The organism is Streptomyces justiciae (genome assembly GCF_015163075.1).
Taxonomy (GTDB): Bacteria; Actinomycetota; Actinomycetes; order Streptomycetales; family Streptomycetaceae; genus Streptomyces; species Streptomyces justiciae.
The window spans coordinates 167168-223032 of sequence record NZ_JADDXU010000011.1 but is presented as its reverse complement, the minus strand read 5'-3'; the positions used below and the strand labels follow the sequence as shown (position 1 = coordinate 223032).

Below are 55865 nucleotides of genomic sequence, written 5' to 3'. Positions count from 1 at the left end.
CTCGTCTACACGCCCCTCGGCCTCCACCGCACCAGCCTTCCGCAGGGTTACCGCATGCCGAAGCCGTACATGCACGGCTACGCCGTCGAGCCGGGGGCCGCGCCGGAGGACGTCAGCGAGGTGCTGGGCATGTCCGGGGTGTGGGCCTCCGGAGGCATCGTCTCCACGCCGGCGGACATGACCCGCTTCGTCCGCGGCTACGTCGGCGGCGCGCTCTTCGGCGGGCGTGAGATCCACGCGCAGCGTCGGTGGGTCGAGGGCTCCTCCGAGCCCGCGGGGCCTGGACACAACCGGGCGGGGCTGGCGCTGTTCCGGTACGACACCCGGTGCGGTGCCGTGTTCGGCCACACCGGCAACACCCTCGGCTACACGCAGTTCGTCGCGGCCACCCCGGACGGGCGCCGCTCGGTGACGTTCTCCGTCACCACACAGATCAACAAGGCCATGGACGCCGACCAGGTGGAGCGCATGCGCAAGATCGAGGAGAACTTCGTCTGCGCCCTGGTGCGCGGCCCGCACGCGTAAAAACCCCGTGCTCAGCGCGTCGCCGCCGACCTACTGTGTGCCGTTGTGGACGACGGGACAGGGGTGGGCGGCGGCGTGGAACACGCGGTCTGGGAGCGGGCTTTCCCGGTGCGGTACCTGCTGGTGCAGGTGGACTACGACGGCGACGAGGAGTACTGGGGGCGGTGCGCCGGTGTCGAGGGGCTCTTCGTCGACAAGCTGCCGCCCCGGCGCGAGGTCCTGACCCTGCGCGGCTGTACCCCGGAAGGCCCGTTGCGGGACGCGCTGGCGCCGGACGGCGAGGCGACCGCGCTGCTGGGGGAGGTGTGCGTCGAGGTCTGGGACGAGGAACAGCCGCTGCAGTGGTGGTCCCTCGTCGACACCGTCGTGCTGGCCCACCAGCCGAACGCCGGCGACCCGGGCCTGGTCGACGTCGTCGTGGGCGCCGGGGTCGAGGAGGAACGGCACTGGCGACACACCCTGCCGGCCGAGCCGCGGTTCAAGATGTTGGCGGCCACCAGCAACGATCTGCCGTCCGCGGGATGGTGCCAGAAGATCGACGGCCTGTTCGTGCCGCGCTACGGCCACCCCGCCGTGCCGCTGCACCTCATCGGCTGCGAGCCCGCCGAGCCGCTGCTCACGGTGCTGCGCCGCCGCCGCAAGTACGACCAGGACCGGGTGGAGCTGCGGGCGCTCGACCGGAACGGCCAGGAGATGTACCGGCTCCCCGTGTATCTGCGCATCGAGACGGCACGCCCGTCCGTCCTCGGCGCCGACCTCTTCGACATCAAGCTCACCGACGGCGGCCCCGACCGGCCCTCGACGGCGGCTCGTCCGGTCTGGGATGCCTGGTACCGAGGCTTCCCGGCCACCCGCAACCTCTGGGCGCCGTACGGCACCGAGGGCAGACAGGCGTGGCTCGACCTGACGACCCCCGACAGGAACGCACAGGGACCGGACCGCTCCGGTGGCGTCCACCATCTCGACGGCAGGTTCGTCACCGACCGGCCCGGCCTGTACTGCGCGCTGGCCGAGGCGCTGGTCGGGCCCGGCAGTTTCTTCGGGCGGGAGTGGGACGGCTTCAAGGACTGCCTGGGCGGCGGCCTCGGCATCGCCCCGCCCTTCACGCTGGTCTGGCACGACTCCCAGGTGGCGCGGGAGGCGTTCGCGGACGACTTCCCCGATCCCGCGTCGGAGCTGACCTACTTCGAGGAGATGGTGCACCTCCTCGAGACGTACGGCGCCACGGTCACGCTTCGCTAGCTCCTGGCTTGCGCCCGCGCACGGCCCAGGCACGAGCCGTCAGTTCGATCGTCCCGTCCGCCCCTGTCGGCACCCGCTCGCGCAGCGTCCGTCGCAGCCGCTCCCGGAGGTCGGGGGCGAGGGCGGCCACGTACCCGGGTGCCGGGCCCTGGCCGGACAGGAACGGCGTCCACAGGTCGTCGAAGTCCGCGAACACGGTCGGGATCTCGACCGGTACGACCGTCACCTCGGTCAGCCCTGCCCCGGCCCAAAGGAGTTGCAGCGCGGACGGTCGGCAGAGCGGGAAGCGGCGGCCCTCGTCGTGGGCCGCGGCCGATGGGTCGACCGTGGTCGCGGCGGCCCAGAAGTGGCGCAGGAACCCCATGTCCTCGCCGTAGTCCCACACATAGGCGGCCACGACACCGCCCGGCCGCACCACCCGCACCGCCTCCGCGAGTGCGACGCCGGGATCGGGAAGGAAGTTGAGCACCAGCCCGCTGACCGCCGCGTCGAAGACCGCGTCCCGCACCGGCAGCGCCTGGGCGTCCGCCACGGCGACACGGGCGGGCGGGGGAGCGGCGGCGCGTGCCGTCGCGGCGAACCCGGCGGACCGTTCCACGCCCAGCAGCGCCCGGGGTCGGCACCGTACGGCCACCGTCGAGGTCAGCGCCCCCGAACCGCAGCCGATGTCCAGCCACCGGGCCTCGGGCGGACAGCCCAGCCACCGGACGAACTCGTCGGCCACGCGTCGGCTCCACCGGCCCATGTACCGCTCGTAGGCGTCGCCGGCGGCCCAAATGTCGAAGTGCCGTTCGCTCACCCCTCCACCTTGCCCTGTCTCAAGGGGCGTTGCAGGCGGCGGGCACGGCCCGGGGCACCGGTTTCGCGCGTCCCGGGCGGCCGAGCGCGACCCCGAGCAGCACCAGCCCCAGCCCGCCCAGCTGCCGTACGGTCAGCGCCTCGCCCGCCACCACCGTGCCGAGCAGGACGCCGGTCACGGGATTGAGCAGCCCAACGAGGCCGACCGTCCCTGACGGCAGGTGTCGCAGTCCGGCGAACCACACCGTGAAGGCCAGTGCCGTGGCGACGACGGAGACATAGGCGAACGCGAGGAGCGCCGGTGCGGACAGGGCGGGCGGCGGGCCCTCCACGGCCGCCGCGACCGGCAGCAGGAACAGCGCCCCGGCGGTGAGCTGCCAGGCGGTCGAGGCGAGCACCGCGCCGCCGGCGTTCCACCGCTTGGTCAGGATGTGGCCGAACGCCGACACCAGCATGGCCCCGCCCGAGGCCAGCACCCCCGGCACGCTCACCCCCTCCGCCCCGGTGAACAGCATCAGACAGACCCCGGCGAGCCCGATCGCGGCGCCGGTGAGATGCGCGGCGCCGGGCCGCTCGGCGACCAGGGACCAGGCGATGAGCATCATCGTCAGCGGGGAGACCGCCATGACGGTCGAGGCCACGCTCGTCGGAAGCAGTTGCGAGGCGGCGTAGACGAGGACGAAGAAGACGCTCACGTTGAGCAGCCCGAGCACCGCCGACCGCCACCACCACACCCCGTGCGGCCGCCGCCGGGCGAGGGCGAGCAGCACCAGACCGGCCGGCAGCGCCCGCAGCGCCGCCCCGTACAAGGGGCGGTCCGTCGGCAGGAACTCGTGGGTGACGTAGTAGTTGGTGCCCCAGGCCACCGGTGCCACCGCCGTCAGCGCCACCCATCGGGTATTTGCTTCCATGGAAGCCAATATAACTTCCCGGGAAGCTAATATGGGGTGCATGTCCGTGGAAGACCGGCGAACGCCGGACCGTGTGGCCCGTATCCAGGCCGACTGGCGCCGCGAGCGACCCGACCTCGACGTCGGCCCGCAGGGAGTGATCGGCAGGCTGCACCGCCTCGCCGGCCGGCTCACCGAGGAACTCGTGCTCGTCTACGGCCGTCACGGCCTCGGCGAGGGGGAGTTCGACGTGCTGTGCGCCCTGCGCCGCGCCGGTGAGCCCTATGAGCGGGCACCCGGCGAGCTCGCCGCGCACACCATGGTGACCACCGGCGCGATGACGAAGCGCATCGACCGTCTTGAGCGGGCCGGACTCGTCACCCGCCGCCGCTCCGCCGACGACCAGCGCGGCCGGATCGTCGCCCTCACCCGGCCCGGCCGCGAACTGATCGACCGGGCCTTCACCGACCACATGCACAACGAACGCCGGCTGCTGGACCTGCTGACCCCCGCCGAGGCCGAGACCCTCGAAGAGCTGCTCACCACCTGGCTCGCCCGCCTGGAACCCCCGAGCGAGGGCTGACGCGCTCAGACGGTGACGACGAGCTTGCCCCGCGGATGCCCGTTCTCCAGATGGCGTACGGCGGCCACGGCCTCGTCCAGCGGATAGGTGCGGTCGATCACCGGGGCGATCGCGCCCGTCTCCGCGAGGGCCTTGAGGCGGAGGAGGTCCGGCTGCCGGGTGCGGGCGAACACCGGACGCAGGCGCTGGCCCACGAAGGGCGACAGGACCAGACCGCGCACCCAGCGGTCCAGGCCGCCCAGCACGGGCCCGCCCTCCTCGCCGCCCACGAAGACGACCGTGCCCCGCGGCGCGAGGACCCGGCGCAACCGGGTCAGGGAACGGTTCCCGGCGGTGTCGACGACGAGGTCGTGGCGGACGGGACGGTCGGTGACGTCCTCCCGGGTGTAGTCGATGACGTCGGCCGCCCCGAGTGACCGGACCAGATCGGCCGCGTCGGGCCCGCACACTCCGGTGACCTGGGCCCCGTAATGGGCGGCCAGCTGCACGGCGTACGTCCCCACGCCGCCCGAGGCGCCGATCACGAGCACCTTCTGGCCGGGCCGTGGGAGGGCCATGTCGAGGGCCTGGAGCGCGGTCACGCCGGAGACGGGCAGGGCGGCGGCCTGCGTGAAGGACAGGCCGTCGGGCATCGCGGCGAGCTGGTCGGGTTTGGCACGGGCGTACTCGGCGAAGGAGCCGTCGCACTGCCCGAACACCTCGTCCCCCGGCTTGAACCCGGTCACCTTTTCCCCGACCGCCGCCACCAGCCCCGCCGCGTCCCAGCCGCGCACGACGTGAGCGGGACGGCGCAGGCCGAGTTCAGGGCTGAGCCGGGCGATGTAGGGCCGCCCGGTCATGAGATGCCAGACGCTCGGGTCGACGCCCGCGGCACGCACCTCCACCAGCACTTCGTCGTCGCGGGGCACGGGACGCTCGACGTCCCGCAGTTGCAGAGTCTCGGTGGAGCCGTACGCGTACTGGACGATGGCCTTCATCGGGGGCACTCCTCCGCGCCGGTTCGACGGTGTCCCCCGGATCGTCCCGGCGAACCGCGCCCATGACCAGCCCCCGCAACCCGAACTCGCCGGGATGCGAGGGCTTTTGAGTCGGGAGTGCCGCGGTGGCCCTACTGCCGGACGCCGCCCCGGCGTCGTACGACCACCAGGGCCACGGCCACGACGAGCACCACCGCGATCGCGACCCACACCCCCGTGGACAGACCGCCGTCGTCGTCCTTCTCCTCGGTGTCGGCGGCTTGCGGGGTCGGCGAGGTGCTGGGTTCCTCGCTGGTCGGTGTCGCGGACGCACTGGGGGAGGGGCTGACCGGCGTCGCCCCCGGCGCGGCCGCCTTCAGCTTCAGCACCGGGGCCGGGTTGCCCTCGCCGTGCCCGTGTCCGTCGTCGTCGCCGGACTCGTCCAGCTCGATCCAGCGGTCGACCTTGCCGTCGCCGTACGTCTGGAGCGTCTTGAACGCCAGCTCCTTCGCGTCGGGCAACTGCCGTACGACGACGGAGTACTCGGCGTCGGCGCCGACCTTCAGCGCCGCGCCCTTCACGGTGTAGCCGTCGTCCGTCGCGGTGAACTTCCAGCCCTCGGGCCCCTTCCCGTACGTCACGTCGGACGGGGCGATGCTCTCGGGCAGGACCACCCGGATCTGTGTGATCCCGGCGGTGGCGGACTCCGACTCGGCGGTGAAGGCGAGTTCGGCGTTCTCGGCGAGGGCCTGCGCGTCGTCGGACTCGACCTCGACATGGGCGGCGGCCGGAACGGCGGTGAACAGTACGGCGGTTGCCGCGGCGGCGGCCGCGACGGTCAGTCGGCGGATGGTGCGGGACATGGGTGTCTCCAGGCATGGGGGGTTGACGGAGCCGCCGTACGGCGAAGCCGAACGCGCGCCCCGATCGGGTCAGTTGACGAGATCTGCCCGACCGGGTGGCGGCCCCCGCCGCACCACTGCGTGCGCGAGGACGGTCCCTGCGAAGGTGGGTTGCGCCCCTTCGGTCCTCATCGGAACGGGCACATCGAGCAGCCCGGTCGCTCGCGGCCGGGTGAACAGCGCCCGGACGGCGGTGACATGGGCCCGTACCGCGCCCACGCCCCGGGCGAGCGTCCAGCAGGCGGCGTCCGCGCGATGCAGCAACACCGCGACGAGTACGGCGACCAGTGCGTGGGTGACCGTCATGGCCACGGAGTCGTGCAGCCGCTCGTGCCCCATCGCCTGGCCGGCGTGGTGGACGTGGCCGTGGGCCTGCGGGGTGTGCGTGGTGAGCGTCAGCCACAGATGCAGCCCCGACTGCCCGGCCACGCTGAACACGACGACCGTGCCCACATGCCGTGGCCGCCGCACACCGACCAGCCCCAGCGCGAAGAGCCCGCCGGTCACGGTCGACGCCTGCGCCCACGGCACGGACTCCGCGCCGAACAGATGATGGGCGCTCACCCCCAGCACGGCGCCGACGACGGCGAACACCGCGGCCCGCAACACGGGCAGAGGCGCTGGACGGTGGCTGACGTGCGGGTGCATGACCCGCTCATCCTGGCCCATGCGGGGCGCGGTGCGCAGGCGGCTCCGGAAAGATCGGTGGGGTCAGGCGCCGGCCACTGCGCCGCGGGGCCGTGTGGATGGTTGGCGTCAGGCGGTGGACGCCGTGCCGGGCGGGTCGTGGGGATGGTTGGTGTCTGGCGGTGGACGCCGTGCCGGGCGGGTCGTGGGGATGGTTGGTGTCAGGCGGCGGGCACCGCGCCGCGGGTCGTGGGGATGGTTGGTGTCAGGCGGCGGGCACCGTGCCGGGCGGGTCGTGGGGATGGTTGGTGTCTGGCGGTGGACGCCGTGCCGGGCGGGCCGTGGGGATGGTTGGCGTCTGGCGGCGGACACCGTGCCGGGCGGGCCGTGGGGATGGTTGGCGTCAGGCCGCGACCACCGCGCCGCGCGGCCGTGCGCGGACCCAGCCGAGCAGCACCACCGAGCACAGGGCGGCCAGCGCGCACCACGTCGAGATGAACTCCAGCCGCCACAGCGCCGAGCAGACCGCCGCACCCACGGCGACGAGCCCGCCCAGCACGAACAGCCGCCGGTCGCCGGAGAGCAGCAGGGAGCCCACGGTCGCCAGCAGATACCCGGCGATGAGCAGGGGGGTGTGCGACAGGCCGATCGAGTAGCCCATCGTGTGGCCGCGGATCTCGGCTGTCACCGGGCCGGAGGCCAGGGCATGGGCGAGCGCCGCCGCGGTCGCCCCGCCGATCACCAGGGGAAGGGCCAGCCGGCGCCGGACCCGTGGCGGAGCCGCGCACCAGACGGCCAAGGGCACCCCCGCGGCCAGTACCGGCAACGCGATCACGGCCCACACCACCGTCGCGGCCCCGCTGCCGCCACCGGCGTTCCACACCAGCGCCTCGACGATCTGATGCGCCCCGAGCAGCAACGGCAGCCCCGCCAGCGGGAGATCGCGCGGATCACGCACCCGCGCCACACAGGCGACACCGACGCCCGCGACCGCCGTACCGGCCACCAGGTCGGCCGTCGCACTCCAACACATCACGCCATCCAGGGGTTTACGGCATCGGCAGCCACCACGTTACGTCCGCGCGGGGCGGTGGCCGGGGCGACACGGGCACGTCGGCGGGAGGGTGGCCGGAAGCGTGCGGCTCCTCGCGCGCGACCTCGATGATGGGGCCCATGGCCTTGACGACGGCGTTCACGAAATCTCTCGGCGTACGGCACCCCATCGTCCTCGCCCCCATGGGCGGTTCCGCCGGCGGAGCGCTCGCGGCGGCGGTCTCCGAGGGAGGCGGACTGGGGATGGTGGCGGGCGGCCGCAGCGGACGGGAGTGGCTGCGGCGCGAGCTGAAGCTCGCTGTCCGGCTGACCGACAGGCCGTGGGGGATCGGCTTCCTGAGCTGGGAGGTGGACCTCGACACCGTCGCGTGGGCGCTGGAGTACCGGCCCGCCGCCGTGCTGCTCTCCTTCGGCGACCCCACCCCCTTCGCCGACCGGATCAGGGACGCGGGCGCCCGGCTCATGGTGCAGGTCACCACGCTCGACGAGGCGCGGCAAGCCCTCGACGCCGGTGCCGACTTCGTCGTGGCCCAGGGTGGCGAGGCGGGCGGACACGGCGGGCTGCGGGCGACGCTGCCGTTCGTCCCCGCCGTGGCCGACCTCGCGGCGCCGACACCGGTGCTGGCGGCCGGCGGGATCGCTGACGGGCGCGGCCTGGCCGCCGTGCTGGCGCTCGGCGCGGCGGGTGCGGTGATGGGCACGCGGTTCCAGGTCAGTCAGGAGGCGCTGGTGGCACCGGAGTTGGTGACGAGGCTGCTCGCCGCCGGCAGCGAGGACACCGAGCGCAACCGTGTCCTGGACATCGCCCGCGGCGCCCCCTGGCCCGGCCACTACACCGCCCGCACCCTCCGCAACGCCGTCATCGACCGCTGGCGCGGCCACGAGGAGGAACTCCGCCACGACGCCACCGCCCGACAGACCTACCGCGAAGCCGCCCAGAGAGGCGACCTCGACGTCGTCCCGATCTGGGCGGGCGAGGCCCTGGACCTCATCACCGAGGCATCCTCGGCAACCGACCTCGTGACAGAAATCGCCGAGCGAGCGGAACGCACCCTCGCGTCGGCGGGCCGGAGTTGAGGACGGAACCGAGGATCGCGGTCGACACGTCTTGGGGAGGTGACTGATTCCCGGACGTCGCTGCGCGTCGCACGCCTGGCCGACGTGGACGGCATCACCGACCTGCACACGGTGGCCCGCACGGCGTACTACCAGGCGGGCGGGGTGACGGACGCCGAACTCACCTCCCCCGAGGCACTCGCGGATCGGCGGGCGAGTTGGGCGCGTGCTGTCGGCTCCGACGACAGGACCGTTCTCTGCGCGGAGCGCGACGGTGAGATCGTCGGCATTCTCTCGATGGGACCTCCCTACGACGCTGACGTCGACCGCGCAACGGCGGGGCAGCTCTACCAGATCCACGTCCGCCCCGGCCTCTGGGGACACGGCATCGGCGGCCGCTTGCACGCGGCGTTCGTGCGGTTCCTGCGCGAGGAGGCGTTGTCGGTGGGTGTCCTGGAGGCGTGGGACCGCAACAGCCGGGCCCAGGGCTTCTACGCCCGGCACGGTTGGCGGCCGGACGGTCGGGATCGGCCAGGTCCGGGCGGTGGGAGGTACGTGCGGATGCGGCTCGCAGTGGGTGCCCTGGAACGGTCTTGAGGCGGGCGGGCGTGCTTACGGCAGGAGTCGTCTCTCCTTGGCGACCGCTACCGCGCCTGCGCGTGTGTCGACGCCGAGTTTGTCGTAGATGCGGCGGAGGTGGGTCTTCACTGTGGCCTCGCTGATGAACAGGGCGCGGGCGATGTCCCGGTTGCCGATGCCGCGGGCCAGTTGGGTGAGGATGTCGCGTTCGCGGTCGGTGAGGGTGGGGCGGGGCTTGCGCAGGTTGGCCATCACCCGGCCGGCGACCGGTGCCGACAGCGTGGTGCGGCCCTCGGCTGCGGCGTGGATCGCCGCGAACAACTCGTCGGGGCGCTCGGCCTTGAGGAGGTAGCCGGTGGCGCCCGCCTCGATGGCGCGGGTGATGTCGGCGTCGGTGTCGTACGTCGTCAGCACCAGGACGTGCGGGCGGTCGCCTGGCGCGGAGGTGAGGCGGCGGGTGGTCTCCACGCCGTCGATGCCCTCGCCCAGCTGGAGGTCCATCAGCACCACGTCCGGCGTGAGCTTCGCGGCCAGCGCCAGCGCCTCCTCACCGGTGCCGGCCTCCCCGACGACCTCGATGTCCGGGGCGCTGTCGAGCAGCGCGAGCAGTCCGGCCCGTACGACGGCATGGTCGTCGCAGACGAGGATGCGCACGTGGCGGGAGGGGGCAGGGGTCGTCAAGGCGTCTCCCGGGGGACATCAGGGGTCATCGTTGCGCCTCCAAGGGAACCGCGGCGGACAGGACCGTGCCCTCGCCGGGGCGGGACTCCACGGTCAGGGTGCCGCCCAGCGCCCGCAGGCGGGCCCGCATCGCGGGCAGACCGTGGCCGCGGCCGCCGTCGGGGGAGTCGGGCAGCTTGGCGGGGTCGAAGCCGTGGCCGTCGTCGGAGACGTCCAGGACGACCTCGTCGTCGAGCAGGGTGAGGGTCAGCGCGGCCCCGCTCGCGCCGGCGTGCTCGCGGACGTTGGCCAGGGCGCCCTGGGCGATGCGCAGCAGGGCGGACTGGACGCGGTCCGGCAGCCGGGTGAGCCGCTCCTCGTCGGCGTCCACGTGGAGCCGTACGGTCAACTGCCCACCGGACTCCCGGCCGGCCAGCGTGCGCAGCGCCTCGTCGAGGCCGCCGCCGCGAGCGAGGTCGGCGGGCGCGAGGTCGTGCACGAAACGGCGGGCCTCGGCGAGGTTGTGCTCGGCGACGGACGCGGCGGTGCGGACGTGGGCGCGGGCCTTGTCCGGTTCGCCGTCCCACACCCGGTCCGCCGCCTGAAGCAGCATCCGCTGGCTGGACAGGCCCTGGGCGAGCGTGTCGTGGATCTCCATGGCGAGTCGCTCCCGCTCGGCGAGCGTGCCCGCGCGGCGTTCCGAGGCGGCGAGTTCGCGGCGGGTGCGGATCAGGTCGTCGATGAGGGCGCGCTGCCGGTCGGTCTGCCGCTCCATCTGGAGGAAGACGGCGGTGGCGAGCGCGGCGACCGCGGGCGGCGCGAGCACCAGGTTCGGGTCGAAACGCCCGCCGAGCTGCACCTGCGCGGCCACGACGAACACCGTCAGCACCGCCACCAGGACGAGCGCCGCGCGCGGCGGCAGCGTGCGCAGACCGGTGTAGAAGAGGGGCACCGCGCACCAGGCGAAGCTGGGCGCGAGCACGACCAGCACCATCCACACCACGACGACCAGCGCCAGCCACGCGGAGTGCCGCGGTCCCGGGCTGCCCGCCTTCGGCCCCAGCAGATGCAGGACGACGAGGACGACGCACAGCGCGATGATCCACGGCGTGCGCGGCTCGCCGGGATGGCGCAGCAGGAAGCGGGCGAGGGCGCCGCCGAGCAGCAGGAAGAACGCGGCGTGCAGGACGACGCCGAGCCACCGGGTGTCGACGGCGCTCGGTTCGTCCGGGCGGTCGGGCAGGTCCGAAGGGGCCGGGCGGTTCGACGGGTCCGGGCGGTCCGGCATCAGGGGCCCGCCTCCTTTCCCGGCTGTGGGCGCTGAACTGGGCAAACACCTCCATTGTCACCGCCTCCGAGGGCTCCGCAGGTCAACCGATCGGATGACCCCCATGTCATCCGTCCCGCGATCCCGAGCGAGCCGGAACGTCGACCGTCCGGGCCCGGTTCCGGGCCGAGGGTGGAGAGCAGGAAACGGGGCGGCGACCGAGCCGCCCGCCCACCGAAGGAGTCGACGACCCATGAACGCCGTGCAGCCGCAGCACAAGAAGGTCTCCCGCCGCGCCCGTGTCGCCATCGGCGGTGCCGTGCTCGGCGCCGTCGCCCTGGCGGGCTTCGGCGCGGTCTCCGCCAACGCCTCCGCACCGGCCGCGGCGCCCGCCGCTGCCGCCGCGGTCTCCGCCCCGGCCAAGGCCACCACCACGTCCACCCACCTGACGATCGACGCCGCCACCCGCGCCGCCCAGGCCGCGCTCGACGCCGCCGAGAAGGAGAACCAGCGGGTCACGGTCGCCGTCGTCGACCGCAACGGCAACACCGTCGTCACCCTGCGCGGCGACGGCGCCGGCCCGCAGTCGTACGAGTCTGCCGAGCGCAAGGCGTACACCGCGGTCTCCTGGAACGCCCCCACCTCCGAGCTCGCCGAGCGCCTGAAGCAGGCCCCGAACCTGAAGGACATCCCCGGCACCCTGTTCCTGGCCGGCGGCGTCCCCGTCACCGCCCAGAACGCGCCGATCGCGGGCATCGGCGTCGCGGGCGCCCCGTCCGGCGCCCTGGACGAGAAGTTCGCGCAGGCGGGCGCGGAGGCGGTCGCGGGCCGCTGACGGCCGGCTCAGTCTCTCGGCATGCCGCCGTGGGGGCTGTTGACCACCAGCGGGAGCGAACCCTCCGCCAGGTAGGGGTGGTCGGGGAAGTGGTCGACGTGGAGGTGCCCGCCGTCCTCCGCGTCGGCCATGTCCCGCAGGTTGGCCGCGAGGACGGCCCGGGAGTACCTGTCGCCACCGATGAGCAGCACACGCCGGACAGGGTCGACGGAGACACAGACCCCGGGCCCCGGCGCGTCGCTGATCTCGACCCCCGCCAGGGCATCGCCGTCCGGCCCTTGCGCGGTCCACAGCAACCCCTCGCCCTCGGCCACGGCCCGCGCCAGGCGGTGCAGTTCGGCGGCCGAGGCGCTGAGGTCCACCTCACCGGAGGCGGGATCGTGCAGAACCTTCGGTGACATCTCGCCGTACTCCTCATGTTGTCGCGGCATGCGACCTGCGTCGCCCGATCAGCACCACAGCCTGCCCTGGCCGGACCCCTGTGACCAGCCGAAGGTCACAACTCCCGGAGAACCGCGGCCGTTCGTCCAAGGGACGTGGGCCTTTGTCCATGGACCGGTCCGCCGCCGCGGGTGAGGGTGGATCATGAGCCAATTCAGGGATCGGACAGGGACGTTCCACGGCACATCCACCCAGCGCCCACCGCGTGCCGACGGACCGGGACGGCTGCCGCCGGGGCTGATCGCGCTGGCTCTGGGCGGCTTCGGAATCGGGCTGACCGAGTTCCTGATCGCCGGGCTGCTGCCGCAGGTCGCGTCGAGTTTCGCGGTGTCCGAGGCGGCGGCCGGCCGGCTGATCTCCGGCTACGCGCTGAGTGTCGCGGTCGGCGCGATCGTCCTCACGGCGGCGACGGCCCGCCTGCCGCGCAAGCAGGTCCTTGTCGGTCTGGTGGCGTTGTTCGTCGTCGGCAACCTGCTGTCCGCCGTCGCGCCGAACTACTCGGTGATGATGCTCGGCCGGGTCGTCGCGGCCCTGTGCCACGGCTCGTTCTTCGGTATCGGTTCGCTGGTCGCCCGCGGCCTGGTCGCACCCGAGCGGAAGTCTCGTGCGGTGGCGGTCATGTTCGCCGGGCTGACCCTGGCGAACGTGCTGGGTGTGCCGTTCGGCGCGCTGGTCGGTGAACGCTGGGGCTGGCGCGCGGCGTTCTGGGCGGTCACCGCGATCGGGGTCCTGGCGCTGGCGGGGATCGCCGCCCTGGTGCCCGCGTCCGTGGTTCCCGCCTCAATCCCACCCACCGACCTCCGCGCCCAACTCCGCGCCTTCCGCTCCTCACAGGTCTGGCTCACCCTCACCGCCACCGCACTCGGCTACGGCGGCATGTTCGGCGCGTTCAGCTACATCGCCTACACGTTCACCGAGGTCGGCGGCTTCTCCGCGTCGGATGTCGCCTGGCTGCTGATGGTGTACGGCGTCGGCCTGGTCGTCGGGAACGTGATCGGCGGACGGGCCGCCGACCGCGACCGTGACCGCGCCCTGATCCTGGCCCTGCTCGGACTGACCGTCACCCTCACCGTGTTCGGCCTGCTGGCCGCGAGCGCCCCCGCCTCGGTCGTCCTGGTGTTCCTGATGGGGCTGACCGGCTTCGCCGCCGTCCCCGGCATGATCACCCGCGTCACCGACCACGCCCACGGGGCTGCCCTCGCCGCCAGTGCCAACGTGTCCGCCTCCAACGTCGGCAACGCCCTGGGCGCCTGGCTCGGCGGCCTGGCCCTCTCCGCGGGCCTCGGCTACCGCGCGCCGCTGTTCGTCGGCGCCGGGATCGTCGCAGTCGCAGTCGCCGTCATGGCGGTCGCGGCACGAACGGCCCGGGCGATCGAAGAAATTCCTTGACGAGAATATTCTTCATGGTGAATACTTCAGGGCATGGAGCGGATCGCATCAGCACTGGGGGACGGAGCGCGGTGGCGCATCGTCGAACTCCTCGTCGAGCGGCCCCGGTCCGTCGGTGAACTGGCGGAGCTGACCGGGCTGCGGCAGCCACAGACCACCAAGCACCTGCAGACCCTCGCCCGGGCCGGCCTCGTGACGGTCTTCCCGCTGGGGCAGCGCCGGGTCTACGCGGTCGAGACCGCACCCCTGGCGGCCCTGGAGCGGCGCCTGCGGGAGCTGGTCGAGACGGCAGGAGCGCAGGCGGGCGAGCGGGACGTCATCGCCCGCTACCGTGCCGCCATCGAGGCGGAGACCGCGGCCGCGGACCGGGACCGGTGGGCGGACGGACGTACCTTCACGTTCGAACGTGTGCTCCCCGCACCCCGGGACCTCGTCTGGCGGCACTGGACCGACGCGGACCTGCTCGCCTCCTGGTGGGCGCCGCCGTCGCTGACGGTCACCGAGTGCGTCCTGGAGGCACGGCCCGGCGGACGAGCCGTCCTCGAATACCGGGACGCCGAAGGGCGCTACCGCTCCGAGGGGCAGGTGCACATCGCGGCGGAACCCGAGCACCTCGTGTTCGACCTCGCGGTGCTGGACGCCGCGGGCGCGGTCTCGTTCACCGGCCACTACGACCTGGGCCTCGCCGAGGTCCCGGACGGGACGCGGCTACGGCTCGACCTGCGGATCACCGACACGACCGTCGAGGCGGCCCCCTACATCGCCGGGATCGGAACCGGCTGGGAGCGGGTGCTCGACAACCTCGCTGACGCCGTCGGCACAGCGCGCACCACCAAGGGCACCACGAATACACGGACCAAGGGATAAGGAAGCGCCATCATGAGCGACTCGACCGGACGCAAGGTCACCGCGAACATCAACCTCACCCTCGACGGGCGCTACAACGGCCCGGGCGGCCCCGGTGACCTCGGCGCGATCGTCCCGTACGCCGTCACGGACGTCGCCCGCAACCACCTCACCCGCATCTGGGAGAACGCCACGACGGTGGTGCTCGGCCGGGGCAACGCCGAGGGGTTCCTCGGGTTCTGGCCCTCGGTCGCCGAGGACGACAACGCCGACCCGCGCGACCGCGGCTACGCGAAGTGGCTGGTCGACACCGAGAAGGTGGTCCTGTCCACGACCCTCGCCGAGGCACCGTGGAGCCGCGCCCGCGTGGTGAACGCACCGACCGCGGAGGTTCTCGCCGACCTCAAGGCGACCGGCGAGGGCGACATCCTCATCAACACCAGCGCGAGCGTCATCAAGGCGGCCCTCGCGGCGGACCTGGTCGACCGGCTGTATCTCATCGTCTGCCCCGAGATCGCAGGCGGCGGGGAGCGACTGTTCGACGACGGGCTGCCGGCCTCGAAGTGGACGCTCACCCACCGGGAGATCGGCGAGTCGGGCGAGATGGCTCTGACCTACGACCGCGTCCGCTGACACACCCCGGCCGGGACAGGTGACCGGATCGGTCCGGCCCAGGACCCGATCCGGCCTGTCGCCGGCCTCACCCGCCCGACCAGGCTGGGGACATGACCCGAGCCCTCATCGTCATCGATGTCCAGGAGTCCTTCCGCGCCCGCCCGCTGTGGGAGACCATCTCCGACCCGAAGATCGCCGACAAGGTGAACCGTCTCGTCCGGCTGGCCCGCGAGGCGGGTGAGCTGGTGGTGTGGGTGCTGCACGCGGAGCCCGGCAGCGGCGACGTCTTCGACCCCGCCCTCGGCCACGTCCGCCTGATGGAGGAGCTGGAGCGGGTGGACGGCGAGCCGCTGATCCACAAGACCTCGCACAACGCGTTCACCACCACCAACCTCCAGCAGCTGCTGACCGAGCACGGCATCCGCGAGCTCACCGTCTGCGGCATCCGCACCGAGCAGTGCGTGGAGACCACGGCGCGCGTCGCGAGCGACCTCGGCTACGGCGTCACCTTCGTCGTCGACGCGACAGCCACCAACCCCATTCCGCACCGCGACGCCCCGGCCGACCTGAGCAACGCCGAACTGCTGGCCGACCCCCGCACCCTGCCCGCCGAGGAGGTCGTACGGCGTACCGAGTACGCCCTCGCCGGACGCTTCGCCACCATCGCCACCGTCAGCGGCCTTGAGGCCGCGGCCGGGCACCCGGCATGATGACCGGATCGTGAGCCACGTCGTCTTCTTCCTGGTGCCCGGGGTCCATCTGCTGGACCTGGCGGGACCCGCGCAGGTCTTCTCCACCGCCGCCGACTTCGGGCACCCCTACACCCTCACCTACGTCGCCGAGCGCACCGAGGTCCCCACCGCGCAGGGGGTGCCGCTGGTGGCCGGACTAGCCTGGCCCGAGCTCGGGCCCGAGGACCTCGTCGTCGTGCCCGGCTGGCGGGCGGTCACCCTCGCCGACTCACCCGAGATCGGCGCCGCTGCCCTGCGGGCGCTGCGTGACCACCACGCCCGCGGCGGCACGGTGGCCAGCGTGTGCGCGGCTGCCGAGGCGCTCGGCCGGGCCGGCCTGCTCAAGGGCCGCCGCTGCACCACGCACCACGACGTACAGGACGAACTCGCCCGGCGCCACCCGGGCGCGACCGTCGTACGCGACGTCCTGTTCACCGCCGACGACCGCGTCATCACCTCGGCCGGCATCGCCAGCGGCATCGACCTGGCCCTGCATCTGGTCGCCGGCCGGCACGGGCCCGCCGTCGCCGCCAAGGTGGCCCGGGACATGGTCGTCTACGCCCGCCGCAACGGCCACGACGCCCAGTCCAGCGCGATGTTCCGGCACCGGTCCCACCTCGACGACACCGTCCACCACGTCCAGGACCTGATCGACGCCCGCTTCGACCACCCGCTGCCGCTACCCACCCTCGCCTCCGCGGTCGGCGTGAGCGAACGCACCCTGACCCGCCTGTTCACCCGCGCCACCGGCCTGACCCCGCTGCGCTACCAGCAGACCCTCCGCCTCGAACGCGCCCAGCACCTCATCAGCCACGGCGCCACCCTCGAGGCGGCCGCTCGCTCGGTCGGCTTCGAGGACGCTCGCATGCTGCGCCGACTGCGCGCCCGGGCGGCCTAGGCACCTCCCGGGCTAGTGCGACTCCCGGGTCACCTCCGAGCCGCTCGACCCCACCAGGAAGTCCAGATCCGCCCCGGTGTCGGCTTGGAGGACGTGGTCGACGTAGAGCCGCTCCCAGCCGCGCCGGGGACTGGCGAAGCCGGCGACGGTGGCCTTGTCCGGGGTTCTGCGGGCGAGTTCGTCGTCGGGCACGTCGACGTCGATGCGGCGGGCCTCGACGTCGAGGACGACGACGTCCCCGGTGCGTACGAGGGCCAGCGGTCCGCCGGCCGCCGCCTCCGGCGCCACGTGGAGGACGACCGTGCCGTACGCTGTGCCGCTCATCCGGCCGTCGCAGACCCGGACCATGTCCCGTACGCCCTGCTCCAGGAGCTTCTTCGGCAGCGGCATGTTCGACACCTCGGGCATGCCCGGGTAGCCCTTGGGGCCGCAGCCGCGCAGGACGAGGACGGAGTCGGCGTCCACGTCCAGGTCGGGGTCGTCGATGCGGGCGTGGAAGTCCTCGATGCTGTCGAAGACGACGGCCCGGCCCCGGTGGCGCAGCAGGTGCGGGGAGGCCGCCGCGGGTTTGATCAGCGCGCCGTGCGGAGCAAGGTTGCCGCGCAGCACGGCGATGCCGCCCTCGGCGACCAGCGGTTCGGCGCGGGGGCGGATGACCTCCGTGTCCCAGATCGGGGCGTCGTCGAGACGGTCGACCAGCGGCTCGCCGGTGACGGTCAGCGCCGCGGGGTCGAGCAGGTCGCGGACCTCGCGCAGCACCGCGAGCAGTCCTCCGGCGCGGTGGAAGTCCTCCATCAGGAAGCGGCCCGCCGGCTGGAGGTCCACGAGCACCGGCACGTGCGAGCCGATGCGGTCGAAGTCGTCGAGGCTCAGCTCGATGCCCAACCGCCCGGCGATGGCGAGGAGATGGACGACCGCGTTGGTGGAGCCGCCGATCGCGGCCAGCGCCACGATCGCGTTGTGGAAGTTGGCCCGGGTCAGGAAGGTCGCCGGGCGGCGGTCGGCGGCGACCATGTCCACCGCCAGCCGGCCCGTGCGGTGCGCGGCCTGGAGGAGCCGGCTGTCGGGCGCGGGCGTCCCGGCGACGCCGGGTATCACCGTGCCCAGGGCCTCGGCCACCAGCGCCATCGTGGAGGCGGTGCCCATGGTGTTGCAGTGCCCTCGGCTGCGGATCATCGCCGACTCGGAGCGGGTGAACTGCTCCTGGGTGAGCGTCCCGGCCCGCACCTCCTCCGACAGCCGCCACACATCGGTACCGCAGCCCAGCGGCGTGCCGCGGAAGGTCCCGGTGAGCATCGGCCCGCCCGGCACGACGACCGCGGGCAGGTCCACCGAAGCGGCGGCCATGAGCAACGACGGGATCGTCTTGTCACAGCCGCCCAACAGCACCACCCCGTCAATGGGGTTGGCGCGGAGCATCTCCTCGGTGGCCATCGCCGCCATGTTCCGCCACAGCATGGCCGTCGGGCGCACGTTCGTCTCGCCGAGCGACACCACCGGCAGGTCCAGCGGGATGCCGCCCGCCTCGTACACCCCGTCGCGGACGGAGGACGCCACCTCGCCGAGATGGGCGTTGCAAGGGGTGAGGTCCGAGGCGGTGTTGGCGATGGCGATCTGCGGACGGCCGCTGAACGCGTCGTCCGGGACACCGCGGCGCATCCAGGCCCGGTGGATGTAGGCGTTGCGGTCCTGTCCGGCGTACCACTGGGCACTGCGGAGCGTCACCCGAAGCTCCTTCCAACCATCGACACACAGGTCTAATCTGTGGAACGCCATGGAGCATACGCAGACGTACGACGGCTCGACAGACCCCGACCAGGACAACTCCGGGGCGGCCGACCCGAGTTCCGGGGAGGGCCGCCTGGTCGGCTCTGACCGGGTACTGGCCGTGCTCAAGCAACTCGCTTGCTATCCCGACGGGGTGGGGCTGGAGGAGCTGACCCGGGTGATCGGCAGCCCGAAACCGACCGTGCACCGGGCGCTGGGCGCCCTGCGCCGGGCGGGCCTCGCCGAACAGGACGTCCGCGGCCGCTATCTGCTCGGCGACGAGTTCCTGCGCATGGCCTTCGCCCACCACGAGGCCCGCCCGGACCACGTCCGCCTCCGGCCGCTGCTCCAGACCCTTGCCGTGCGCTTCGGCGAGACCGCGCACTACGCGGTCCTCGACGGCCGCGAGGTCGTCTACCGCGCCAAGGTCGACCCGCCGACCGGCGCCGTCCGCCTCACCTCCAGCGTGGGCGGCCGCAACCCCGCCCACGCCACCGGCGTCGGAAAGGTGCTGCTCGCCCACGAGTTGGACACCCTCGACGCCGTACGACAGTGGATCGGCGGCACGCCATTGGAGCGCCGCACCCCGCGAACCCCGTGCACGGCAGAGGAGTTGCACCGCGCGCTGGAGACCACCCGGCAGCGCGGCTACGCCGTCGACGATCAGGAGAACGAGACCGGCGTCAACTGCCTCGCCCTGCCCGTCTACGCCACCTCCCCGACCTCTCCCTCCGGAGCCGTGAGTGTCAGCGCCCTCACCTACCGGACCCCCTTGCGGAGCCTGGTCGATGCCGTCGACGAGATCCGCGCCGCGCTCGGCCCTCTGAGCGCACCGCATCGCCCCGTACGCCGCCGCACCCCCTGAACCCCTGGAGACCGACCCCGTGTACCTCATGCGCATAGGCGCGCCCGGCGCCGAGAAGCCCGTCGCCCGCGTCGACGACGACACCTACGTCGATCTGTCCGACACCGTCACCGACTTCGACGAGGCGTTCTTCGGCTCGGGCGGCATCGACCGAGTCCGGCCCGTCGTCGCCGAACGCGTGGCCGCCGGGCAGGTGTCCCGCTTCGCCGGGGAACGGATCGGCGCACCGATCGCCCGCCCGCACCAGATCCTGTGCATTGGCCTCAACTACCGCGACCACGCGGCCGAGAGCGGCATGGCGGTCCCCGACGAGCCGATCCTGTTCACCAAGTCGCCCAACACCCTGGTCGGCCCGAACGACGACGTACGCATCCCGCGCGGGTCCACCAAGACCGACTGGGAGGTCGAACTCGGCATCGTCATCGGCCGCCGCACCAGTTACCTGCACTCCGTCGACGACGCCCGCGCCGCCATCGCCGGATACGTCGTCGTCAACGACGTCAGCGAACGCGGCTTCCAACTGGAACGCGGCGGCCAGTGGGCCAAGGGCAAGTCGGCCGAGACCTTCAACCCCGCGGGCCCCTGGCTCGCCACCACCGACGAGATCGACGACGTCCTCGCCCTCGACATGTGGCTGGACGTCAACGGGGTGCGCCGCCAGACCGGCAGCACCAAGACGATGATCTTCGACCCGTACTTCATCGTGCACTACCTCAGCCAGTTCCTGGTCCTGGAACCCGGCGACCTCATCAACACCGGCACCCCGCCCGGCGTCGGCATGGGCCTCACCCCGCCCGTCTACCTCCAGCCGGGAGACGTGATGGAACTCGGCATCAAGCACCTCGGCACCCAGCGCCAGCACGTCCTCGCCCCGCGGTGACGCGCCCGCCCATGCGCGCCTTCGTCCTCACCGCGCCGGGGGAGCACGCGGTCCAGGAGGTCCCGGCCCCGGTGCCAGGACCCGGCGAAGCCGTCGTCGACGTCGAACGCGTCGGCGTCTGCGGCACCGACATCGAGTTCTTCACCGGCGCGATGACCTACCTCCACCAGGGCCACGCCGCCTACCCGATGCGCCTCGGGCACGAGTGGGCCGGGCGCGTGGCGGCGATCGGCGACGGCGTGGACCCCGCGTGGCTCGGCCGGCGCGTCATGGGGGACACCATGCTCGGCTGCGGAGCGTGCCGCCGCTGCCGACGCGGCCACCAGCACGTGTGCGACAAGCGGCAGGAGGTCGGCATACGCGGCGACCGCCCCGGCGCCCTGGCCGAACAACTGGCCGTCCCAGCCACGTCGTTGCACGCCCTGCCGGACACCGTCGACGCCGAACTCGGCGCCCTGGTCGAACCCGGCGGCAACGCCCTGCGCGCCGCCCGGGCCACCGCGTCCGGCGCCGGTGACCGGGTGCTGATCCTCGGGCCCGGCACGATCGGCCTGCTCACCGCGATGTTCGTGCGGGCCGCCGGGGCGGAGGTCCACCTCATGGGAGCGACGGACAGATCCCTCGCGTTCGCCCGCGACCTCGGCTTCGGGCACGTCTGGCGCGCGGACTCGATACCCGACGTGCCCTACGACGCGGTCGTCGACGCCACCAACGCCGTCCATCTCCCTGGCCTGGCGGTCGAGTTGGTCGAACCGGCCGGACGTGTCGTGTACGTCGGCATCGCCGGCGAACCCAGCCGCGTCGACACCCGGACCCTGGCCCTGAAGGACGTCACCGCGGTCGGCGTACTTTCCGCATCTCCCGGTCTGGAGGCGACCGTTCAGGCGTACGCGGAGGGCAGCGTCGACCCGCGTCCCCTCGTCGCCGCGACGGTCGGTCTGGCGGAGGTCGGTGCGGTACTCACCGGAAAGCGTCCTCCGGGCGCGGGACTCGGCCCCAAGATCCTGGTCGATCCACGCCGGAACTGACGCGGTCGCAAGCACCGCCGCACATACGGTATGGTTGATCTTGAGCCGGTCACCGCAACCGCGAACAACCGGCACTGCGTTGGTGGTCCAAGGAAAGACGCCCCGCTTCCTGCGGGGAAATGCAGGTGCAAGGCCTGCCCAGCGCTCAATGATGGGGCCCGTCCCGCGTGATACGCGGAGCGGGCCCCATATTCATGTCCGCCTCAGGCGTCCTCCCACTCCAACTCGGTCTCATCGACCGCGACACGGCAGTAACCCTCCACCGGTTCACCCGTCTCCAGGGCGGTGGCCGTCGCGTCCAGCAGGGCCGGAAGCGAGGCCCACATGGGGGAGGGAGAGAAGGAACAGCCGGTCTCGTGGTCGGCGTCGCCGATGCGCCCCCGACGGCTGTGCCGCCGCTGATCCACGATGAGATAGTCACCGCAGCCGTCAGCGGCGAAGGGAATCCACTCCGCGTGCCACCAGGGCCCGTACTCCGATTCCGGATCGCCCTCTTCGCGACCGGCGAGATCATCACCGTAGATCCGCATACGCAGTTGACGGCTGTCGACGATCTTCCGCACGTTCAGCAACATCCAGAACGGCGGCAACAGGGCTTGGTATCCGGTGCCGTTGTGTCGCAGCAGGGACTCCCGGAGACTCGCCGGGAACGGCTGACCCAAGGCCTCCTCCGCCGCCGCGATGGCGGAGGGCTCCGCGGGAGGCTCCAGGGCCGCGAACGCCCTCGGAGTGTGCCGGGCGAGCCAAGTCTCGATGCGGGCCCAGGAGTCGGCGACCGATGGCGTCATACGGCCGATCCTGTCAGTCCGACGAACCGAGCAGAAGGAGGTAGGGCAGCACGACGGCGGGCAGGATCAACAGCCAGGGTCTGAGCGGGCGTTCGCGGTGCAGGGGGAGGAGGACGTCGGCGATCAGGACGAGCAGCAGCACGAACTCACCTGTGATGACGAGGAACAGCAGGACGGGACCGCTGTGGTCGATCTCGGGGTAGGGCCCAGGGAACGCACCGTCACCACACCACTGCCGAACTCTCCGTCAGCCAGGAACGCCAGACGTGCCGGGTGGCGGGGACCTCGGGCCGGTCCAGGAGCCAGAGCACGAACCCGGCATGGCAGCGCGCCCAGGGCTCGTCGGAGCGGCACGCGGCGTGGAGCCGGCCGCGCAGGTCGTCCCCGTCGACGGCGCGCGCGACCCGTATGTACTCCCGGTCCTTGCAGCGATACGGGCGTCGGACGACGATCTCGGTCAGGTCGACGAGCCGGCTCCTGACCGTCTCGTCCCCTGCGATCGTGGCGATGTCCCGGATCAGCCCCTGCTTCGTGCCCCATGCCTTGGCGTGCTCTGTCCACTCCTGCGGGAACCTCGCCTCCCACTCCAGGAAGAGCAGCGCGTACGGCAGCCCCGGCCAGTCGGCGATGGCGGTGCGCCGGGGGCGATCCCACAAGGCGTCCGGGATCACGTGCCGCTGGGTGCGGTGATAGGCGTCAAGAGCCCCGAGGAGCGCCGGTTCCCGGTACTGCTCCTCCGCTCCCAGGGGTCGCGTCAGCCGCCACATCTCGTTGGCGCGACCGCGAGCGTCGTCGGCCCGCCCGCGTGCATCGGACAGATGCAGCAGCGCGGCCGACCGCTCCACCGGATCGTCCGCGATCAGGCCGTACGCCCAGCCCAACCGCTCCGCCCACGCGCCGGCGTCGTCCGCCACCGCGTGCGACCGCGCATCCGATCCCTCCACCATGAGGAAAATCATCCCATCCGCCGCGAGGGCGATGACGCCGGCCGTGCCCACCGCCGCACCCCGCTCGTTCGCGTTCCTCACGCTCCGCGTTTTGGATCAGTGCTTCCCCTGCCCTGGATCACTGCTGCACCAGCGCTTCCCGGCCGCTCGCAAGAGTGGCAACAGCCGCTCCACCAGGGAGAAACGGCGCTCAGCACACCACCGCGAGCCGGAGGGGAACCGCACTCATGGGCACCACCGCACATCCGCAGCGCAGGACTATCGTCACCGGAGGGCTGGCGGCCACCGCCGCCCTGCTGACCGGCTGTTCGTCGGCCTCGGGCACCCCGAAGGTCACCCAGGTCGGAGCGGCCGGCACGACTCCGACCCCCGCCACGTCGGCGAGCACGGGACCGTCCTCGCCCGGCGGAGCCTTCACGCGGCTGATGGAGGGCAACCGGCGCTGGGTGAAGGGCGCCCTGCTCCACCCCGACCAGGATCCGCGGCGGCGCGAGGCGGTCGCCGAGGAGCAGAAGCCGTACGCCGTCGTCCTGTCCTGCATCGACTCCCGGGTGCCGCCGGAGCTGGTCTTCGACACCGGGATCGGCGACCTGTTCGTGATACGCACCGGCGGCCAGGTGGTGGCGCCGGTCGTCACGGGCTCCGTCGAGTACGGCCCCGTCACGGCCGGCACCCCGCTGATCGTGGTCCTCGGCCACCAGCGCTGCGGTGCGATCAAGGCGGCGTACAAGGCCATGCACGACCGTACGACCCTGCCCGGCAACCTCCAGGCGATCGCCGACTCCCTCCGTACCGCCTACGCGGCGACGGCGCGGCAGAAGACCGACGACCCGGTCGACACCATGATCCGCATCCACGCCCGCCAGACCGCCGCCGCCTTGCGCTCCAACACCTCCCTCGCCCCGCTGGCGAAGCAGGGCGATCTGGCCGTGGTCAGCGGGTACTACTCGCTGGACACGGGCCGGGTGGAGGTCCTGAACGGGGCACCCACCGCCTGACGGCGTGCCCCACCACCGTCCTTCGGACGACGGCTAAAGGTCCCGCAGCGCGCGCCCCATCCTGGTCACCGCCTCGCGCAGGACGGCGGGCGGTGTCGCGAAGTTGAGGCGTACGTGGCCCTCGCCGCCGGAGCCGAAGACATGCCCCGAACTGAGCGCGACCCGCGCCCGGTCGAGGAAGAACCTCGCGGGCCCGGCCAGGTCGCTGACCACGCCGGGCCCGTCACCGCCCGCCTCCGTGTGCAGTCCCAGCCGGGTGCAGTCCAGCCACGCCAGGTAGGTGCCCTCGGGGCGGTGACATCGCACGCCGGGGAGGTGTTCGGCGGCGAGACGGCCGAGCAGGCCTCGGTTGGCGTCGAGACCGAGCAGCAGGTCGTCCAGCCAGTCGCCGCCCTTGCGGAAGGCCGCGGTGTGGGCGATGACACCGAGGTGGCTGGGCCCGTGGCCGACCTCCTCGGGCAGCAGCCGGAGTTCGTCGCCGGCCTCGGGCCCCGCGAGTGCCAGGGCCGCTTTCAGACCGGCGAGGTTCCACGCCTTGGACGCGGAGGTCAGCGCGAACGCGTTCTCGGCGCCGGGCACGCTGAGGAAGGGGGTGAAGACTGCGCCCGGCAGCACCAGGGGTGCGTGGATCTCGTCGGAGACGACCCGCACCCCGTGCCGGCGGGCGAGGGCGGCGACGGCCTCCAACTCCTCGCGGGTGTGGACGACACCGGTGGGGTTGTGCGGGTTGCTCAGCAAGAACACCGCACGCCGCCCGTCGCCGCGGGCCCGCACGAAGGCGTCCTCCAGCGCGTCCAGGTCGATCCGCAGATCGGTACCGAGGCGCGCCTCGACGACCTGGCGGGCGTCGTGCGAGACGAACGCGTAGAACGGCGGATACACCGGTGAACACACCACCACCGAGTCGCCGGGATCGGTGAGCAGCCGCAGCACCTCGACGATGCCCAGCATCACGTCCGGCACGATCGCGGTCCGTTCCACCCGCACCCCGTCCCACTGCCACCGCTCGGCGGCGAACGCGGCGAGGGCCTCGGCGTACGCGGTCCCATGGGGATATCCGGTGTCCCCGAGCTCGATCGCCGTCTGGAGGGCCTCGACGACGGCCGGAGCGAGCGGCACGTCCATCTCGGCGACCCACAGCGGAAGCACGTCCCGGGGGTGCGTGCGCCACTTCATGCTGCTCCGCTGCCGCAGCTGCTCCAGGGTGAGTTGTACGAGAGGGTCCGTCCGCCGGGCCTCCGCGCCGTCGGGCTCCTGATCCATGGGTCCGGTCATGCTGCGCTCCCTCGGGTGGGATGGACGAGGCTGCTGTGCACCACGCACCACCGAGCCAGCCGCCCCGACCGAAGTCAAGCGTCGCCGCAGCCAGGGGCGGCGGGAGGCGACGCGGAGCGTCGTCAACCGACGACAACGCCGCAGATCGACGCACCAAACCCGGCGTCCGCGGCATGATCCGCCGGACAGGCCTTAGGCTCCGGCCATGAGTGAGGCAGACAGACGCGGCGAACGACGCGTCGTCGACGGGCGTTTCGAGTTGGAGGCCCGTCTCGGTGGCGGTGGGATGGGCACGGTCTGGCGCGCCAGGGACCTGGTGCTGCACAGGCTGGTGGCGGTCAAGGAGGTCCGCCCGCCGGACCGCGACCTCGCCGAGTACGACCCCGAGGGCGCGCGGATGCTGCGCGAGCGGGTGCTGCGCGAGGCCAGGGCGCTGGCCCGCATCGACCACCCGAACGTCGTGACCATCCACCACATCGTCGACGGCGGCGAAGGCACGTACCCCTGGCTGGTCATGGAGCTGGTGAGCGGCGGCTCCCTGGCGGACCGCCTCGCCCAGGGCCCGATGCCACCGGCCGAGGCGGCCCGGATCGGCCGCGGCGTGCTGGCCGCGCTCACCGCCGCGCACGACGCCGGCATCCAGCACCGGGACGTCAAACCCGCCAACGTGCTGCTACGACCGGACGGCCGCCCGGTGCTGACCGACTTCGGCATCGCGGCGATCCGCGAATCGACCACCCTCACCGCCACCGGCTCCATCATCGGCACGGCCGACTTCATGGCCCCCGAACGCATCACCGGCCAGGAGGGCGGCGCCGCGTCCGACCTGTGGTCGCTGGCGATGATGCTGTACACGGCGGTGGAGGCCCGTCACCCCCTGCGCCGCGGCACCACCCTGGCCACCCTCGCCGCGGTCCTGCACGAGGACGTACCGCCCCCGGTGCGGGCGGGTGTTCTGGGCGAGATCCTGATGAGCGTGCTGGTACGGGACCCGGCGGCGCGCCCGTCCGCGGCCGAACTGGACCGCGGGCTGGCCGAGATCGAGTCACGGCCGGCGGGTCCGGCGGGTCCGGCGGTGGTCAGGGACGAGCCGACGTCGTACCCGCTGACCCCGCCACACGCACCACCGCCGACGACGACGGGCTTCGGGCCCCCGCCGGTCCTGCCCGGCCCACCGGTGCAGATATCGCCGCAGGCGCCCACGGCACCGGTGACTACGACACGCAGACGCGGCACCGGCTCGACGGTCCTGAGGGCCGTCTCGGGCGTCACCCTCGTAGGCGCGGTGGGTCTGGCGTGGTGGCTGCTGCCCCTGGACGACAACACGGGCGACGGCAACTTGGGTGCCGGCCCCTCGACGTCCACATCCACGTCGTCGAGCCCGAAGCCGACGGGGTCACGGACGACTTCCGCCCCGTCGAGCGAGGAGTCCGAGGGGTCCGATGACTCCGGCGAGGCGGACGTTGCGAGCGGCTCGATGCTGACACCGGCCAACATCCGGACCGCCATCAAGGCATTGAAGGAGAAGACGGGGCGGGACAGGTTCGGGGACTTCACGGTCTACGACGACTATGTGTCGGCCCAGGTGATGGTGAAGGGCAGCGACACCAAGTACGACTCCTACTCCTACTACCCGGACAGGGGGGTGGTGGAGGGAATCATCAAGAGCACCTTGATGAGCGGCAGGCAGCCGTTCACTCTTGACGGCTACGCATGGGACAAGGTCCCCGCGCTGCTGAAGGAGGCGGACGACAAGCTGAACGTCCCCGATCCGGAACTGCGTTATGTGATCGCGGAGTCGGCGAACACCGTCTTCGACGAGCCGGCCTCGATGTCCGTGTACCTGTCCGACGACTACGGCTCCGGCTACCTGCAGGCGACCCCTCAGGGCAAGGTGACCGACGTGTACCCCGCCGACAAGTGACGAGGGACGCTCACGCCGCGAAGTCCGCTCGGTGGTCCTCGGCCCATTCCGCGAAGGTCCGGGCCGGGCGACCGGTGAGCTTCTCGACCGTCGAGGTGATCTCGGGGTCGGTACCGACCATCGCCGCGAAGGACTTCAGCAACGCCCGCACCATCTGCCGCGGCATGTGCGGGAAGAGGGTGGCTTCCGCCTCCCCCACTGGAGTCTCGACGTAGGTCAGCTCGCGGCCGAGGGCCTGTCCGATGGCGGCGACCTGCTCCGCGTTCGTCGTCGCCGCGGGCCCGGTGAGCCGGTGGACGGCACCCTCGTGGCCCGCGTCGAGCAGGGAACGCTCGGCTACGGCCGCGATGTCGTCCTCATGGATCGGCGCGGAGACGGCACCCGCGAACGGGCCGTGCACGGCGTCGCCCTGTCGGATCTGCGGGGCCCACTGGAAGGCGTTGGCGGAGAACGCGTTGGGCCGCAGGAAGGTCCACTCCATGCCGCTGTCCCGGACGAGTTGCTCGGCCCGCGCGTGCCTGATGTGGATCGGGTGGGTCTCGTCGGCGCCCTCCTGGATGATGCCCGAGGAGAGCATGACCACGTGCCGTACGCCGCCGACGCGAGCCCGGTCGAGGACGGAGTCCGTACGGTCGCCAGTGGCCTGCACATGAAGGAAGAGCTTCGACGCCCCCTCGAACAGCCCGTCCGACTCAAGGTGGTTGACTTCTGCGCCCGGAGGAAGCGCGGCCCGCTTCGGATCGCGGCTCACGGCCCGCACGGGCTGTCCTTCGACCACGAGCCGCTCGACAAGAGCACGGCCGACGTTGCCGGTGGCACCGGTGACGACGATCACGGGTTTCCTCCTGGTTGGACCTCGGTTTGATCATCCCTGGCTGTTCCGACCCTAGGAGGGGCGAACGCCGGCGGCATCGGCACAGCGAACCAACTGACCTAGGTCTCGATGCCTACGACCGTGCCGTGCGGGGACGTTGACCGTTCCCGGTAGCCGGCACGCATATTCCTGCAGGGCGCGGAGCCGGAGTCGCTAGCATCGTCCCCGTCGGGGGAGGGGGAGTCATGGCACTGGGACGCAAGGGCGCACGGCGCATCGTGGTCGACGGCACGGCGTACCGCTGGCGCCTGCGCCGCCGGCCAACCTACTTCCAGGGGCTGGCCTGGACTCCGTGCACCTTCGCCGTCGAACATGCGGACAGCTCAGGCCCGGGTCGAACGCTGGTGGTGACCACCGACCAGCCGCACCTGAGCAACTGGATCGGCCGCGAAGGCCAGCCGATACTGCCGTCCGACGTCGCCCGAGCCATTGAACACGCGCTGCGCGAGGGCTGGACCCCGACGCCTCCAGGCGCCACTTTCCATCTCGACCTGTCCGCAGGCTTCGTACCGTCACCTTGAGGACAGCGAGTAGGACACAGATGGCTCAGGTCACGGCCGGGCCACTGGCGCGGCGTTCGTAGAGTCCTTTCACTTGGCCGCAGCCAGGGCTGGCGTCGTTGATCCCCAAGTAGTTGTGGAGGGTTGAGCGCATGACGGGCAGGTCCGACGGGGCGATCTCTTGGTCTCGTTCCACCAGCCCGGACGCTGGCCCAGGTGCCGGATGGCCCACGCCACGGGCGTCTGTCGAACCGCCGCCTGCGTCTCCATCGGCTTGCATCGTGAAACCGATCGGTTTACCGTTACGGAAACCGATCGGTTTCTCATTTGTGGAGGCACAGCCATGACCGCACTCAAGGGCGCGAACGTCTTCGTCACCGGCGGCAGCCGCGGTATAGGCAAGGCCCTGGTGGAAGCGCTGTACGCACGCGGCGCCGCCAAGGTCTACGCCACGGCCCGCGACCCGCGCAGCGTGACGCACCCGGACGCCGTCCCGGTCGCCCTGGAGGTCACCGACCCGGCCTCGGTCACGGCGGCCGCCGCGCAGGCGCAGGACGTGACCGTGCTGATCAACAACGCCGGTGCCTCGGTCGGCGCCTCGTTCCTCGACTCCCCGGTCGACGACGTACGCCGGGAGTTCGAGACCAACTTCTACGGCCCGCTCCTCGTCGCCCGCGCCTTCGTGCCGGCCATCGAGCGCAATGGCGGCGGCCATCTCCTCAACGTGCACTCCGTGCTGTCCTGGATCGCGCTCGGCGGCACCTACAGCGCCTCCAAGGCCGCCCTGTGGTCGCAGACCAACTCCCTGCGCCTCGAACTTCAGCCGCGCGGCATCGCCGTCACCGGCCTCCACGTCGGCTACGTCGACACGGACCTCGCGGCCGGCGTCGACGCACCCAAGTCCGACCCGCGTGCCGTCGCCGCGCTCGCCCTCGACGGCATCGAGACCGGTGCCCACGAAGTTCTCGCCGACGACATCTCCCGTCAGGTCAAGGCGGGCCTGGCCGGTGACCTGGCCGCGCTGTACCCCCAGCTCGCCCAGTAGTCCTGAAACCGGACAGGGGTATAGCGATGAGCCAGAATTCACGGAACAAGAAGTTCTACGCCCTGAACATGTTCGACGTGGTGGACCTGGAGAAATACCTCGCGTATTTCAGCCGCCTCCCCGAAGTGGCGCCGCAATACGGTGGTCGCATGGTGGCGTTCGGCCGTTTCCGGGACAACGTGGCCGGTGACCTCGCACCACGGCAGGTTCTGTTCCTCGTTGAATGGGACTCCGAGGAAGCCTTCAACAGCTTCCGGGACGATCCGGAACTCGCCGACCTGCATCCGCTCCGGGAGAACGGAACGGCGTCCTATGTCTGGCAGACGTTCGATGGCGCCGACATGAGTGACCCGACCGATGTCTCGCTCGATGACGTCCTGGCCGTACTCAAGCCCTAACCGCCGTCGTGGGCAGGGGCAGGGGCAGGGGCAGTACGCAGGAGTGGAGTGAGGGCGTCATTCGTGCGGCGATCGCCGAGCGGGTCGGCGTCACTCAGCCGTATCTCTTCCGGCTTTTCCCGGACGAGAAGGCGATCTTCGTCGCCGCTCTGGTGCGGAGCGCGGAAGACACCCGAGTGGCTTTCGAGACGGCGACCGACGGGGTGGAGGACGTCGAGCGTGCCCGGCAGGTGATGGCGGACGCCTATACGCAGCTGATCTCTACGCGCCCCGAAACGCTCATGATGCAGTTGGAGGGATACGCCGCCGCGGCGCAAGGCGATGACCTGATCAGTGAGGCCGTCCGGGCCGTCTGGCTGAGCATCTGGGAAACCGTGCACCTGGCGCTGGACGCTGACGCCGAGCCGACCGCGAGCTTCTTCGCCTGCGGCATGCTCGGCAACACACTCACGGCCATCGGGCTCCCCATGACTACCGGTAGCGAGCGGGCGCCCGAAGCGCGATGCAAAAGCGCGATGCAAAAGCGCGATGCAAAAGCGCGATGCGTCAGCGCACTCCTGCCGCTATCGACAGCCCCGGAACTCCGGGGCACCTGCCTGCAATTCGACCCGCTCGGAAAAACGTGCACTGGCGTTCGGATCAGGGGCTCGGCGACGGCCTGGGGGATGGGCCGTCGCCGAGCCATGTGGGTGTGCGCGCCTGTCGGCCCCGTCAGGGTGACGCACACCGGGACCATGTGGCAGAGCCTGAGCTCGCCCCCGGCGCGCAAGCCTGCACGACGCGCCGCAACCGCAAGCCCAGGCGGCGAGCCGCCGGATGTCCGAGGGGTCGCGATGCGTCAGCCCATCCCCGCCGCGTCCAGCAGGACGGTCACGGTGGGGATGACGAGCCCGCCCTGGGTGTCGGCCTTGACGCCCGCGCGGGCGCTCGCGCCGTCGAAGACCAGGATCAGCTGCCGGGCCAGCAGGTCGGGGTCGTTCGCCCCGCCCTGCTCGGCCTCGGTGCGGAAGAAGGCCGTCAGGTCCTCCTTGACCCGGCGGGCCACCTGGCTCGCGGGGTGGTCCGGGTCCTTGAGCTCGATCTGTACGACGAGATACCGGCAGCCCTGGAAGTCGGGTGCGCCCGCCTGCGCCTCCGCCCGCTCGAAGACGTGCAGGATGCGTTCGCGGGGCGGACGCTTGTCGTCCGCGGCGGGAAGGAGTGCCGTCACATAGGAGGAGGCGCGCTCCTCCAGGCTCGCCGCCAGGAGTTCGTCCTTGCTCTCGAACAGCTTGTACATGGAGCGCTTGGACACCCCCGCCGCCTTGCACAGCGCGTCGACGCCGATGTTGACGCCGTCTCGGTAGGTGAGCGTGGCCGCTGCCTCCAGCAGGCGCTCTCGGGAGCTTGGCATTGCTTCGGTGGTCATGGGGCGAGGTTAACTCGATTTCGACATATTGGAAACCGATCGGTTTACGACGGGTGAATGTGGGAGGGGCGGTAGAAAACGGGCCGGCTGCGCCGCGATGGGGGGTGCGTCCGGATGTCGGCACCCCCCCATCGCGGTCTCCGGCTCAGTGGGCGATCACGGGCTCGCCCTCCGACGGCGCCAGAGGCGTGTTCGGCATCAGGAACGCCATGAGCACCGCGCCGACCACGAAGATCCCGGAGCCCCAGGCCAGGGTGGCCGTGTAGCTCTCGACGCCGGCCTGCGCCGCCGTCAGCGCGCTCGGCTTGTGCGAGGAGAGGTAGTCGGTCGCGGCCGATGAGGCAACCGTCGTCAGCAGCGCCGTACTGATCGAACCACCCACCTGCTGGCTGGTGTTGATGAGGGCGGAGGCGACGCCGGCGTCCTCGTGGTGGACACCCGCGGTCGCGCCCTGGAACGCGGTGGTCATCACCGCGCCGATGCCGAGGCCGAGCAGGATCATGCCCGGCATGATGTGGGCGACGTAGGTGCTGTCCAGTGTGAGCCGGGTCAGCAGGGCCATGCCGGACGCGGAGACCAGGAAGCCGACGGTGACCACGATCTTCGGGCCGACCCGGGGCAGCACCAGCGAAGGCACCGTGGTCGAGGAGGCGACGATGCCGCCGACCATCGGCAGGAAGGACAGTCCCGCCTCGATCGGCGAGTAACCGATGCTGGCCTCCAGGTAGTAGGTCAGGAACAGGAAGATCGAGAACATCCCCATGCCCAGCACGAACACGGCCAGGAACGAACCGCCCCGGGTTCGGTGCAGCACGACGCGCAGCGGCAGCAGCGGATGCGCGACCCGGAGCTCCAGCCGGACGAACACGGCGAGCAGCAGTACGCCGCTGATCATGGAGCCGAGGGCGACGGGGTCGGTCCAGCTGGTGGATTCGACGTGCGCGAACCCGTAGACGATGCCGAACAGTGCGGCGCTCACCACCACGGTGCCGGGGATGTCGATCTTGGGCCGCTCGGTGTGCGCGGGCTTGGCCAGCAACAGCAGCGCGCCGACCAGTGCGACGCCCGCGAACACGACGTTCACGTACATCACCCAGCGCCACGACGCCCATTCGGTGAGCATGCCGCCCAGCAGGAGCCCGACCGCGGCGCCCGCACCGGACAACGCGCTGAAGATGCCGAAGGCCTTCGGCCGCTCGGCCGGGTCCGTGAAGGTCACACTCAGCAGCGACAGCGCCGCGGGCGCGAGCAGCGCCGCGAACAGGCCCTGCGCCACGCGGGCCGCGACGAGGATCTCGAAGCTGCCGGCCGCGCCGCCGACGACGGAGGCGGCCGCGAAGCCGATCAGGCCGGTCACGAAGGTCGTACGGCGTCCGAACAGGTCCCCGAGCCGGCCGCCGAGCAGCAGCAGGCTGCCGAACGCCAGGGCGTACCCCGTGATGACCCACTGCCGGCTGCCGTCACTGAAACCGAGGTCGTGCTGCGCCTCGGGCAGTGCGATGTTCACGACCGTCGCGTCGAGGGTGACCATCAGTTGCGCCACGCCCAGCACGACGAGCACCCACCAGCGCACGGCATGTGAGCCGCGGCGGCCCGAGTCTGTTTTCCCGGAGGCGGGTGCTCCGCGGTCGAAGGTGGTACTCACTTTTCCCCTTAGTCGCTGGTCATGGGCCCGACCAACGGTCGGAAACCGATCTGTTTCCACTCAGGAAAACAGATCGGTTTCCCAGGTGCAAGTGAAGAACGCTCAAGGTGGGGTCCATCGGCACCCGCCGGGGCTCATTTCGCCGGCCGGTTCTACCGCGGACCTGGACTTCGCCCAACTCGAAGGGGTCGAGGGCCAGTTCGCCCTCGCTGAGCGGGCGGTGGTGCTCAGCGTGCTGTTCGAGCCGGTCGTCAGGCTGCTGTGGCGCCTGGAGATGGCGAGTCATGCGTACGGGATGAGGTCGTCGGCCGAGTGGTCAGTGCCGAGGCGACTCAGTGCCGCGAGGCTCTCGGCGAGTGCCGGCGGTGCGGGGGCGCGTCGGAGATCCGCCGGCCCATGCTCGCGATGAGCGCCTCGACCCGCACGACGGCCTCGCCGGAACGGAACGCCTCGGTGACGAGGGGAGGCCTGCCGGACTTGTGTCCGGAAACCGATCGGTTTACCTTGGTGGAGACCGATCGGTTTCTCATGCTCCGGTGAGAGGCATGGCCGTTTTGGTCGATCCCTCACACCCAAGGAGTCGCGGAGATGCCCAGCCAAGAGTCACGCCCCACGATGCACATCCCGGGGACCACCAGCCACACGATCCCCCCTCGCGGCGGCCGGGAGGGAGAACTGCGCTACCTCAAGGCGGGCACCGGCGCTCCCGTGGTCCTGCTGCACACCGTGCGCACCCAGGCCGAGCACTTCCGTCACCTCATCCCGCTGATCGCGGACCGCTACACCGTCCACGCCCTCGACCTGCCGGGGATGGGCTACTCCGAGATCGTGCCCGGGGCGTCGTACGACGAGCCCGCGATGCATGCGGGCGTCGAGCGGCTGCTGACCGAACTCGACCTGAACGACGTGACGTTGGTGGGAGAGTCCATGGGCGCGGCGCTCGCCCTGACCACCGCGGCAGAGCTGCCGGACCGGGTACGACGTGTCGTCGCCGTCAACACGTACGACTTCCGCGGCGGCATCGCCCGCTCCAGCCTCCTCGCCCGCGTGGTGGTCAGCGGGGTCCTCGCGCCCGGCGTTGGCCCCGTGATCGCCGGTGTCGAGCCCAGGCCCGCCCTCCGCGCGATCCTTCAGGGCGGCCTCGGCGACAAGAGCGCCCTGCGCGAGGACTACGTCGACGAACTCCTCCGAGTGGGCGCCCGCCCCGGCTATCCGACCGTCGCCCGGGCCGTCTACCAGGCCCTGCCCAGCCTCATCGCCGCCCGCTCCCGCTACCCCGAGATCAAGGCGCCCGTCCACCTCGTCTACGGCGAGAAGGACTGGTCCCGCCCCTCGGACCGGGAAGCCAACAGGCGACTGCTGCCGGCCGCCCACTTCACCCACATCCCCAAGGCCGGCCACTTCATCGCCCTGGAACGCCCCGACGTACTGGCCGACCTGCTCAACTCGGCGACCTGACGGCCGGGGCCGGCCTCCGGCCCGTGGCACCTCCGACTTGACCGGATGCTGCCTCCGTTTTACCGTGGAACCAGTACGGAGGTAGCCTCCGTTTTATCGGGGTCGCTGGATCGCAGGACACAGGAGGGTGTATGAGCGCCGGTGGACAGCAGGGGCGCAAGCCCCGTGCCGATGTCCAGCGCAACCGTGCCGCCCTCCTGGAGGCGGCGCAGCGGCACTTCCTCAAATACGGCGTCGGTACGTCCCTGGAGGCGGTGGCCAAGGAGGCGGGCGTCGGGCCCGGCACCCTGTACCGGCACTTCCCCACGCGGGAAGCGCTGCTGGCGGCCGTACTGCAGACGCGCTCCGAAGAACTGGTGGCCCGGCAGGAGGAGATCGCGCGCCTCGGCGACGCCGACAAGGCGCTGGAGCAGTGGCTGCGCGCGCTGGAGGAGTACTTCAGCGCGTTCAGCGGACTGCCGGAACCTCTCATGGCCGCGGCCAGGGCGCAGGACCCGGACAACCCGCTCACGCTGCCCTGCGACATCGTCATCTCCGCCACCGAGGAGTACGTGCGGGCCGCCCAGCAGACGGGGTACGTGCGCGCTTCCGTACAGGGGCACGACCTGTTCCTCGCCGCCATCTCCGTCGCCTGGCTCAAGGGTGCCGGTGCCGCGGAGGAGGAGTCGCTGGAGCGGGTGCGCGCGCTCATCGTCGCCGGCTACCGCGAACGGAACACCGAGGCGTAAGCCCCTGCCGGGCGCTGTCCCGCGCCTCTGCTCCACATTTCTCAGCTTCCTAGAAGGACAAATCATGAAAATTTCTGTTATCGGTGCCGGAGTGATCGGCGGCAACCTCGCCCGCAAGCTCGGCGAAGCCGGTCATGACGTGCAGGTGGCCGACGCCCGCGGGTCGGAGGCCGTCGCGCCCGACGTGCTGGAGACCGGCGCCCGTGCGGTGGCACTTGAGGACGCCGTCAAGGACAGGGACGCGGTCGTCCTGGCCATCCCCTTCGGGGCGGCGGGACAGCTGGCCGACCTGTTCGCCTCCGTCCCCGCCGAGACGGTGGTCATCGACACCTCCAACTACTACCCGCACCTCAGCGGCCGGATCGAGGCAGTGGAGGACGGCGCCATAGAGAGTGTCTACACCTCCGAGCTCCTCGGTCGCCCCGTGGTCAAGGCCTGGAACGCCGCCCTGGCCGGGACCCAGCGGACGAAGGGCGTCCCGGCGGGCACTCCGGGCCGTATCGCCATACCGGTCGCGGGTGATTCCGAGGACGCCAAGCGGGTGGCCATGCGTCTGGTGGACGACACCGGATTCGACCCGTACGACGCGGGAGCACTGGCCGACTCCTGGCGTCAGCAACCGATGGGCCCCGCCTACTGCACCGAGCTGACACTGGATGAGCTGCCGGCCGCCCTGGCCGCGGCCGATCGCGTCAAGGACGCGGCGGTCCGGGACAGCATGGGGGAGCGCTTCGCCGCCCTCGGTGCCGATCCCACCCTGGAGGATGTCGTCGAGATGAACCGAGCCGCCCACAGGTGAGCGTGCCGGACCGTTGTCAGTGGGCTCTGCGATCGTGTGCGGCGTGGACGAAGTCGTGGAGCGTGTCGATGCGCAGGACCGTGTGCTCGGGCCGGTGAGCCGGAGGGACGCCGTACGGGAGGGCTGGCTGCACCGAGTGGCCGTGGTCGTGTGTCACGACGAGCAGGGTCGGATCCTCGTCCATCGGCGCGCTGAGCAAGTGCCCCGATTCCCGGGGCTTCACGAGGTCGGCATCGGTGGAGCCGTGGGAGTCGGGGAGTCCTACGAGCAGGCTGCCGCCCGTGAGTTGGAGGAGGAGCTGGGGGTGTCGGCCGCAGTGCGCTTCCGGTTCAAGTTCCTCAACCGAAGCGGGCTGAGCCCCCACTGGCTCGGAGTGTGCGACGCCGTCATCCCGCGGGCTGTCACGCTGGACTCACGGGAGGTCGCCTGGCACGGCTGGCTCAGCGAATCCGAGCTGCCGCGGATCTTTCAGGAGCGGACCTTCACCCCGGACAGCCGGGAGATCCGGGACCGTTATTTCGCCGACCGTGTCGAAGAGGCATGACGTGCGCGAAGAGCGCAGACCCGGTTCGTTCAGTCGTCTGAGGACGCGTCGTCGAAAAGGAGCCGTACGAAGTCCGTGACCGGCCCCAGGATGTCGAGGTCCTGGTCGAGCACCCACTGGAGTTGGAGGCCGTTGAGGACGGCGTGGAAGAGGAGCGCTGCGCTCGCCGGGGTGACGTCTTTGCGGAGGCGGGCTCGGGACGCCTCGTCGGAGAGGCCGTCGGCGAACTGGCCGCGGCCCCGTTCGTAGCGTTCGACGAAGTACGTGTGCGCCGGGTGGTCGGGGCGTGAGGCAGCCGCCGCGAGTTCGATCCACAGCCGCATCAGCTCGGGCGCCTTCTGGTGGTGGCGGATGAGCGCCACGAGGTAGGGCGCCAGCCGGTCCAGGGTGTCGACCTGGGTCACCCCCTGCGCCCACTCCTCGGTGTCGCGCTGGGCGAGCACCTCGGCCAAGAGCTCGTCCTTGTTGCGGAAGTGGTGGAGCAGGCCCGCGTGGGTGATGCCGGCGCGTTCGGCGATGTCCCGCAGGGAGGCCTTGGCATAGCCCTTCTCGGCGAAGCTGTCGCGCGCCGCCCGGACGATCTCGGCCCGGCGGGCAGGCGTCTTGGCGTACGGACCTCGCGCTTTCGCCTCACCCACAGGGTGCTCACTTTCTCCGACGCGGCCGGTGGCGGGCAGTCAGTAACGCTGGGCAGCACATATCGCCCTGACGGTGAACGTTGATCGTACTCGTCGCCACCTCTCAGCGGTCGGTCGGCCGCAAGGTCCCCGGCTCGGCCTCGGCGTGGGCGACCGAACCAGGCTGACTCCGATCGAGCACACCCATTGTTTTTCGGCCCGCCCCGTTCGTAAGCTTTCCGCTTGGTAGATATTGAAACGTTTCAGACGAGGTGAGCCGTGGACGAGGACAACAGAACCGCTGCACTGAGCCGTCGGCACCTGCTCGGCATCATGACGGCGGCGGCAGCGGGCGGCGTGGGGGCAGCCCTCCCGCTCGCCGCGGCATCGGACGCCGTAGCGGCGGTGGGCGGCGGTCGCGGCTCCGGGCCGGCGAACCTTCAGGTCAACTCCCGTGTCGCGCCCCTGGGTACCGAGACGGCACCGGCGTTCAGCTGGGTACCGCCGGTGGGTCGGCAGAGCGCGTACGAGATCCAGGTCGGCAGCGCTCCCGGCGCGTCGGATGTGTGGCGCACCGGCAAGGTGACGGGCTCCGTCAGCACCGGGGTGCCGTACGGCGGCGGGCGTCTGCGGTCGGAGCGGGCGTACTTCTGGCGGGTGCGGACCTGGGACGAGACGGGCGAGCCCGGCGCCTGGAGCGAGCCCGCCCGGTGGGAGACGGGTCTGTTGGAGGGGGAGGAGGACTGGGCGGACGCCCGCTGGATCGGCGGGCGGGTCGCGCAGGACCACGACTGGCAGGACCAGACCGCGACCGTCGTCTTCCGCGGCGGACCCGACCCCACCGGGGGCCTCTCACTCCTCCTGCGGGCCGAGCCCATCGGCAAGACCTGGGGCGAGGGCCTCAACTGGACCGTCCGGCAGACCGGCGACGCCATGCAACTGGTCATGAGGACCAGCCACTACGCCGGCAACACCTGGGTCGACGACGGCACTTCGGAACCCGACTGGGGCGTGAACCAGTACGACCCCCAGAGCGAGACCAACCCCACCACCTCCGGCACCCGCAGTGTCCCCGTCGGCACGGTCGACCTCCCCGCCTCGACCGGCCTGACGAAGGACACCTGGGCCACCCGGGACCACGCCGTGGTCGTCAAGGTCTACGGCCTCACCGTCACCACCACGGTCAACGACGTCGACGTCGACACCCGTACCCTCACCGGCGACCAGATCCGCCGCCACGGCAGCTTCGGCTTCGCCGGCGGCACCTCGGCCACCGTCCGCAAGGTCACGGTGACCGGCACCGGTGCCCGCGACTTCGCCATCGACCTCACCACCGGCGCCAACCCGTTCGAGAGCGGCATCGCCACCCTCGACGGCCTGACGTTCCCGCCCAAGAACCCCTACATCCCCGCCAAGAACGCCGTCCTCCCCGTCGCCGCCCCGGCCCCGGTCCTGCGTCGCGCGTTCACCCTGCCCCGCGGGCGGCGCGTCACCCGGGCCCGGCTCCACCTCAGCGCCGCCGGAAACGTCACCTTCACCGTCAACGGCGACCCCCTCACCGTCGACGGCAGACGCGCCACCGGCGGCCGCACCAACGTGCCCCGCCTCCTCACCGACCAGAGCACCTACGACCGCACGGTCCTGTACGACACCTTCGACGTCACCGCGCTGCTCAGGGCGGGCGGGGAGAACGTCGTCGGCGCCGAACTGGGGCGCGGCTGGTACGGGGTGACGACCCCTCAGGAGTGGTACTGGCAGCTCGCGCCCTACGCCGGCCAGCCGCGGCTGCGGGCGAAGCTCGTCGTGACGTACGCGGACGGCTCGTCGACGACCCTCGTCACGGACCGGGACTGGCTCACCGCGGACGGCCCCACCACCTTCGACTCGGTCTACTCGGGCGAGAAGTACGACGCCCGGCGCGCGGACGAACTGGGGGAGTGGCGGGAGGTCGGCTACCGTCCCGGGCGTGACTGGCGGGCAGCAACTGTCCTGATCCCGCCCGGCAGTTGCGCGAGCTCTGCGCCCGAGCACCACGGCCCGCTACCGGCCACGACCGTCCCCGACGGCTTCAAGCCGGCCGCCGTTCGGGCCCATGAAGCGGAGCCGGTGCTGGTGAGCCGGACCCTGCGCCCGGTGTCGATCACCGAGACGGCCCCCGGCTCCGGCACCTGGGTCCTCGACTACGGCCAGATCCTGACCGGCCTCGTCCGGCTGTCCCTCACCGGCGTCCGCCCCGCAAGGGAGGGCCTCACCCTGCGGATGCGCGGCGGCAACCGGATCGCCGGCGGTGACGGCACGGTCTCCTCCCCGCTCGCCGTCGAGGAGGAGAACTTCCAGCACGACGCCAACCTCCAGACGCACTACTACACCCTCGGCAGACGCCCGACGCAGACCTGGGAGCAGCAGTTCAGCCACTTCGGTTTCCGCTACCTGGAGGTGACGAACCTCGAAAGGGCCCTCGGACGCGCCCCCGACCTCGACCGGGACCTGGACGTGCTGACGGTCGGCGTCGCCCGCTCCGGCTTCGCCCGCACCGGCACCTTCGGCACCGACAACGCGCTGCTCAACCGCCTTCGGCGGAACTTGGAGTGGGCCGAGCAGAACAACCTCGTGCAGAAGCCCACCGACACCCCGTCCCGCGAGAAGAACGGTTGGACCGGCGACGCCATGGCCAGCTCCGAGTCGCAGTCGCTGACCTGGGACGTCAACGCCCTCCTCACCAACTACCTCCGCCACTTCCCCGACAACCAGATCTCCACCGGCCAACTCCCCATGATCGTCCCGGTCGCCAAGGGCGGCTACGGCTACGACCGTACCCCCGGCTGGAACGCCGCGTGGAAGGCGGTACCGGCCTGGGACTCCGCCTACTTCGTCATCCCGTGGGAGCTCTACACGTACTACGGCAACAGCGCCCTGTTCGCCGAGCTGTACGCCCACCAGGACACTCTCCTGACGTACTACGAGACGCTGTTCACCGCCGAGAACGACTACGAGTTCGAGGCGTCCCTCGGCGCCTACTCCGGCGCGGAGGCGCCGGGCAGCAACGCCGTCATCAGCCTCGCCTTCTACATCCACTTCTGCGACTACATGGACAAGGTCGGCCGCCGCCTTGGACGCACCGAACGCGCCACCCACTACGCCCGGTTGGCGCGCACCCTGCGCAAGGCGTTCATCGCGAACTACTGGGACGAGGCCAAGGGGTGCTTCAGCCGCGGCAGCATCTCCAGCGAGAACGCCATGGCCATCGCCTTCGACCTCGTCCCCGGCTCCGACCTGGACCCCGACGACCCCCGCCACCTCGCCGGTACGAAGACGGTCCAGGAGAACACGAAGGCCCTCGCCAAGCTGCTCGCCGACCGGATCGTGGCCGCCGACCAGCACCTCCAGAACGACATGTACGGCTCGCGCTACGAGTTCAACATCCTGAGTGAACACGGCTACACGGACGTCGCGTTGAAGGCCGTCACGCAGACCGGCGCGCCCGGGTACGTGTACCAGATCGCCAAGGGCGCGACCTCGCTGTGGGAGCAGTGGACGGACCGGCTGTCGGTCAACCACCACTACCGTTCCAACGTGGCGACCTGGTTCTACCAGAGCCTCGCCGGGATCAGGCCGACGTCAACCGCCTACGAAACGCTGCGCGTTCGCCCGTACATCCCCACGGCCGCGGTCAACAGCCGGGTCCCGAAGGACACTCAGGACACCGACCTCGCCCCCGCGACGCTCGACCACGTCAGCGCCTCGATCGACACGGTGCGCGGCACGGTGTCGTCGCAATGGCGGCGCCGCGAGGACGGCAGGATCGCCCTCACGGTCACCGTCCCGTACAACACCGAGGCCGAGATCTGGGTCCCCGCCCAGGGCGGGCCCGTCAGCGCACCCCGCGGCGCCCACCATGTCCGCCGCGACACCTCGGGCGGCGCCGCGTACGAGGTGTACCGGGCACGGGCAGGTTCGTACCGCTTCAACGCCTGAGGCCGTCGCTGGGCCCGGCGGCGTTGCAGCCGGGCCCACCGGGCGAGCCCCAGCCGAGGGCTGCGGCGCCACGGGACCGGGAGCCGAGGAACGTGGCGACCTTGTCGGGGTTGAACACCCACAGCACCTGGTGGATGCCGTCGCGGGGCGCGCTCAGCACGCGGACGCGGGCGCAGCCCCGGATGCTGTTGCCGTCGGAGAGGCTGACGGCGTCCGACGTGAGCAGGGCCTTCAGCGAGGCCACGTCGCCTGTGCGGGCGGCTGCGCCTGGACCACGCCTCCGCCTCGGTCACGCTGCCGAGCACGCGGTAGGCGATGCCGAAGAGACGTCCCCTGTGACCGACGGCGAGTCCGCCGGACCGGATGCGTCGGTCGCAACAGCTCCCCGGCACCGCGTCATACTCCACGGGTGACGACGCAAGCCATGGAAGAGGCGCGGAACTGGCTCGCCCAGCAGGGGGTGACCCAGGTTGCCGACGGATGGATCTCCGCCGCTACTCCCGACCAGCTGCTCACCGCCGGTCAGGTCGCGCACTCCTTTGCTGGGGACGTGTTCACCGACGACTACCTGGACCTGGCCGGCCAAGTGCGGCTGGCCTTCGGTCTGCTGGACCTGCTCGACGAGTACTGGGTGACGTGCGAGATCCGGATGGCCCACCTGGGCACGGACGGGCCCCTGCCCGCCGAGGCGTTGTGGGACGGCTACCGGCGGCGACTGGAGGCCGACCGGGACGCGGAGGCCGTCACGTACTCGCTCTGGGTCGATTGGTTCGAGGACCGCGCCACCGTGGAGACGGCGTTCGGTGAAGTGCTCGGGCACGACGTCGACCGGGTGGTGGCCGAGGGCTCGGAAGCCCAGCTGCGCCGGGCCGGGCGGGTGCTCGACTGCTCGGCCCCGGTGCCGTGGCCGGTGAAGGCGACCGCGTACGACACCGCCGTACGGCATCCCGCGCTGCACCCGGCACTCTTCAGAGGCCTGCTGGCCGGGTACCACGACGTCTACGGCGACCTGGAACCGGCCGCCGCGCTGGCCCTCCTGGAGCGGCTGCGGTTGCCGGCGGGCACCGCGCATGTCGAGGAACTGCGCTTCGTACTCGCCGCGGGGCATGCGAACCACCGGCGCGAACCGGGTGCGTGGGACGAAGCCGTCCGGGTCTGTTCCTGACCCGGGCGACCACCTTCGCGTCGAGGAGCCGGCTGCCGCCGGTCACTGCGGCGCGTGCGTCAGGGGTTTACGGCGGCCCGGTCGGAGTCGCTGCGCAGGACGCAGAACTCGTTGCCCTCCGGATCGGCAAGGACCGCCCAGCCGGAGCCGTCGGGTTCGCGGTGATCGGCGACGAAGGTGGCGCCGAGGTCCAGCAGCCGGTCCACCTCCTGATCGCGCGAGGTCTTGGGGCGCAGGCACAGGTGGACGCGGTTCTTGACCGTCTTGGGCTCGGGCACCTGGTTGAAGTACAGCACCGGGCCCTCCGCCGCCAGCTGCACCTGAGTCTCCCGGCTGCCCGGGCCGTCCTCAGGATGCAGCGGCCGGCCGGTCACCCTGCTCCAGAACCGGGCCAGCTCATAGGCGTCCGCACAGTCGATCGCGACGTTCTGCACCACCGAAACCATGACCGCGAGCCTTCCCGGTCTCAGCCGGTGCGAAGCACCCGGAAGCGATCAGGCTCCGCCGGATCGCGGTCCACGACCTGGATCGGCGCCCAGGTCCACTGCCGGACGCCGATGCCCGGTGCGCGGGAGAAGCTGATGGGGCCGCGGGTGCCCTCGACCGAGACGCGTGGCCAGGACGCGGCGATGGCCGCCCGGTCCGTGCCGCCGGCGCGCAGCGCGTCGGCGAGGACGACGATCGTGTCGTAGCCCTCGAAGGCGACGAAGGACGGCGCGGCGGCCAGTCGTGCGCGCAGGTCGGCCTCGACGCGTGTCCCGAGCGGGGTGAGTCGCTCGGGCAGGTAGCGCAGGAACGGGATCGCGGTGCCGTCGGCGCCCAGCGCCGTCGCCCATGAGGCGAACTCGGGCTGTCCGGCCGGAGCGCCGAGCAGGACCCCGGCGAGGCGCGGGTCGCGGCGTACGGCCTTCACGATCGGCACGGCCGGTTCCGGGTGGCCGACCAGCAGGAGAAGGGCTGTCGCGTGCTCGTCGAGGAGGGCGTCGCACACGGCGTCGGGGGTGAGCCCGGTCATGTCGAGTTCGACGACCGCGCCGCCGTGCGCGGAGAAGTGGTCCCGCAGGACACGGGCGCCGGTCGCCCAGTAGACGCTCGGCTGGGTCGCCACGGCGATACGGCGGTGGCCCGCGTCGAGGAGGTGGTCCGCGTAGACCCGCCAGCCGCGCGACTGCGGCGGCGACAGGCGTGCCACCCACTCCGTCGGCTGCTCGGTGAGCGCGTCGAGCACGGCCGACGAGCAGAGGTACGGCAGCCCGAGGGCGTCAGCCCGGGTGGCCGCGGCGCGGGCGACGACGCTGTGATACTCGCCGACCAGAGCGGCCGCCCCCTGACCCGCCAGCTCGTCCACCGCCGCCGCGGCCTTCTCCGGATCGGCCGCGGTGTCCCGCACCACGAGTTCGAGCGGCCTGCCGGCGATCCCGCCCGCCGCGTTGACATCGTGAGCGGCCAACTCGAGCCCGGCGAGCAGGTGTTGGCCCGCCTCGACCCAGCCGGGCGGGGTGAGCGGGGCGAGAACGCCGATCCGCACGGCGGTTCCGTCGTTCGGCCGTGCCGTGGACGGCGACGGTGATGGCGTCGTCGTATTCATCGTTGGTGTTCCCCCTGGAGGCTCTGCGTTCGGATGCGACTCCACGATGATCTACGACAGGGACTTAGGCCCATGTGCCCAGGCCGCCTCGGACCGAGGACCGGTTCCTCTCCCTGACCGTGTTGCTAGCTTTGGCACCGGGGCAGGGAAGCCGCGAGGAGGGCGATGTCCGACGAGGCCGCAGGTGAGCGGGCCGACGCCGCCCGCAACCGTGCCCGGCTGCTGGAGGCCGCCGCCGGGCTGGTGGCCGAGCGCGGAGCCGAGCAGGTGACGATGCACGCCGTCGCGGAGGAGGCGGGGGTGGGCAAGGGCACGCTCTTCCGCCGGTTCGGCGACCGCACCGGGCTGCTGCTGGCCCTGGTGGACGAGGTCGAGGCGGACTTTCACGAGGCGTACACCTACGGCCCTCCTCCGCTGGGGCCGGGCGCACCGCCGCGCGACCGGCTGACGGCGTTCGGCTGTGCCCTCATCGAGCGCATCGCCGACGACACCGACCTGGGACCCGCCCTCGGGCGCCAGATTCCCTGCGGACAGCGCCATGCCTCGCACTTCGGCCAGGCCTTCGCCCACCACGTCGCCTCCCTCTTGCGGGAAGCCGGTGTCGAGGGCGATCACGACTTGCTCGCCCACGCCATGCTGGCGTTCGTCAACCTCGAAACCCTGGACTACCTGCGCAACGAACCCGGCGTCACCACCGAACGTCTCCAGAACACCTGGCGGGACCTGGTCCGGCGGGTGACCGCAGCCGACGAGCTTCGCTGAGAGCTCTCGCCCGCTTCGCGGGGGCGATGGCTGATTCTCGGCCGTACGGACGCCGGGATTCCGATCATCGAACTGTTGTGCAGGTTGTGTGTGTCATTTCTGTCTAGACTCTGGCTCTCGTACGGAGAGGGAGCACGAGTGAGTGAACAGGCGGGCCCCGTCTGCCCGGAGTGCGGAACGGCCCGGGCCGCGGACGGAACCCCGGCGTGCGACTGCACCCGCCGTGCCTCGGACGCTCACCGTGCGGTGCGTACGGCGGAGGCCGCGGCCGCGGAGGACTTCGATCCGGTACGCATACGGCCGTTCGTGGAGGTCGGCGACGACGGACCGCCCGCCGCAGAGCATGCCGAGAGTGATCCGGCGCACGAACCGACCGGCAGTGTAGGGGAGTTATCCGCGCCTCAAGTGCCCGTGCCGGCGAGCACGGACGAGCCGGATCGAGCCCCGGACCGTGATCCCGCCGATTCCGCACGGCGGCGGCGACGGACTCTGACCGCCGCCGGACTGGGAGCCGCCGGAGTCGTCGTACTGACGGGATGCCTCGTCGGCGGGCTCTTCTGGTACGACAGCCCCGAGCGCGACGGTTCCCTGTCCGGCGGCGTGCGCGCGGGCCTCCCGGACGAACGGCCCTCGGCCACCGGCTCCTTGTCCCCGTCCACCTCCCAGGCGGCGTCCCCCACGCAACCGTCCCCCTCCGCCACCGTCTCGGCGGGCGCCTCCTCCAGCGCGGGCCCGGCCACCCCGACCGGCTCCACCACCCCGACAGAGACCGCGTCCGGCGCCGCCCCCAGCGCCACCGGCGGTGGCCCCACGCCGAGTTCCTCCGGAGGGCAGGCCCCCGTCCTCCGCCCCGGCGACAAAGGGCCGGAGGTGACGGAACTCCAACTCCGCCTGAACCAGGTCGGCTTCTACAGCGGCGAGGCCGACGGCACCTACGACAGCCAGGTGGAGAGCGCCGTGCGCGGCTACCAGGTCACCCGCGTGGTCCTCGACGACGAGTCGGGCGTGTACGGTCCGAAGACCCGGGCGGCCCTGGAATCCGAGACCTCGGAGCCGTGAGGCACGGGAGGTTCTGAGCCGCCGGCGTCGGACGAGCGGCCCTGTTGTCAGTGGTGGCTGGCAGCATCGTTCTCATGGCGGACATGATCGAGGACTGGCGGCCGTTCCTGGAGCGGTGGAGCCAGGAGTGGGCGGACGCGCAGGAGTTGGACGCACCTGCCGACGAGCGGAACGTGGCGGACGAGGAGCCCGCGCGAGCGCGATGGCTGGGGTTCCCCGCCGCGTCCGAGGAGCGGATAGCGGACCTTGAGGAGCGACTCGGACACCGACTGCCGCCGTCGTACCGGACGTTCCTGGCGGTGACGGACGGCTGGCGGCACGCGGGCGGTTTCGTCTGGCTCCTCGCCGGCACCGGGCAGGTGCGGTGGCATCAGGACGAGGCGGGCCTGTCCGAGTCCTTCCCCTTCGAATCAGAGAACCTCACGCCGGAGGACGAGCTGCTGGCCGGGATGTGGGGCCGGGCGCTGCAACTCGACGTCGAGTCGGACATGGTGTATGTCCTGCTGGACCCGGGGGACGTGGACGAGGACGGCGAGTGGGCCGTGTACTCGTACGCGTCGTGGCGCGCGAGTCCTCCCGAGCGGTACCCGTCGTTCCGGGCGTGGATGGAGGACATGTACCGGGAGTTCCACAGCCTCCAGGTGGACCGCTCCCGGCGGGCCGGGACGGAGTTCGTCAACGCGACGACGCGGGCGCTGGACGACTCGGTCGACACGGCCCGCCTGGACGCCCTGGCGGGCCGGTACGAGCAGGCCGCGACGGCGTTGGCGGAAGCGGGCTCGCACGGCAGACCCCGGGCGGGCGGGCTGCGCGACCAGATCCGCCGGCTGCTGGGGGAGACGTATCTGGTGTCCTTCCAGGAGCTGGCGACCGACCCGCGGTACGCGCGGGAGCTGGTGCCGGTGCTGGCGGCCGAGAACGTGCGGATGAACCGCGAGGACCGGACACTGACCGCACGGCTGGGGACGCTCCCCGATGTGGATCGGGTCGCGGTGGAGGAGGCCGTGCGGCAGGTGGGGGCCGGCACGTACCGGTACACGCCCGAGGGGCCCTTCGGTGACGCGGTCGATCAGGCGCGGGAACAGGCCCGTTGGGGCGAGACGGACGCGGCCTGGCACACGCTGCGGGCCGCACTGCCCGGGTGGCGGCCCCTCGGCCCGGACCACCTCGCCCCCGTGGGCCTGTACGCCGACCGTCTCCTCGGCCCCGTCATCACGGCGGAGCGCGGCCGGGAACTGCTGGCCACGCCCCGCGCCGGGCACAGCGGCGACACTCCGGAGCCCACGCCCGACCTTGATCCGCCGGGCCTGGCATGGCTGACGGAGGTTCAACCCGGCAACCCGCTCGGGTCGTACCGCTTCCTCCTCGTCGAGGGGGTGGAACCGGCCGACCTTCCGGGCCGCATCGGCGCCGACGAGAGCGCCGTGCTGGAGGAGCCGGCGATGGTGTGGGAGTCCCGTATGCGGCCGCGCGGCGGCCAGGGCAGCGCGCCGTGGGCGGACGAGGCCACGACCTCGGTCGGCCGGGCGGGCCGGGGCTGGAGCTTCGCCCTCCAGGCCCACCCCGGCGCCTCCTTCGACGAGCGGTGGTTCGTCTCCCCGGGCGTCGCCGCCTCGCGGGGCACCCGGGTGGTGACGGTGTGGAGCGAGCCGTTCGACGGACAGCGCCGCGGCGTCTTCCATCTGTCGGTCGCCGAGAACGGCGAGGAGACGTACGCCTTCACCGTCCGCCGCGACACCACCGACAGCCGCGGAGCCGTGCCGGGCGCCCTGGACCCGCACCGGCTCTTCCCGGCGGACGAACCTCGTGACCAACGCCTGGGCGAGCGGCGCGCGTTGGAGTCCGTGGCCGCCGAATTCGGTGTCCACCTCCCGAGGTTCGCCCTCACCCAGGGACGGCTGCACACCCTCCGCACCCGCTCCTGGCGCCGCGCGCCTGGCCCCGGGGAGGGGTACGTGACGGTCGGCATCGTAGGGCGGCCTTAGCCGGCTCCCCAGCGGTCGGTCGCGTGCGCGGCCCGAATTCGTCGCGCATGCAACCTGAGGCCTTCGCGAGCGGTGTTACAGGGAGGAGCTCACGCGCGCCTGACCAGCGCGCGGCAGTGGACGGAATCGGGGGAACTCAGGGTGCGTGCGACGACCAGCACTTGTACGCCCACCGCCGATCGAAGAGAGGCGGTGCGGGACGTGGACGGGGAATCGGGGGACGGCGCGGGAGGGGGTGGCGAGGCGGAGCTGCCGCGGGACGATCTGCGGGACTTCGAGACCTATGCGGCCGTGCGATGGCCCCGGCTGCTGCGCACCGCCTACCTGTTGACCAACGGCGACCATCACGAGGCGGAGGACCTCGTCCAGGTCACGCTGGCGAAGATCTATCTGCGCTGGTCCCACATACGCACCCTGGACGCACCCGACCAGTACGTCCGACGTGCCCTGATCAACAACAACACCACCCGGCAGCGCAAACGACGGGTCGTGCAACTCCTCACGCCCCACCTGCCCGAACAGCGCAGCCCCACCGGTGACGCCGGCCGGCCCGACAGCTACGACACCCGGTCGGAGCTCTTCGCCGCCCTCGCCACCCTGCCGCCCCGGCAGCGGGCCATCGTCGTGCTGCGCTACTGGGAGTGCCTGAGCGAACAGCAGACGGCACACATCCTCGGCTGCTCGGTCGGCACGGTGAAGAGCCAGGCCAGCCGGGCGCTGAAGAAGCTGCGCTCCAGCGCGGCGCTGTCCGAGTACGCCGCCACCATGACGCACGGGGAGTAGGGAGTGTCAGACATGGAGACCGACCTCTCGCCGCGGCCGCCGAAGCCCGAGCTGCGGCGGATGCTGGACGAGGCAGTGAGGGGCTGCGCGCCTCCGGCGTTCCCGAGGGAGGGGATCGTGCGCCGGGCGGCGGCCATCAGACGGCGCCGCAGGGTGGCGGCCGTCTCCGTGGCCGCGCTGCTGCTGATTCCGGTGGCCGGCAAGCTGGCCCTCGACCAGGACGCCACCTCCTCCCGCACCGTCAGCACCGCCGACTCGCCGACCCCCCTGCCGTCCCTCTCGTCCGAGTCGGGCGACGCCCCGTCGCCGGTCCGCGTGGTGCGCCCCGGGGAGCGGATCGATGTCGGACTGGGCATGTGGTACCTGCTGAAGGAGCGGGAGTACTGCCCCAAGCACCCGCTGGACCCCGAGCCGACCTGTGTGGGGCCGGTGGACGTGGAGGATCCGGGCGGCGCCGTGCCCATGACCCTCGACTGGTACTCGTTCCCGAAAGGAGTGGTGTCCGTGTTCGTCTACACCGGGAAGACTCCCGCCACCCGCATCACGATGACCCAGCAAGGCCGGACCACCGTCCTTCCCATCGTCCGGCTGCCCGGACGGCCCTCGTTCGTGAGCTCGTACGCCATCAGCGCGCCGGTGAGCGAGGACGAGCGAAAGAGGCTGGTCCGGCCGTCGAACGGCCCCCTCTTCCGCGTCTACGGAGCCGACGGCGCGGAACTCGCGGAAATGCGGCAATGACGAACGCCGCGCACGTGCGTCGTACCCGTAAGGTCGACGGCATGACCGACAACCCCCTGCGCACCGTCACCGTCGAGCGAACCAGCACCGGCCACTTCACCGCGACCAACACCCGCGGCGGCACCATCAGCTTCGGCACCGGCTCGGGTGCCGACGGCGACACCGAGTTCACCCCGGTCGAGTTGCTGCTCGCCGCGATCGGCGGCTGTACGGCCGTGGACGTCGACATCGCGACCAGCCGGCACGCGGAACCCTCCGAGTTCTCGGTGACGGTCGCCGGCAACAAGGTCAGCGACGACCTCGGCAACCGGCTGACCGACCTCACGGTCACCTTCTCGGTCGCCTTCCCCGAAGGAGGGGGCGCCGATCGCGCCCGGGCGATCCTGCCGAGGGCGGTCAAGACCTCCCACGACCGGCTCTGCACGGTCAGCCGCACAGTGGAGATCGGCACGCCGGTCACGGCAACGGTCGAGGAGGCCTGACCCCGCCCCGAAGAGGGCTACTTGGCGAGCTTCCAGTCCTGCGAACCGTCCGTCGCCGCGTTCTGGAGGGTGAGGGGGGCGTCGGCGGACGCGCCGGTCAGGTACAGGCTCGGGTTCTTGACCGACTGGAGCCGGTAGAAACCGTCGGCCGTCTTGATGAGCTTCCAGCTGCCGGTCGGGCTGTTGTCGACCCACTGGCCGATGCGCTGTCCGGCGGTCGCGTTGCCCGTCCAGATCGCCGCCGCCCGGCCGCCCGACTTGTTCAGCAGACTGACGCCGCCGTTCGGCTCGGTCACCACATGCCAGTACTGGGTGTCCGGGTTCGCGGCGGAACCGGCCTTCTCCAGCCGTACGTCGGGGACGTCGCCGTTGCCGAGGTTGGCGTCGTTGGTCTTGTTCCCGGTGCCGATGACCTGGCCGGTCGTGCGGTTCACCAACCGGTAGTAGGTGCCCGCCGAATGGCCCAGGTCGACCTCGGCGAAGGCGATCGTCGACGTGCCCTGGTTGTTGAGGATCGCGACGCGGCCGGTGCCACGGACGTACTGGAGGTTGCGGCTGTACCCGGCCGGCGAGGTCGTCTGGTACTCCTTCCACAGCCCGTCGGCGCGCCCGCTGTCGTTGACCCAGACGTCGCCGCTGCCGGCCGCGTTGTAGACCAGGCGCCCGCCGGGGAGCCGGATGATCACGGGGCTGCCGCCGGTGGCGAGCGGACGGCTGCCGGGGTCGACCGGCAGCGAGGTGATGGCACCGTCGGTGGTGGAGCCGGCGTAGAACTTCAGCGGGTCGTCGGCGAGCCGGTACCGGATGTTGGCGCCGCCGCCCCAGTACTCGTACGTCAGCAGCCACTTGCCGTCCGTCGTCCGCACGACGTTCGTCATCCCCGGCCGGCCACCACCGATCTCCGTCTTGCCGCTGCCCATGTCCTGCGTCAGACCGGGGACATCGACGACGGGACTGCTCCAGCGGGTGCTGCGGCCGTCCCAGGTCTTGTGGACGAGGATCTGCCCGTGCGAGTCGGGTGCGGTGTCGTTGGCCGGGTCCAGGGTGGGGACGCCGGTGACCGGGTCGAAGCCGGTGTAGTCGTTCTCGTCGGAGTAGTAGCAGACCAACCGGCCCTGGTGGACCATGAGATACGGCTCCCAGAGCGGGTCCACCTGCCGGGTCGTGTTGGCCGTCGCGACGTTCCGCCCGATCGCGCCCGCGCTGCCGCCCTGCCAGCCACCGGTCGCGATGACGTTGACGACACGCCAGGTCACGCCGTCGTCGGTGCTGGAGTACAGGGCGATCGCCATGTCGCTGCGGTCGCCGTCGTTGGACGGGACCCAGTTCGGGTCGGCGGCCTTGTGCTCCTGGTAGTAGGCGTCGTCGCCCGAGACCACACTCGCGAGCAGCAGCGTGCCGCGCCGCAGGGTCCCGACGTCCTGCGGGAGGACGTAGAGGTAGGGGTTCGTCCAATTGCTCGTGTACTTCGCGTACTTGGGGTCGTTGGAGAGGTACGCCGGAGCCTTCACCTCGGACAGCTGCTGCCACGAGGTGCCGTCGTCGTCGCTCTTGTAGACGGGCAGCGTCTGCCGGTCCGCGGAGCCCGTGGCCGGCACGACCGTCGACTTCTCGAACGAGGCGACCAGCCGTCCGCTGGGCAGCTGAGCCGACTTGGGGTAGACGGCGCAGTTGCCGCGCCCCTTGAGGCAGGGCTCGTCGCCGAGTTGGTAGAGGATGCCGCCCGTCGGGTTGTACGCCTGGGCACTGGCCATGGGCAGGGCCAGCATGGCCGACGCGGCCAGGACGGTGCCGAGTGCCTGGGCCGGTCTTCTGCTGAGCATGTCTTCTCCTCGAGGTCGGGTCGGTGGGGTCAGGCGACCAGGACGCGGACGTCCCACGGGCCGAGGTCCAGTGCGGTCCCGGCGGGGACGGCGGAACCGGTCAGGACGTCGGTGAGGTCCACGGGGGCCTGGACGACGGCCGGTTGCCAGTTCCAGTTGTGGACGACGTGGACGCGGCGGCCGTCGGCGGCCGTTCCGGTGGTCGCGGTGACGGACGCCGGGAGGTCCCGCCAGGCTCCGGGCGCGGCCGGGGCCAGCCAGGCGGCCAGTTCGCGGGCGAAGGCGCGGCCGGGGACGGTGCCCACGCAGGTGATACGGCCCGCGCCGTGACGTCGGGTGGTGGCCGCGGGCCAGCGGCCGAAGTGCGGATGGTCGTAGCCGGCCAGCACGTCGGCGTCGGCGACGGTGAGGCCGTCCGCCCAGCGGGTCGCCGTGGCGTCGGCGGGCAGGTGCAGCGGGCTGCCGGGTGCCGGGCGCACCGGGATGTCCTGGGCGAGGTTGCTGAACTCGTCGTAGGAGACGCCCGCGTGCTCGGCGAGACGCCCTGGGGCGCGTTCGGCGCGGGCGCGTGCCTCGTGGTCGGCGTAGCCGGTGCGCGGGCCCAGGACCAGATGGCCGCCGGCGTGCGCGTAGGCGGCCAGCCAGTCCAGGGTCGAGTCGGCGGCGAGGTACAGGGCCGCGACGACGAGGACGGGATGGCGGCGTACGGCCTCCTCGGGGGCGAGTTCCTCCCGTTCGCCGCGCGGGTCGTGCAGCCGGCGGGCGTGGACGATGCGGACCTGGCGGCCGGCCTCGAACGCGCCGCGGTAGAACGGGTCGAAGAAGCGGTGGTAGGCCGCCGGGTCCGGGCTGCCGTCCGGCTGGGACAGCGGCGGGTACTTCTGCATCAGCCACTTGCTCGGCGTCGAGTACACCATCGTGATGTCCGCGTCCGGTTCAAGACCGGCGACCAGCGGACCGGCGGTCTCGAACTCGGCGCCCAGACGGGCGAGTTCGGCGTACGTGCGCCCCGGCCGGCCGGTGTGGGGCAGGATGCCGCCCCAATAGGTCTCGGCGCCGAAGTGCAGCGTGTGCCAGTGCCAGTACTCGATCATGCGGGCGCCGCGGGCGACCAGCGCCCAGGCCGCCTGGCGCCACTGGCCGTCGTAGGCGGGGCGGTTGTCCCAGGGGAAGCCGATGGAACCGGCGTTGGTCTCGGTGACCAGGAACGGTTCCTGGCGGGAGGAGAACATCCAGTCGGCGGTCTGGTACAGCGCCCACACGCCGGTGGTCTTCCAGATCTGCTCGTGCCCGTCGGGCGTCGGATCGGGCAGCAGCAGGCCGTCCTGCATGTCGTAGTAGGGGTTGCCGGAGGCGATGTCGAGCCGGTCGGTGAGCTCGTCGTCCTCCACCCCGGGTCGGGTGTAGGAGATGCAGGTGGTGACGAACTGGTCCTCGGCGGCGTACTCGCGGACGATGTCGGCCTGCCAGCCGATGAACTCGGTGACCTGCCGCGCCTGGAACTCCCGCCAGGCGACGTCGTACTGGGGCTGCTGGTTGCCGTCCGGCGTCCACAGGTCGGCCCACGTGGACAGACGGTGGGACCAGTAGACCAGCCCCCATTCGCGGTTGAGGGTCTCGATGTCGCCGTACTTTTCCCGCAGATGGTCGACGAAGCGCTGGAAGACGCCGTGGTTGTGGAACAGGTGCAGGCCGGGCTCGTTGTCGACCTGGAAGCCGATGACCGCGGGGTGGCCGGCGTACCGGGCGACGATCTTGCGGATGACGCGCTCGGCGTGGAAGCGGAACGCCGGGTGGGTGAAGTCGACCTCCTGGCGTCCGCCCCAGCCGATCCGGTCGCCGGTGCCGGCCTCGCCGGTGATCTCCGGGTACTGGCGGGCCAGCCACGGCGGCACCGCGTACGTGGGGGTGCCGAGGACGACGGAGATGCCGCGCTCGTGGGCGCCGTCGAGGACGGGCTGGAGCCAGTCCAGGTCGAAGCGGCCGCTCGACGGCTCCCAGGTCGACCACACCGACTCCCCGACCCGGATCACGGTGACATGGGCGTCGGCCATCAGGTCCAGGTCGGTCTTGAGGCGTTCGGCGGGGCGGTCGTAGGGCTGGTACTCGTGGTAGTACGCGGCGCCGAACAGGACGCGGGCAGGCAGAGCCGCCATGAAGGAATCCTCCGGAGGATGGGGTGTGGGGGTCACTGCTTGACGCCGCCGGCGGCCAGGCCGCTCTGCCAGTAGCGCTGGAGCATCAGGAAGGCCACGACGAGTGGCACGATGGAGAGCAGCGAGCCGGTCACGACGAGCGCGAGCATGTCGCTGCTGGCTCCGGCGCCGCCGTTCTGGGCCTGCGCGGCCCAGGAGGCCAGGCCGACCGTGATCGGGTACAGATCGGGGTCGTTGAGCATGATCAGCGGCAGGAAGTAGTTGTTCCAGGTCGCCACGAGCGTGAACAGCAGCACCGTCACCAGGCCGGGGCCGAGCAGTCGCAGGGCGATGCGGAAGAAGATGCGGGCCTCGCCGGCGCCGTCGATGCGGGCGGCCTCCAGGAGGCTGTCCGGGACGGCGTCGGCGGCGTAGATGCGCATCAGATAGAGGCCGAACGGGTTGACCAGGGACGGCAGGATGATCGCCCACGGGGTGTTGACCAGGCCGGCTTTGGCGAACAGCAGGTAGGTCGGGATCGCCAGGGCCGTGGTCGGGACCATGACGGCGCCCAGGACCAGGTTGAAGGCGAACCGGTCGCCGCGGAAGCGGAACTTGGCGAACCCGTACCCGCCCGCCGCCGCGAGCAGGGCCGCGCCGACCGCGCTGACGACGGCGTACAGCACCGTGTTGAGCAGCCAGTGCACGAAGACACCGTCGTCCTGCGTGAACGTCTCCTTGATGTTGGTCAGCAGCTGCGGGGCGTGGGAGAACCACAGGCCGAAGCTGTTGAACAGGTCCTGGGTGCTCTTGGTCGAGGCGATGAGCAGCCAGAACAGAGGGAGCAGGAAGTAGGCGAGCGCGGCCAGCATGGCGATGGTCAGCGGGGTGCTGCGGCGCGAGCGGCGCCGTGCCCTGCGCGGGGTGGGCTCGGGTGCGGCGGCCTTGGGGGCGGCAGTGGCCGTCGGGGTCGTGGTCGTCACGGGGTCCTCCTGCGGTTCGCGGTGAGCAGGACGGCGTAGGAGGCGATCACGATGACGAGGCCGAGGAGGAAGGAGACCGTGGCCGCGTAGTTGACCTGCTGACCGGTGAAGGCGAGGGAGTAGGCGTAGAGGTTGGCGGTGTAGGAGGAGCTGATGACGTCCGGGGCGATCTTCATCAGCAGGTTGGGTTCGTTGAACAGCTGGAAGCTGCCGATGACGGAGAACAGCAGGGTGAGCAGCAACGCGGGCCGCAGCGCGGGGAGTTTGACCGACCAGGCGATGCGCCAGGCGCCCGCTCCGTCCATCGCGGCCGCCTCGTACAGCTCCTGGGGGATGGTGCGCAGCGCCGCATACAGGATGATCATGTTGTAGCCGACGAACTCCCAGGTCACGATGTTCGCGAGGCTGCCGAGCATCCAGCCGTCGCTGAGGAAGTCCGGGGCGGGCAGCCCCAGATCGCGGCTCAGCTGGGCGAACGGGCCGAAGTCCGGCCCGTACAGATAGCCCCACATGAGGGCGGCGACCACGCTCGGCACGGCGTACGGGACGAAGATGCCCAGCCGGATCACCCGCGCGAGCCGCAGCAGGCCGCTGTCCAGGGCGAGCGCGAACAGCAGCGCCAGCAGCAGCATCAACGGCACCTGGATGACGAAGAACAGCGCCACCCGGCCCACGCCGTGCAGGAGTTGGGGATCGCGCAGGGCCTGGGTGTAGTTGTCGAGGCCGACGAAGACGTTGCCGCCGATGAGCCGGTTCTGGAACAGGCTGAGGTAGGCGGCGTAGCCGAGCGGGGCGAGGAAGAGCAGCAGGAACAGGGCCAGGAACGGGGCGACGAACAGGGGTCCGGCCGCCCGGCGGCGGCGTACGGCGGTCATCTCAGCTCCCCTTGACGGTGAAGCCCTGGTTCTTGGCGTACGTCGTCATGCGCGACTGCCAGCTGCCGAGCGCGCGGACGGTGTCGGTGTGGTCGGCGAGGGACTTGCCGACGGTCTCCGTCCAGTCGGTC

The 55865-nt window shown here is 71.5% G+C and carries 57 protein-coding genes (2 of these 57 running past the window's edge); 31 read left to right on the top strand and 26 right to left on the bottom strand.

Going from position 1 to position 55865, the window contains the following annotated elements; all coding sequences use genetic code 11:
- Both IQ210_RS28950 and IQ210_RS28945 read left to right on the top strand, forming a co-directional pair.
- Positions 1 to 525: the end of a serine hydrolase domain-containing protein gene (locus IQ210_RS28950; RefSeq protein ID WP_194082095.1), read on the top strand. 648 nt of this gene lie to the left of the window's left edge; only the last 525 of its 1173 coding nucleotides appear in the window; its start codon lies off the left edge, out of view; the stop codon is at positions 523 to 525.
- Between the two features lie 45 nt (positions 526 to 570).
- Positions 571 to 1767, top strand: a complete 1197-nt coding sequence (locus IQ210_RS28945) for a barstar family protein (protein ID WP_322656909.1) — start codon at positions 571 to 573, stop codon at positions 1765 to 1767.
- On the opposite strand, the gene IQ210_RS28940 is transcribed toward IQ210_RS28945, so the two are convergent.
- Both IQ210_RS28940 and IQ210_RS28935 read right to left on the bottom strand, forming a co-directional pair.
- Positions 1754 to 2566 (bottom strand): class I SAM-dependent methyltransferase, encoded by an 813-nt coding sequence (locus tag IQ210_RS28940; protein ID WP_194082094.1) that lies wholly within the window; start codon positions 2564 to 2566, stop codon positions 1754 to 1756. The genes IQ210_RS28945 and IQ210_RS28940 overlap by 14 nt on opposite strands.
- Positions 2567 to 2585: 19 nt before the next feature.
- Positions 2586 to 3476 carry an EamA family transporter gene (locus tag IQ210_RS28935; protein ID WP_194082093.1) on the bottom strand — a complete coding sequence of 297 codons (891 nt, stop codon included), beginning with the start codon at positions 3474 to 3476 and terminating at the stop codon, positions 2586 to 2588.
- Positions 3477 to 3516: 40 nt separating this feature from the next.
- Here IQ210_RS28935 and IQ210_RS28930 point away from each other — a divergent pair, with 40 nt between their 5' ends.
- Entirely contained in the window at positions 3517 to 4038 is a 522-nt protein-coding gene (locus IQ210_RS28930; protein ID WP_194082092.1) for a MarR family winged helix-turn-helix transcriptional regulator, read from the top strand.
- Between the two features lie 5 nt (positions 4039 to 4043).
- Here IQ210_RS28930 and IQ210_RS28925 read toward each other — a convergent pair whose 3' ends face one another.
- The 4 genes from IQ210_RS28925 to IQ210_RS28910 all read right to left on the bottom strand — a co-directional run bounded on the left by IQ210_RS28925 (position 4044) and on the right by IQ210_RS28910 (position 7556).
- Complete coding sequence (locus tag IQ210_RS28925; RefSeq protein WP_194082091.1) at positions 4044 to 5015, bottom strand: NAD(P)-dependent alcohol dehydrogenase; 972 nt, start codon at positions 5013 to 5015, stop codon at positions 4044 to 4046.
- Positions 5016 to 5146: 131 nt separating this feature from the next.
- Complete coding sequence (locus tag IQ210_RS28920; RefSeq protein ID WP_194082090.1) at positions 5147 to 5857, bottom strand: DUF1775 domain-containing protein; 711 nt, start codon at positions 5855 to 5857, stop codon at positions 5147 to 5149.
- A gap of 69 nt (positions 5858 to 5926) precedes the next feature.
- The gene (locus IQ210_RS28915) at positions 5927 to 6544 is read right to left on the bottom strand and encodes a hypothetical protein (protein WP_228048481.1); all 618 of its coding nucleotides are present in this window, start codon (positions 6542 to 6544) and stop codon (positions 5927 to 5929) included.
- Positions 6545 to 6926: 382 nt separating this feature from the next.
- Positions 6927 to 7556: a DUF6629 family protein gene (locus IQ210_RS28910; RefSeq protein ID WP_194082088.1), complete on the bottom strand. Its 630-nt coding sequence runs from the start codon at positions 7554 to 7556 to the stop codon at positions 6927 to 6929.
- A 140-nt stretch (positions 7557 to 7696) separates the two neighbouring features.
- On the opposite strand from IQ210_RS28910, the gene IQ210_RS28905 reads away from it, so the two are divergent.
- Positions 7697 to 8653 (top strand): NAD(P)H-dependent flavin oxidoreductase, encoded by a 957-nt coding sequence (locus IQ210_RS28905; RefSeq protein WP_194082087.1) that lies wholly within the window; start codon positions 7697 to 7699, stop codon positions 8651 to 8653.
- 39 nt (positions 8654 to 8692) lie between these two features.
- Complete coding sequence (locus IQ210_RS28900) at positions 8693 to 9229, top strand: GNAT family N-acetyltransferase (protein ID WP_322656907.1); 537 nt, start codon at positions 8693 to 8695, stop codon at positions 9227 to 9229.
- Between the two features lie 15 nt (positions 9230 to 9244).
- On the opposite strand, the gene IQ210_RS28895 is transcribed toward IQ210_RS28900, so the two are convergent.
- Together IQ210_RS28895 and IQ210_RS28890 are read right to left on the bottom strand one after the other, a co-directional pair.
- Positions 9245 to 9892, bottom strand: coding sequence for a response regulator (locus IQ210_RS28895; protein WP_228048480.1), 648 nt, complete (start codon positions 9890 to 9892; stop codon positions 9245 to 9247).
- A 25-nt stretch (positions 9893 to 9917) separates the two neighbouring features.
- On the bottom strand, positions 9918 to 11159 hold the full coding sequence (locus IQ210_RS28890; protein WP_194082086.1) for a sensor histidine kinase: 1242 nt from the start codon (positions 11157 to 11159) through the stop codon (positions 9918 to 9920).
- Between the two features lie 232 nt (positions 11160 to 11391).
- Between IQ210_RS28890 and IQ210_RS28885 the strand changes: the two genes are divergently transcribed.
- Positions 11392 to 11973 carry a GlcG/HbpS family heme-binding protein gene (locus tag IQ210_RS28885; RefSeq protein WP_194082085.1) on the top strand — a complete coding sequence of 194 codons (582 nt, stop codon included), beginning with the start codon at positions 11392 to 11394 and terminating at the stop codon, positions 11971 to 11973.
- Between the two features lie 8 nt (positions 11974 to 11981).
- Here IQ210_RS28885 and IQ210_RS28880 read toward each other — a convergent pair whose 3' ends face one another.
- Positions 11982 to 12374 carry an Imm32 family immunity protein gene (locus tag IQ210_RS28880; protein WP_194082084.1) on the bottom strand — a complete coding sequence of 131 codons (393 nt, stop codon included), beginning with the start codon at positions 12372 to 12374 and terminating at the stop codon, positions 11982 to 11984.
- 265 nt (positions 12375 to 12639) lie between these two features.
- On the opposite strand from IQ210_RS28880, the gene IQ210_RS28875 reads away from it, so the two are divergent.
- The 5 genes from IQ210_RS28875 to IQ210_RS28855 all read left to right on the top strand — a co-directional run bounded on the left by IQ210_RS28875 (position 12640) and on the right by IQ210_RS28855 (position 16893).
- Entirely contained in the window at positions 12640 to 13803 is a 1164-nt protein-coding gene (locus IQ210_RS28875; RefSeq protein ID WP_194082217.1) for an MFS transporter, read from the top strand.
- Between the two features lie 33 nt (positions 13804 to 13836).
- Positions 13837 to 14670, top strand: coding sequence for a metalloregulator ArsR/SmtB family transcription factor (locus IQ210_RS28870; protein ID WP_194082083.1), 834 nt, complete (start codon positions 13837 to 13839; stop codon positions 14668 to 14670).
- A gap of 12 nt (positions 14671 to 14682) precedes the next feature.
- Positions 14683 to 15282 (top strand): dihydrofolate reductase family protein, encoded by a 600-nt coding sequence (locus IQ210_RS28865; protein ID WP_194082082.1) that lies wholly within the window; start codon positions 14683 to 14685, stop codon positions 15280 to 15282.
- Positions 15283 to 15374: 92 nt separating this feature from the next.
- The gene (locus tag IQ210_RS28860; RefSeq protein ID WP_194082081.1) at positions 15375 to 15974 is read left to right on the top strand and encodes a cysteine hydrolase family protein; all 600 of its coding nucleotides are present in this window, start codon (positions 15375 to 15377) and stop codon (positions 15972 to 15974) included.
- Positions 15975 to 15984: 10 nt separating this feature from the next.
- Positions 15985 to 16893: a GlxA family transcriptional regulator gene (locus tag IQ210_RS28855; protein WP_194082080.1), complete on the top strand. Its 909-nt coding sequence runs from the start codon at positions 15985 to 15987 to the stop codon at positions 16891 to 16893.
- Between the two features lie 12 nt (positions 16894 to 16905).
- On the opposite strand, the gene IQ210_RS28850 is transcribed toward IQ210_RS28855, so the two are convergent.
- Positions 16906 to 18618, bottom strand: a complete 1713-nt coding sequence (locus IQ210_RS28850; protein WP_194082079.1) for an IlvD/Edd family dehydratase — start codon at positions 18616 to 18618, stop codon at positions 16906 to 16908.
- A gap of 49 nt (positions 18619 to 18667) precedes the next feature.
- On the opposite strand from IQ210_RS28850, the gene IQ210_RS28845 reads away from it, so the two are divergent.
- Genes IQ210_RS28845 through IQ210_RS28835 form a run of 3 tightly spaced genes read left to right on the top strand, consistent with a single transcriptional unit; the run spans position 18668 to position 21433 of the window.
- Positions 18668 to 19525 (top strand): IclR family transcriptional regulator, encoded by an 858-nt coding sequence (locus IQ210_RS28845; RefSeq protein ID WP_194082078.1) that lies wholly within the window; start codon positions 18668 to 18670, stop codon positions 19523 to 19525.
- Positions 19526 to 19544: 19 nt separating this feature from the next.
- Positions 19545 to 20405 carry a fumarylacetoacetate hydrolase family protein gene (locus IQ210_RS28840; RefSeq protein WP_194082077.1) on the top strand — a complete coding sequence of 287 codons (861 nt, stop codon included), beginning with the start codon at positions 19545 to 19547 and terminating at the stop codon, positions 20403 to 20405.
- Positions 20406 to 20416: 11 nt separating this feature from the next.
- Positions 20417 to 21433, top strand: a complete 1017-nt coding sequence (locus IQ210_RS28835; RefSeq protein ID WP_194082076.1) for a zinc-dependent alcohol dehydrogenase — start codon at positions 20417 to 20419, stop codon at positions 21431 to 21433.
- 203 nt (positions 21434 to 21636) lie between these two features.
- Here IQ210_RS28835 and IQ210_RS28830 read toward each other — a convergent pair whose 3' ends face one another.
- The 3 genes from IQ210_RS28830 to IQ210_RS28825 all read right to left on the bottom strand — a co-directional run bounded on the left by IQ210_RS28830 (position 21637) and on the right by IQ210_RS28825 (position 23249).
- Complete coding sequence (locus IQ210_RS28830; RefSeq protein WP_194082075.1) at positions 21637 to 22221, bottom strand: SMI1/KNR4 family protein; 585 nt, start codon at positions 22219 to 22221, stop codon at positions 21637 to 21639.
- Between the two features lie 13 nt (positions 22222 to 22234).
- On the bottom strand, positions 22235 to 22363 hold the full coding sequence (locus IQ210_RS47955) for a hypothetical protein (protein WP_265584716.1): 129 nt from the start codon (positions 22361 to 22363) through the stop codon (positions 22235 to 22237).
- A 79-nt stretch (positions 22364 to 22442) separates the two neighbouring features.
- Complete coding sequence (locus tag IQ210_RS28825; protein WP_322656905.1) at positions 22443 to 23249, bottom strand: hypothetical protein; 807 nt, start codon at positions 23247 to 23249, stop codon at positions 22443 to 22445.
- Between the two features lie 146 nt (positions 23250 to 23395).
- On the opposite strand from IQ210_RS28825, the gene IQ210_RS28820 reads away from it, so the two are divergent.
- Complete coding sequence (locus tag IQ210_RS28820) at positions 23396 to 24166, top strand: carbonic anhydrase (protein WP_194082074.1); 771 nt, start codon at positions 23396 to 23398, stop codon at positions 24164 to 24166.
- Positions 24167 to 24199: 33 nt separating this feature from the next.
- Here the strand turns inward: IQ210_RS28820 and IQ210_RS28815 are convergent, their stop codons facing one another.
- The gene (locus IQ210_RS28815) at positions 24200 to 25441 is read right to left on the bottom strand and encodes a MalY/PatB family protein (RefSeq protein WP_228048478.1); all 1242 of its coding nucleotides are present in this window, start codon (positions 25439 to 25441) and stop codon (positions 24200 to 24202) included.
- Positions 25442 to 25646: 205 nt separating this feature from the next.
- Here IQ210_RS28815 and IQ210_RS28810 point away from each other — a divergent pair, with 205 nt between their 5' ends.
- Positions 25647 to 27365 carry a serine/threonine-protein kinase gene (locus IQ210_RS28810; RefSeq protein WP_194082073.1) on the top strand — a complete coding sequence of 573 codons (1719 nt, stop codon included), beginning with the start codon at positions 25647 to 25649 and terminating at the stop codon, positions 27363 to 27365.
- 10 nt (positions 27366 to 27375) lie between these two features.
- Here IQ210_RS28810 and IQ210_RS28805 read toward each other — a convergent pair whose 3' ends face one another.
- Positions 27376 to 28200 carry an NAD(P)H-binding protein gene (locus IQ210_RS28805; protein WP_194082072.1) on the bottom strand — a complete coding sequence of 275 codons (825 nt, stop codon included), beginning with the start codon at positions 28198 to 28200 and terminating at the stop codon, positions 27376 to 27378.
- Between the two features lie 224 nt (positions 28201 to 28424).
- On the opposite strand from IQ210_RS28805, the gene IQ210_RS28800 reads away from it, so the two are divergent.
- From IQ210_RS28800 to IQ210_RS28790, 3 genes are all read left to right on the top strand, one after another.
- Positions 28425 to 28760, top strand: coding sequence for a hypothetical protein (locus IQ210_RS28800; RefSeq protein WP_194082071.1), 336 nt, complete (start codon positions 28425 to 28427; stop codon positions 28758 to 28760).
- 322 nt (positions 28761 to 29082) lie between these two features.
- Positions 29083 to 29784: an SDR family oxidoreductase gene (locus IQ210_RS28795; protein WP_194082070.1), complete on the top strand. Its 702-nt coding sequence runs from the start codon at positions 29083 to 29085 to the stop codon at positions 29782 to 29784.
- Positions 29785 to 29810: 26 nt separating this feature from the next.
- Positions 29811 to 30182 (top strand): DUF1330 domain-containing protein, encoded by a 372-nt coding sequence (locus IQ210_RS28790; protein WP_194082069.1) that lies wholly within the window; start codon positions 29811 to 29813, stop codon positions 30180 to 30182.
- Between the two features lie 838 nt (positions 30183 to 31020).
- Here IQ210_RS28790 and IQ210_RS28785 read toward each other — a convergent pair.
- Positions 31021 to 31590, bottom strand: a complete 570-nt coding sequence (locus IQ210_RS28785; protein ID WP_194082068.1) for a TetR/AcrR family transcriptional regulator — start codon at positions 31588 to 31590, stop codon at positions 31021 to 31023.
- A 145-nt stretch (positions 31591 to 31735) separates the two neighbouring features.
- Entirely contained in the window at positions 31736 to 33235 is a 1500-nt protein-coding gene (locus IQ210_RS28780) for an MFS transporter (protein ID WP_194082067.1), read from the bottom strand.
- Between the two features lie 588 nt (positions 33236 to 33823).
- On the opposite strand from IQ210_RS28780, the gene IQ210_RS28775 reads away from it, so the two are divergent.
- From IQ210_RS28775 to IQ210_RS28760, 4 genes are all read left to right on the top strand, one after another.
- Positions 33824 to 34693, top strand: coding sequence for an alpha/beta fold hydrolase (locus IQ210_RS28775; RefSeq protein ID WP_194082066.1), 870 nt, complete (start codon positions 33824 to 33826; stop codon positions 34691 to 34693).
- A gap of 131 nt (positions 34694 to 34824) precedes the next feature.
- Positions 34825 to 35421, top strand: coding sequence for a TetR/AcrR family transcriptional regulator (locus IQ210_RS28770; protein WP_194082065.1), 597 nt, complete (start codon positions 34825 to 34827; stop codon positions 35419 to 35421).
- Positions 35422 to 35485: 64 nt separating this feature from the next.
- Entirely contained in the window at positions 35486 to 36220 is a 735-nt protein-coding gene (locus IQ210_RS28765; protein ID WP_194082064.1) for an NADPH-dependent F420 reductase, read from the top strand.
- Between the two features lie 43 nt (positions 36221 to 36263).
- The gene (locus tag IQ210_RS28760; RefSeq protein ID WP_407699729.1) at positions 36264 to 36764 is read left to right on the top strand and encodes an NUDIX domain-containing protein; all 501 of its coding nucleotides are present in this window, start codon (positions 36264 to 36266) and stop codon (positions 36762 to 36764) included.
- A 29-nt stretch (positions 36765 to 36793) separates the two neighbouring features.
- Here IQ210_RS28760 and IQ210_RS28755 read toward each other — a convergent pair whose 3' ends face one another.
- A complete protein-coding gene (locus tag IQ210_RS28755; protein WP_194082063.1) occupies positions 36794 to 37402 on the bottom strand; it encodes a TetR/AcrR family transcriptional regulator in 609 nt (202 codons plus the stop codon).
- Positions 37403 to 37660: 258 nt separating this feature from the next.
- Here IQ210_RS28755 and IQ210_RS28750 point away from each other — a divergent pair, with 258 nt between their 5' ends.
- Positions 37661 to 41356, top strand: a complete 3696-nt coding sequence (locus IQ210_RS28750; protein WP_322656903.1) for a family 78 glycoside hydrolase catalytic domain — start codon at positions 37661 to 37663, stop codon at positions 41354 to 41356.
- On the opposite strand, the gene IQ210_RS28745 is transcribed toward IQ210_RS28750, so the two are convergent.
- On the bottom strand, positions 41346 to 41600 hold the full coding sequence (locus IQ210_RS28745) for a hypothetical protein (protein WP_228048476.1): 255 nt from the start codon (positions 41598 to 41600) through the stop codon (positions 41346 to 41348). The two genes, IQ210_RS28750 and IQ210_RS28745, sit on opposite strands and share 11 nt — an antisense overlap.
- A 165-nt stretch (positions 41601 to 41765) precedes the next feature.
- Between IQ210_RS28745 and IQ210_RS28740 the strand changes: the two genes are divergently transcribed.
- Positions 41766 to 42521, top strand: coding sequence for a hypothetical protein (locus tag IQ210_RS28740; protein WP_322656902.1), 756 nt, complete (start codon positions 41766 to 41768; stop codon positions 42519 to 42521).
- Between the two features lie 59 nt (positions 42522 to 42580).
- On the opposite strand, the gene IQ210_RS28735 is transcribed toward IQ210_RS28740, so the two are convergent.
- Together IQ210_RS28735 and IQ210_RS28730 are read right to left on the bottom strand one after the other, a co-directional pair.
- Positions 42581 to 42967, bottom strand: a complete 387-nt coding sequence (locus IQ210_RS28735) for a VOC family protein (RefSeq protein ID WP_194082062.1) — start codon at positions 42965 to 42967, stop codon at positions 42581 to 42583.
- A gap of 20 nt (positions 42968 to 42987) precedes the next feature.
- Positions 42988 to 44109, bottom strand: coding sequence for an ABC transporter substrate-binding protein (locus IQ210_RS28730; protein ID WP_194082061.1), 1122 nt, complete (start codon positions 44107 to 44109; stop codon positions 42988 to 42990).
- Positions 44110 to 44274: 165 nt separating this feature from the next.
- Here IQ210_RS28730 and IQ210_RS28725 point away from each other — a divergent pair, with 165 nt between their 5' ends.
- The 6 genes from IQ210_RS28725 to IQ210_RS28700 all read left to right on the top strand — a co-directional run bounded on the left by IQ210_RS28725 (position 44275) and on the right by IQ210_RS28700 (position 49918).
- Positions 44275 to 44871, top strand: coding sequence for a TetR/AcrR family transcriptional regulator (locus IQ210_RS28725; RefSeq protein ID WP_194082060.1), 597 nt, complete (start codon positions 44275 to 44277; stop codon positions 44869 to 44871).
- Positions 44872 to 45009: 138 nt separating this feature from the next.
- Complete coding sequence (locus IQ210_RS28720) at positions 45010 to 45930, top strand: peptidoglycan-binding protein (RefSeq protein WP_194082059.1); 921 nt, start codon at positions 45010 to 45012, stop codon at positions 45928 to 45930.
- Between the two features lie 74 nt (positions 45931 to 46004).
- Positions 46005 to 47915 (top strand): SMI1/KNR4 family protein, encoded by a 1911-nt coding sequence (locus IQ210_RS28715; protein ID WP_194082058.1) that lies wholly within the window; start codon positions 46005 to 46007, stop codon positions 47913 to 47915.
- 249 nt (positions 47916 to 48164) lie between these two features.
- Positions 48165 to 48698: a SigE family RNA polymerase sigma factor gene (locus IQ210_RS28710; protein ID WP_390897511.1), complete on the top strand. Its 534-nt coding sequence runs from the start codon at positions 48165 to 48167 to the stop codon at positions 48696 to 48698.
- A 12-nt stretch (positions 48699 to 48710) separates the two neighbouring features.
- Positions 48711 to 49436, top strand: a complete 726-nt coding sequence (locus IQ210_RS28705; protein ID WP_194082057.1) for a hypothetical protein — start codon at positions 48711 to 48713, stop codon at positions 49434 to 49436.
- Between the two features lie 41 nt (positions 49437 to 49477).
- Positions 49478 to 49918, top strand: a complete 441-nt coding sequence (locus tag IQ210_RS28700) for an OsmC family protein (RefSeq protein ID WP_194082056.1) — start codon at positions 49478 to 49480, stop codon at positions 49916 to 49918.
- 17 nt (positions 49919 to 49935) lie between these two features.
- On the opposite strand, the gene IQ210_RS28695 is transcribed toward IQ210_RS28700, so the two are convergent.
- The 5 genes in view from IQ210_RS28695 to IQ210_RS28675 are tightly spaced (at most 32 nt apart) and all read right to left on the bottom strand, a layout consistent with a single transcriptional unit that may run on beyond the window.
- Positions 49936 to 51741 carry an RICIN domain-containing protein gene (locus IQ210_RS28695; protein WP_194082055.1) on the bottom strand — a complete coding sequence of 602 codons (1806 nt, stop codon included), beginning with the start codon at positions 51739 to 51741 and terminating at the stop codon, positions 49936 to 49938.
- Between the two features lie 29 nt (positions 51742 to 51770).
- Positions 51771 to 53897 carry a beta-galactosidase gene (locus tag IQ210_RS28690; RefSeq protein ID WP_194082054.1) on the bottom strand — a complete coding sequence of 709 codons (2127 nt, stop codon included), beginning with the start codon at positions 53895 to 53897 and terminating at the stop codon, positions 51771 to 51773.
- Positions 53898 to 53929: 32 nt separating this feature from the next.
- Positions 53930 to 54859, bottom strand: coding sequence for a carbohydrate ABC transporter permease (locus tag IQ210_RS28685; RefSeq protein ID WP_194082053.1), 930 nt, complete (start codon positions 54857 to 54859; stop codon positions 53930 to 53932).
- The gene (locus tag IQ210_RS28680) at positions 54856 to 55734 is read right to left on the bottom strand and encodes a carbohydrate ABC transporter permease (RefSeq protein ID WP_194082052.1); all 879 of its coding nucleotides are present in this window, start codon (positions 55732 to 55734) and stop codon (positions 54856 to 54858) included. The genes IQ210_RS28685 and IQ210_RS28680 overlap by 4 nt, the downstream gene beginning before the upstream one ends.
- A gap of 1 nt (position 55735) precedes the next feature.
- Positions 55736 to 55865, bottom strand: the 3' end of a protein-coding gene (locus IQ210_RS28675) for an ABC transporter substrate-binding protein (RefSeq protein ID WP_194082051.1). Its footprint extends 1262 nt past the window's final position; only the last 130 of its 1392 coding nucleotides appear in the window; its start codon lies beyond the right edge, outside the window — the gene reads right to left on this strand; it ends in the stop codon at positions 55736 to 55738.

Excerpts from the sequence above, each read along its gene's own strand:
- IQ210_RS28835 (WP_194082076.1), top strand. The coding sequence starts at position 20,417 with ATGCGCGCCTTCGTCCTCACCGCGCCGGGGGAGCACGCGGTCCAGGAG.
- IQ210_RS28925 (WP_194082091.1), bottom strand. The coding sequence starts at position 5,015 with ATGAAGGCCATCGTCCAGTACGCGTACGGCTCCACCGAGACTCTGCAA.
- IQ210_RS28680 (WP_194082052.1), bottom strand. The coding sequence starts at position 55,734 with ATGACCGCCGTACGCCGCCGCCGGGCGGCCGGACCCCTGTTCGTCGCC.
- IQ210_RS28800 (WP_194082071.1), top strand. The coding sequence starts at position 28,425 with ATGGCACTGGGACGCAAGGGCGCACGGCGCATCGTGGTCGACGGCACG.
- IQ210_RS28885 (WP_194082085.1), top strand. The coding sequence starts at position 11,392 with ATGAACGCCGTGCAGCCGCAGCACAAGAAGGTCTCCCGCCGCGCCCGT.
- IQ210_RS28730 (WP_194082061.1), bottom strand. The coding sequence starts at position 44,109 with ATGAATACGACGACGCCATCACCGTCGCCGTCCACGGCACGGCCGAAC.
- IQ210_RS28820 (WP_194082074.1), top strand. The coding sequence starts at position 23,396 with ATGGGCACCACCGCACATCCGCAGCGCAGGACTATCGTCACCGGAGGG.
- IQ210_RS28905 (WP_194082087.1), top strand. The coding sequence starts at position 7,697 with ATGGCCTTGACGACGGCGTTCACGAAATCTCTCGGCGTACGGCACCCC.
- IQ210_RS28765 (WP_194082064.1), top strand. The coding sequence starts at position 35,486 with ATGAAAATTTCTGTTATCGGTGCCGGAGTGATCGGCGGCAACCTCGCC.
- IQ210_RS28860 (WP_194082081.1), top strand. The coding sequence starts at position 15,375 with ATGACCCGAGCCCTCATCGTCATCGATGTCCAGGAGTCCTTCCGCGCC.
- IQ210_RS28700 (WP_194082056.1), top strand. The coding sequence starts at position 49,478 with ATGACCGACAACCCCCTGCGCACCGTCACCGTCGAGCGAACCAGCACC.
- IQ210_RS28880 (WP_194082084.1), bottom strand. The coding sequence starts at position 12,374 with ATGTCACCGAAGGTTCTGCACGATCCCGCCTCCGGTGAGGTGGACCTC.
- IQ210_RS28770 (WP_194082065.1), top strand. The coding sequence starts at position 34,825 with ATGAGCGCCGGTGGACAGCAGGGGCGCAAGCCCCGTGCCGATGTCCAG.
- IQ210_RS28870 (WP_194082083.1), top strand. The coding sequence starts at position 13,837 with ATGGAGCGGATCGCATCAGCACTGGGGGACGGAGCGCGGTGGCGCATC.
- IQ210_RS28785 (WP_194082068.1), bottom strand. The coding sequence starts at position 31,590 with ATGACCACCGAAGCAATGCCAAGCTCCCGAGAGCGCCTGCTGGAGGCA.
- IQ210_RS28915 (WP_228048481.1), bottom strand. The coding sequence starts at position 6,544 with ATGCACCCGCACGTCAGCCACCGTCCAGCGCCTCTGCCCGTGTTGCGG.
- IQ210_RS28705 (WP_194082057.1), top strand. The coding sequence starts at position 48,711 with ATGGAGACCGACCTCTCGCCGCGGCCGCCGAAGCCCGAGCTGCGGCGG.
- IQ210_RS28690 (WP_194082054.1), bottom strand. The coding sequence starts at position 53,897 with ATGGCGGCTCTGCCTGCCCGCGTCCTGTTCGGCGCCGCGTACTACCAC.
- IQ210_RS28790 (WP_194082069.1), top strand. The coding sequence starts at position 29,811 with ATGAGCCAGAATTCACGGAACAAGAAGTTCTACGCCCTGAACATGTTC.
- IQ210_RS28715 (WP_194082058.1), top strand. The coding sequence starts at position 46,005 with ATGGCGGACATGATCGAGGACTGGCGGCCGTTCCTGGAGCGGTGGAGC.
- IQ210_RS28910 (WP_194082088.1), bottom strand. The coding sequence starts at position 7,556 with ATGTGTTGGAGTGCGACGGCCGACCTGGTGGCCGGTACGGCGGTCGCG.
- IQ210_RS28775 (WP_194082066.1), top strand. The coding sequence starts at position 33,824 with ATGCCCAGCCAAGAGTCACGCCCCACGATGCACATCCCGGGGACCACC.
- IQ210_RS28890 (WP_194082086.1), bottom strand. The coding sequence starts at position 11,159 with ATGCCGGACCGCCCGGACCCGTCGAACCGCCCGGCCCCTTCGGACCTG.
- IQ210_RS28725 (WP_194082060.1), top strand. The coding sequence starts at position 44,275 with ATGTCCGACGAGGCCGCAGGTGAGCGGGCCGACGCCGCCCGCAACCGT.
- IQ210_RS28845 (WP_194082078.1), top strand. The coding sequence starts at position 18,668 with ATGGAGCATACGCAGACGTACGACGGCTCGACAGACCCCGACCAGGAC.
- IQ210_RS28815 (WP_228048478.1), bottom strand. The coding sequence starts at position 25,441 with ATGACCGGACCCATGGATCAGGAGCCCGACGGCGCGGAGGCCCGGCGG.
- IQ210_RS28810 (WP_194082073.1), top strand. The coding sequence starts at position 25,647 with ATGAGTGAGGCAGACAGACGCGGCGAACGACGCGTCGTCGACGGGCGT.
- IQ210_RS28935 (WP_194082093.1), bottom strand. The coding sequence starts at position 3,476 with ATGGAAGCAAATACCCGATGGGTGGCGCTGACGGCGGTGGCACCGGTG.
- IQ210_RS28865 (WP_194082082.1), top strand. The coding sequence starts at position 14,683 with ATGAGCGACTCGACCGGACGCAAGGTCACCGCGAACATCAACCTCACC.
- IQ210_RS28735 (WP_194082062.1), bottom strand. The coding sequence starts at position 42,967 with ATGGTTTCGGTGGTGCAGAACGTCGCGATCGACTGTGCGGACGCCTAT.
- IQ210_RS28695 (WP_194082055.1), bottom strand. The coding sequence starts at position 51,741 with ATGCTCAGCAGAAGACCGGCCCAGGCACTCGGCACCGTCCTGGCCGCG.
- IQ210_RS28795 (WP_194082070.1), top strand. The coding sequence starts at position 29,083 with ATGACCGCACTCAAGGGCGCGAACGTCTTCGTCACCGGCGGCAGCCGC.
- IQ210_RS28830 (WP_194082075.1), bottom strand. The coding sequence starts at position 22,221 with ATGACGCCATCGGTCGCCGACTCCTGGGCCCGCATCGAGACTTGGCTC.
- IQ210_RS28930 (WP_194082092.1), top strand. The coding sequence starts at position 3,517 with ATGTCCGTGGAAGACCGGCGAACGCCGGACCGTGTGGCCCGTATCCAG.
- IQ210_RS28920 (WP_194082090.1), bottom strand. The coding sequence starts at position 5,857 with ATGTCCCGCACCATCCGCCGACTGACCGTCGCGGCCGCCGCCGCGGCA.